This window comes from Klebsiella aerogenes (assembly GCA_029027985.1).
Lineage (GTDB): Bacteria > Pseudomonadota > Gammaproteobacteria > Enterobacterales > Enterobacteriaceae > Klebsiella > Klebsiella aerogenes_A.
This window is the reverse complement of the sequence record CP119076.1, coordinates 3,284,837-3,341,649: the sequence shown is the minus strand read 5'-3', so window position 1 is coordinate 3,341,649 and position 56,813 is coordinate 3,284,837. Positions and strand designations below refer to the sequence as shown.

The window sequence follows — 56,813 nt, the reverse complement described above, 5'->3', positions numbered from 1 at the left end:
AAACCGCCAATGGAGATCAGGACGATAGTGATATAGGGATCGCGGGTGATGGCGACGAGAGCCAGCGAAATCATCAGGAATGCGCCGGTCACCGAACTGGCGATCACCGAATTCACTCGCGTACAACCGAACCAGCGGACATACAGGCGGGTGAGGTAGCCGCTGACGACGCTGCCCAGGTCGGCGGCGAGGAACGGCAGCCAGGCGAACATGGCAATCTGCTTGAGATCCATTCCGTGCTCTTTCGCCAGGTACAGCGGCACCCAGAAGCTCAGAACCGCCCAGGCGGGTTCCGCCATAAAGGCTGGGATGGCGATACCGTAGAAACGTTTATTCTTCGAGACGGTCTTGAGGGCGGTGAAGAAGGGCAGTTTCACCGGCGGCGCTTCATTATCCTGCTTGATGAATTCCAGTTCGCTTTTGCCGAGATTCGGGTGCTTTTCCGGGTTTTGATAGAATATCCACCACAGTATCACCCACAGCAACGCCAGCACGCCGGTAAACATGAACGCGCCCTGCCAGCCGAAGGAGGCGTGAGCGAAGTAGATAATCGGCGGCGCCAGCATCGCGCCGATGGAGAAGCCGACGCCTGCCCAACCGGCGGCGATAGGTCGTTCCGATTTTGGGAACCACTCACCAATGGTTTTGGCGTTTGCCGGGGTAGCCGCTGCCTCAGCGCCGCCCATGAAGAAGCGCAAAATAGCCAGATGCAGCCAACTGCCAGCGCCAGCATGGGCGATACACGCCACCGCCCACAGGGTGGCGCAAATCATAAAGCCCAGTTTGAGACCGATAACATCGATAAGCCAGCCGCACAGCGGTTGGAAAATGGTGTAAGCCAGCTGAAAAGCGCCGACTATCCACGAGTATTGTTCGGTGGTGATGCCGAGGGTCGCTTTCAGCTCCGGGGCAATGATTCCCAGCGAGTTGCGGGTGATGTAGTTGACGGTGACGCCAAGTAAGAACAATACCAGCATCCACCAGCGCAGATTTTTTACTACACGCCGCGTTTTGCTGGCCGCCATATCGTTGTTGAGGCCTTGACTCATAGAACTCTCCACAAGATGTTTTGTAGGGGAAAGTGACGACCTCAATCCCTGGGCAGTCACGTAGTAGCGATAACTATTTGAATAATTTATTTTTATTCCAATATTCATTGGTATAACTAGTATGGAAGATATTGGACCAATTCAAACTAAGGGAGAATGGCGGTGGGCAATAGCGCTATTTGTGCAATTTTTTTCATCAAATGACGTAGTTCTCATAATTGATGAGAAAATTTGCTTGTTTAACAGGCTTTGTGGAGTATGAAAATTCTTTCATTTTCGAATCGGAGCTGGATCACAAAATGGACAAAAAGCTGCGCGTTGCCGAGATTGCCGCCCGTACCGGACTGTCGGCCAGCACGGTATCGAGAGTGTTAGCGGGCAAAGCGAATACCAGCGAAAAGGCGCGCCAGACGGTACTCACCTGCGCACGCGAACTTGGCGTGATGCAGGGGTTGGCCGCCGGGCGACTGCTGCTCAATAATCTGCTGGTCTTTGCGCCGCAGCGCGCCTTCGATGAACGTTCGGATATCTTCTATTACCGCGTGGTTCAGAGCATCAACAGCGCGCTTTCGCCGCATGAGGTACGTCTGCGCTACTGCGCGCTGGAAGAGAACGACAGCGATGCGAATCTGTTTCTTGCCCGCATGAATGAGACCGATACCCAGGCCGCCGTTTTGCTGGGGATTGACGATCCGCATATTCATGGCCTGGCGGCGGATCTCGGCAGGCCTTGCGTATTAATTAACTGCCGTGACGAGGCGATGCGCTTGCCATCGATTGCGCCGGACCATCGACTGATTGGCCAGTGCGCGGCCCGCTATCTGTTCGAGATGGGGCATCGGGCGGTGATGAACGTGATGTGCCTGCGTCGCTACACGATGGAGCTGCGGCTGGTGGGTATCAAGGAAGCGTGGCGGGCGCGTAACCTGCGCTTTACAGGCAGTCGCGACCTGATTAGCGTCGCCAACTTTAGCGCCAGAGAAACGGAAGAGCAGGTGGGCGCCTGGCTTGATGGGTTGCAGGGAAGACCGTTGCCGACGGCGTTTCTGGTGGGCGGCGATTTTATGGCCGCCGGTACCGTCAGCGCGCTGCAAAAGCGTGGTCTGCGTGTGCCGCAGGATGTCTCGGTGATGAGTATCGACGGTTTTAATCTGGCGGCGATTCAGGACGTGCCGCTGACGGCGGTGCATGTGCCGAGAGACGAACTGGGCAGCGAGGCAGTACATCTTCTGCAGCAACGTCTGCTGCGCCCGGAAGCGCCGCACGGTTCGCTACTGCTGCACGGCACACTGGTAGTGCGAGACTCCGTACGGCGGATACGGCCAGGTAAGAGCCATACCGCCGTTGAACAGCAAGGACTGTACGATGATTAAACCTTCATGCCTAATGCGCGCTTGCCGTAGCTATTGAGATCGTCGACGGTGAAGCGCATCTGCCAGTCACATTCATAATCCTCGCGCGGGAAATCCCCCGGTGAAGCGCCTTTTTCCAGCGCGACCTTCACCTTCTGCGCGTAGGCCAGGTTCTTTTCGCACATCGGCGCGGCGGGGATGTACATCACGTTGCCCCAGCCCTGTTGATTCTCCACCGGCGCCACCGAATGGATCACATCGCAGTGCCACCAGACGGAATCGCCGGCATTTAGCGCCGGAATCGAACTCAACGCCTTAATTAACAGGGGATGCCACTGCGCTGAAATAGGCAGTACCTTGCCTGGCGCGACGCCGCAGAGCTCATCTTCAGGTACATCGTCGAGCAGCGGGCGCAGCAGAACATAAGCCATCGCCTCCGGGATCGGCACCACGTGCAGCAGCCCCTGATCCGGGATCATATCGGACAGCGCGGTCCAGCCCTGGAAGGTACGGAAGACGGAACATTTGGTGGTGTTGTCGACGGTGTACTCTTCCACTTCGGTGCGATGTGCCGCGTCCCACGGATCATAAGCGTCGATATTGCCGTTAAAGACGTTGGCGAAAACCTGCTGATAGGCGGGCAGCAGCCAGCGCTCCAGCGCGCCGGAGTCGGTATGCGCGCCGAGCCCCTTCGAAGTAGTGCCTGGCGGACGGCGGCGAATGCGGTCCGGATAAATCACGCTGACGTCCGGATCGAACCAGCGCTTGCCGTCATGTTCAAAGCGCCACAGGCGGTTAAGGAAGGATTGTACCGCCGCCATTTCATCGCTCTGCCGCGCCTGCATTTGCGATGGCGACCAGTAGATCGGGTAGATCTCCGGGCGCGAGGCCTCCAGCGAACCGAAGAAGCTGTCACCGGGCCCCTTGTAGACATCGTCAAAATGGTTGAGGTCAAGGTATTCCAGCATCGCGTTATCCCACGCCAGCGCCTGCTCGCGCGGGTAGTGGCCTTTAATGACCGCGCAGCCGCGGCGCTTGACGGCTTCACGCTGGGCGTCGCTCACCTTTCCCTGGGCGATATCGCTGAACGGGATCGTTGGCCAGACTGGCTGACCAGCGGCCTTCAGGGCATCGATCTCTTGCAGGCGCTCGTTAATGCGCGCCGAGAGTGTGTCGAAGACCGCCTGGACATCGCCGATTTGCGCCCGCAGCGCTTGCTTCATCTGGCGAATTGCCGCTTTGTGATCGGCGGGTAATGCTTCGTGGGTCGGGAGAGCAGCCATAATAACCTCGCTGTATCTTTCATTCGAAAGTATTAAATCTTACAAACGTTAATTTAAGTTAAAATAAAGTTAATGCAAGTTTAAAATCATGCAGCGGCGCACAAAATAGAAAAGCCGGGGCGGAATACCCCGGTGAAGGCATCAATCGTTGAAGGGAGTGGTGTTATCAAGCACGGCCTGAATCACGTTCAGCGCGCCGTGATGGTTATTGTCATTGGTGGTGAAACGGGCGATAGCCTTGATGTTGTCGGCGGCGTTGGCCATGGCGAAGGCGTATTTCACCAGCTTCAGCATTTCGGCGTCATTGCCGCTATCGCCAATCGCCACGCACTCCTGCGGCGAGATATTCCAGCGTTTGAGCAGGCGGCTGATGCCGTTGGCTTTATGCAGACCGGGGATAATCAAATCGACAAAGCCAAAGCCACTGGTCACTGGCTTCATAATGCCGTCGAGCGACACGTGCAGCTTGCCGATGAGCTGCGGGATATCGCTATCCGGCAGATTAAGGGAAAACTTAAACAGCGTATCGTCGATGCGTTGATAATCGCTTACCCGCTGCAGGCGATGGTAGTGCTTCGACATCAGCTCGACGAAGGCGTCAGGCGCTTTATCGCTGACATACGCGCTCTGCAGGCCGCAGGCGACGAAATTCAACTGCGGATCTTTTAGCAGCTCGCCAATCACCACCTGTGATTCATGGCGGGTCAGTTCGCCGTGGAACAGCTGGCTGCCATGTTCATAAACCAGAGCGCCGTTTTCAGCGACGAATGAAATCTGCTCGCGAATTTCCGGGAAAAAGGAGATCAGCTGATAGTACTGATTGCCGCTGGCGACAACGAATTCAATACCTTGCTGTTTAAGCTGTGCAAACTGCGCAAGGAAACGCGGGCGATCGTACTGCTTGGCGTCATTGAGAAAAGTTCCGTCCATATCGGTGACGATAACTTTAACGGTCATAAGAGGTGCTCCTGGCTTAACTTCGACCAGTAACATTCTAATTACAATGTGATGTGGAGCACAAATTTATTTCGAATGAAAGTTTGCGTTCACCAATGTGCAGGAGAGAACTCTTGAGCGTGAACCTGCAGCTTCGGTAAACGACTTCCCCGGAGGCGGTGCTGCGCACCTGTCCGGGCTACGGGGCTTGTGCCGTCGGGTAGCCCGGACAGGCGCAACGCGCCGCCTCCGGGGGATTTAACTTACAGCGTATGTTCGGTACGGGCGATAATATCGTCCTGCGCATCCGGCGACAGGGCGGTAAAGAACGCTGAGTAACCGGCGACGCGGACCACTAAATCGCGATACTGGTCAGGGTGTTTTTTCGCCTCCAGCAACGTCTCGCGCGACACGATGTTGTACTGGATGTGCCAGCCCTTATGCACCTCGAAGAAGGTACGCAGCAGCACCATCAGCTTCTGCTTATCAGACGCGTTTTCCAGCGTTGACGGGTTCAGTTTCTGGTTCAGCAGCACGCCGCCGAGGATGGCGTCAGTCGGCAGTTTACCCACCGAACTAATGACCGCCGTCGGCCCCAGATGGTCGGTGCCGGAAGCCGGGCTGGCCCCTTCCGCCAGTGGGGAATGCGCTTTGCGGCCATCTGGCGTCGCCATGGTTTGCGCGCCGAACGGCACGTTGGCGGAAATAGACGAGGTTCCGGCGTAATAGTTGCCGCCGATCGGGCCACGACCGTGGCGTGGGTTGTGATACTGCTTCAGCTCGTCAATATAGGTTTGATACGCGCGGGCCAGCAGGATATCGACACTGTCGTCATCGTTGCCGTACTTCGGCGCGCCGTTGATCAATCGCTGGCGCAGCTGCTCGTGAGTTAACCCGTCGAAATCTTCCGCCAGCGCCTTCGCCAGTTGTTGTTGGCCGATAGCGCCCTGATCGAAGACCAGCTTTTTCACCGCGACCAGGCTGTTGCCGAGGTTGGCGATACCGACCTGCAGGCCGGAGACCCAGTCATATTTCGCGCCGCCTTGTTTAATACTCTTCGCCCGTTCGATGCAGTCATCCACCAGCGCCGAACAGAGAATATCGTGGACGTTCTCCTCAAGCATGGTGTCGACAACGTACTCAATCTCGATTGATTTACGAGTGTAGTAGCGAATTTGGCTATCCCAGTCTTCCAGCACCTGCTCGAAGTTGGCGAAGTTACCTTTTGACAGCGCATGTTCCTGCGCCAGGAATACCTGACCACTGGTGGCGTCGCGGCCGCCTTCCAGCGTCGCCAGCATCACGCGAGCGAAGTTGATGAAGCTCATGCCGGTGCAGCGGTAGCCCCACTTGCCGCCGACTGCGGTTTCGATACAGCCGATGGCGGCATAGTCGTAGGCGTCCTGTGGCTCAATACCGAGCTTGATAAATTCCGGGATCACGATTTCATCGTTATTAAACGCCGGCATGCCAAAGCTGCAGCGGATCACCTGCACGCAGGCGTCAAGGAAATCGTTGCTCATCCCGGCATGGTAACGCACGCTGAGGTTCGGCTGGGTAGATCGCAGACGGCCGCAGGATTCGAGGATCGAATACGACAGCGGGTTGACCGCGTCCTGCGGCTGACCGTCGATCAGATTCTGGCCGCCAATGGTGACGTTCTGATACAGCGGGCTGCCAGCGGAAGCCTTAGAGTGCGAGCCAGAGCGGATTTTGTTGACTTCCAGCAGTTTCAGCCAGCAGCTGTGCAGCAGTTCGATGGCTTGTTCGCGCTCCAGCGACTGCTGCAGTTCGACGTCACGGCGGTAGTACGGATAGAGATACTGGTCCATGCGGCCAAATGAGACCGAGTGGCCGTTGGATTCAATCTGCAGGATCAGCTGAATGAAGTAGCACAGCTGTAGCGCCTGCCAGAAGGTTTTCGGCGGCTCATGGGCGATAATCTCGCAGTTTTCGGCGATCGCCAGCAGCTCGTCGCGGCGGAATTCGCGCGACTCCTGTGCCGCCATGTCGCGTGCCAGCGCGGCGAAGCGTTTGCTGTGATCGCTGACGGCGGCGAGCACGAGATCAATCGCTTTCAGGAATTGTTCGCCGTGCAGATCTTCCAGTACCGTCAAATTAATGCGCGAGCGGCGTTCAGCGACTTTCGCGCGCATTCCGTCGAGGCCTTTTTCGAGCAGCAGCGGATAGTTGACCGCCAGGTGGGCATCGCCGGAGGTCATATTGCCTTCCGCTTTGATGATACCGGTGGCGAGCAGCGCCTTTTGTTCATCGGTAAACATGCCGTAGCAGCGGTCCTGCACGGTCTGGCCGCGCCACCACGGGCATACTTCATGCAGCACGCGTTTGTTCTCTTCACTCACCGCGAAACCGGCGCCCGGACGGTCGGCCAGGTCATCAATCTCTTTCTCAATCCAGCTGACGGTATATTCCGGGAAAATCGGCGCGGCGCGAACTTCGCTGGCCTGGTTGCCGACGATCAGCTCATCGTGCTTGATCCAGATAGTGCGTTCCGCCAGATGGTAAGCCAGCGCCAGCGCGCGGCGTACCGGGATCGGCTTATCGAGATGTTGCTGATACATCGCCGTGTAGTGCTGTGCGCGCTCGGTACAGACCGGCGGCTTAACAATATGCACCAGCGCCATTTTGTGCGCCTGAATGCGCGCGCTCAGAGTATCCAGTTGCAAAGTGGTCATAAGTTATCCTCGTAGGGTCGCGGTTAAACCTTTGCTCTGCGCGTACTGTTGCGCAAAGGCCAGCAGCTTGGGAGCGGCCAACGGTTTATCCGGTGCGGTATAGGGCTGACTGAGTAGTTGATATTTGTTCATTCCCAGCGTGTGGTACGGCAGGAAATGGATTTCGCTGACCTGCAGGCGGTCAGCGGCAAAATCGGTAATCGCGGTAATGTCGGCTTCGCTGGCGTTAAATCCCGGGATGAGCGGGACGCGAATAATCATCTTTTTACCTGCCTGTGCCAGACGTTGCAGGTTATCCAGCACCCGGCGGGCGCTACCGTCAGTCCACTGCTGGAAAACGGCATCGTCGACGTGCTTCAGGTCGGCCAGAAACAGGTCGATAAAGGGCAGCGAAGGCGCAATATATTTCCACGGTACGTGCAGACAGGTTTCGACCGCGGTATGAATGCCCGCCTGATGGCTGGCCTGCAATAGCGCCTGCGCCAACTTCGGATTCATAAAGGGCTCGCCGCCGGAGAGGGTGACACCGCCGCCGCTGCGATCGTAAAACGGTTTGTCGCGTAGCACTGTCGCCATTATGTCTTCGACGCTTTTCTCTTCGCCGCAGACCACCAGCGCGGTGGTTGGGCAGCAGTCGCGCAGGGCGGCGATATGCCCGGCGGTCACCTTTTGCCGATGAATAATTAGCCCGTCTAGCTTGCGGGTAATGATGTCCGGCGCCGCCTGCTGGCACAGGTCACAGCCGTCAAGACACAGTCGCGCGTCATACAGCAGATCTTCGCTACGGGCGCGGCTTTCCGGGTTCTGACACCAACGGCAGCCTAGCGAACAACCTTTGAGGAAGACGACGGTGCGGATCCCCGGGCCGTCATGGGTGGAGTAGCGCTGAATGTTGAAGATCATGACTTACCCTCATATTTGCATACGAAGATTAAATAACTTTCGAATGAAAGTTATCTTGATGCAAATCAACAAGCAGTGTGGGTAAGAACGACGGGGAAGAAAATAACGAATCAGGTCACAAAATGACCGGCGACCAGGACCGCCGGTGATTGAGATTTAGCGCGTGCCGCACACCTCGCACTGCGGATGGCGCATCAGCTTCATGTCGCGGAACTGGCAGGTCATCGCGTCATACATCACTATTTTCCCGGCGGCTGGGGTGCCATAGCCAGTCAGCAGCTTAATCGCCTCCATGGCCTGCAGCGAACCGATGGTGCCGACCAGCGGCGCCATCACCCCGGCTTCGACGCAGGTGAGGGCGTTTTCGCCGAACAGGCGGCTCAGGCAGCGGTAGCATGGGGCGCCTTCCTGATAGGTGAAGACGCTGATTTGCCCTTCCATGCGAATCGCCGCGCCGGAGACCAGCGGGGTTTTATGCTGGAAGCAACCGGCGTTGAGCTGGTTGCGAATAGTGACGTTGTCGGTACAGTCGAGCACCAGATCGTGATCGGCAATCTGCGCTGCCAGCGCTGTGTCGTCGAGCTGCGCATTGATCGTCGCGATCCCGACGTGCGGGTTGATGCGCGCCAGCGCGTCGCGGGCAGAGTCCACCTTCGGCTGACCAATGGTGGCATCGCTATGCAGCGTCTGACGTTGCAGATTCGATAGCGAGACGGTATCGAAATCCAACAGGGTGAGCTGGCCGACCCCGGCAGCCGCCAGATACTGAGCGGCGGCGCAGCCGAGCCCGCCGAGGCCGACTACCAGCACGCGAGCGGCTTTTAACCGCTCCTGGCCGTCGAAGTCAAAACCGCGCAGTATGATTTGCCGGTTGTAGCGCAGCATCTCTTCGTCGTTCAGCTCAACGGCCATTACAGCCCCCCAAACAGATGATTAAAGGGTTCGACTTCGACCCATTCGCCCGCTTCAACGTTGCCGCGTTCGCGCTCCAGCACGATAAAGCAGTTGCCGAGACTGAATGAACTGAAAATGTGCGAACCCTGATGGCCGGTGGTGTTGACCACCAGTTCGCCTTCCGGGTTGCGCTGCAATACGCCGCGCTGGAAGTCGAGACGACCCGGCGATTTTTTCAACCGACTGGCGGCGCGCACGCGTAGACGCATCGGCTGGGTTTGGCTATGGTTGCCGGAGAGTTTCGCCAGCAACGGCTGCACCAGCTGATAGAAAGTTAAGGTAGCGGAAACCGGGTTGCCTGGCAGGCCGCAGAACCAGCTATTGCTGAGCTTGCCGAAGGCGAACGGTTTACCCGGCTTAATCGCCAGCTTCCAGAAACCGATCTCGCCCAGCTCTTCGAGGATCGTTTTGGTGTAATCGGCTTCGCCAACGGAGACGCCGCCGGAGCTAATCACCACATCGGCCTGTTGGTCGGCGGCGATAAAGGCTTCACGTAGCTTCGCCGGATCGTCAGGGATAATGCCGAGGTTGATCACCTCGCAGCCCAACTGCTCAAGCATTAAATGCACCGCCAGGCGGTTGGTATCGTAAATCTGGCCGTCGCCGAGCGCTTGACCGGGCAACTGGAGTTCATCGCCGGTGGAGAAGACCGCGACGCGGATTTTACGTATCACCTCGACTTCAGCGATACCTAGCGATGCCAGCACCGGCAGTTCAGCGACGGTGAGGCGGGTCCCCGCCGGGAATACCACGGCGCCGTTGGCGATATCTTCCCCGCGGTGGCGAATATTTTGCCCGGCTTTCACCGGCGCGATAAAGCGCACGCCGCTATCGGTTTGTTCAGTTTCTTCCTGCATGACAACGGCATCGCAGCCGTTCGGCACCGGCGCGCCGGTCATAATGCGAATACAGGTGCCCGCAGGCCAGGCGTCGTGGAACGGTTGACCGGCAAAAGCCTTACCGGCGACCGGCAGCGCCGCGGCATCGGTGAGATCGGCCAGACGCACGGCGTAGCCGTCCATCGCCGAGTTATCAAAGCCGGGCACATCCAGCGGCGAAATGAGATCATGGGCAGTCACGCGCGAAAAGGCCTGCAGCAGCGGTAGGGTCTCCACTGCCTGCAGCGGCGAAATACGGTCGAGCATCTGAGTCAGGGCTGTGTCGAGCGGCATCAGTCCGGCGGTAAAATCCATGGGTTACTCCTGCTGGCAAAACGTCGAAAACGCCTATTATGGCAGAAAAGCGCCGTCGACTGTATGCCACCTGGGTACGAGGCTTTACATCGTCGGACGCTCTTTCTATATTCAAAAAATGTATAAAAGGTTAATCAGTATAATGATATCTATACAGTTTATGGCAAAGGAAAGATCGAATGGCTAAGGCGGTGATAGCAATCCACGGCGGCGCGGGGGCGATAACCCGTGCGCAGATGACGCCGGAACGCGAGCGCGAATACGTGGCGGCGCTGTCGGCCATTGTAGATAGCGGGCAAAAAATGTTGGCTGCCGGGGCCAGCGCGCTGGACGCGGTAACCGAGGCGGTGCGCCAGCTTGAAGAGTGCCCGCTGTTTAACGCCGGGATTGGCTCGGTGTTTACCCACGATCAAACCCATGAACTGGATGCCTGCGTGATGGATGGCTATAGCCTGCAGGCTGGTGCGGTGGCCGGGGTGAAACACCTACGTAACCCGGTGCTGGCGGCGCGCCTGGTGCTGGAAGAAAGCCCGCACGTGCTGTTGATCGGCGAAGGGGCGGAAAAATTCGCCACCTCGCGCGGGATGGAGTTGGTGGAGAACGAACTGTTTTCCACTACTGAGCGCCTGCTGCAGCTGCAACAGGCGAAAGCGGGGGGAGAGATTACCCTCGACCATCATGCCGCGCCGCTCGACGAACGCAACAAAATGGGCACCGTCGGCGCGGTGGCGCTGGATCTCGCTGGCAACCTGGCGGCGGCGACCTCTACCGGCGGGATGACCAATAAGCTGCCCGGCCGCGTCGGCGACAGTCCGCTGCCGGGGGCGGGCTGCTATGCCAATAACGCCAGCGTCGCGGTTTCCTGCACCGGTACGGGCGAAGTCTTCATGCGTACGCTGGCTGCTTACGATATTTCGGCGCTGATGGAGTACGGCAACCTGAGCCTGTTTGAAGCCTGCGAGCGCGTGGTACAGGAAAAACTGCCGGCGCTTGGCGGCAGCGGCGGGCTTATCGCCATCGACCGCGAGGGCAACGTGGTGCTGCCGTTCAATAGCGAAGGCATGTATCGGGCGTGGTGCTATGCGGGCGATACGCCCACGATTGGCATTTATAAAGAATAAAGCCTGGTCATTAGGGTTATTTTAGAAGGGGAAACGAGTTTGCCGCAAAGTCATGAAATTGATGAAGATGATGTGCTGGTAGTGCGCGATCTCAACGTCGCCTTTAGTCAGCAGCGGCAGCGCGTTTCCGCGGTGCGCAACCTGTCGTTTAGCCTGCGTCGCGGCGAGACGCTGGCGATCGTCGGCGAGTCCGGCTCCGGCAAGTCGGTCACCGCGCTGGCGCTGATGCGTCTGCTTGACGACGCGGTCAGCGACGTTAATAGCGAAGCGCTGCTGCGCCGACGTAACCGTCAGGTTATCGACATCAATGCGCAAACCACGGCGCAGATGCGCAAGGTGCGCGGTGCGGACATCGCGATGATTTTCCAGGAGCCGATGACCTCGCTGAATCCGGTGTTCACCGTTGGCGAACAGATTGCCGAGTCCATCCGCCTGCATCAGGGGCTACGGCGCGATGAGGCGCTGCGCGAAGCAAAGAAGACGCTTGAGCGGGTGCGCATTCCGGAAGCGGAATCGATGCTGTCGCGCTACCCGCACCAGCTTTCCGGCGGCATGCGCCAGCGGGTGATGATCGCGATGGCGCTGTCGTGCCGACCGGCGGTGTTGATCGCCGACGAACCGACAACGGCGCTGGATGTCACGATTCAGGCGCAAATCCTGCAGCTGATCGCCGCATTGCAAAAAGAGATGGCGATGGGGGTGATCTTTATCACTCACGATATGGGCGTGGTGGCGGAAATCGCCGACCGGGTACTGGTGATGTATCGCGGCGAAGCGGTGGAAAGCGGGCCGGTGGCGGATATTTTCCGCGCCCCGCAGCACCCCTATACCCAGGCGCTGCTGGCGGCGGTACCAAAACTGGGCTCGATGCGCGGCAGTGATTTACCGCGCCGCTTTCCACTGTTCAACGATAGCGCCGCCCCGTTGCAGGAGCAGAATACCGTGGTGGCTAGCAAGCCGATTTTGCAGGTGCGCGACCTGGTGGCGCGTTTCCCGATCCGCAGCGGCATTCTCAATCGCATCACCCGCGAAGTGCATGCGGTGGAGAAAGTGAGTTTCGATTTATGGCCCGGCGAGACGCTGTCGCTGGTCGGCGAGTCCGGCTGCGGCAAATCCACCACCGGACGGGCGCTACTGCGGTTGGTTGAGGCGCAGGGCGGCAGTATTACCTTTAACGGCCGGCGTATCGACGCGCTTTCCGGCGGCAAGCTGCAGGCGCTGCGCCGCGATATTCAGTTTATTTTCCAGGATCCCTACGCCTCGCTCGATCCGCGCCAGACCGTGGGATATTCGATTATGGAGCCGCTGCGCGTACACGGCCTGCTGGAGGGCGAGGCGGCCCGCGAGCGCGTTGCCTGGCTATTGCAGCGCGTCGGACTGGAAGCAGAGCACGCGTGGCGTTATCCGCATGAATTTTCCGGCGGCCAGCGCCAGCGTATTTGCATCGCCCGCGCGCTGGCGCTCAACCCGAAAGTGGTGATAGCCGATGAGTCCGTGTCGGCGCTGGATGTGTCGATTCGCGCGCAGATTATCAATCTGCTGCTCGATCTGCAGCGCGAGATGGGGATCGCTTTTCTGTTTATTTCACATGACATGGCGGTGGTGGAGCGCATCAGCCACCGCGTGGCGGTGATGTACCGCGGGCGGATCGTCGAGATCGGCCCGCGTCGCGCCGTGTTTGAAAACCCGCAGCATCCTTATACCCGTAAACTGATGGCGGCCGTGCCGGTCGCCGACCCGGCGCATCGTCAGCCGCAGCGCGTACTGCTTTCCGACGAGCTGCCGGGGAATATTTTTAAACGGGGAGAAGAGGTCGACAACGCGCCATTACAGCAGGTGGAACCGGGGCACTATGTCGCCAGGGAATCCGCCGATGTACTGAGCCGATAACAACATAACGCACGCTTGCAGGAGCACAACATGACTCAATCTGTTTCACGCAAATGGTTGCTGGCGCTGGGAATTGCCTCGGCGCTGGCGGCCACGCCGGCTTTTGCCGCCAAAGATGTCGTGGTGGCGGTTGGTTCTAACTTCACTACTCTTGATCCCTATGACGCCAACGATACGCTATCGCAGGCGGTGGCGAAGTCGTTTTATCAAGGCCTGTTCGGCCTTGATAAAGAGATGAAACTACAAAATGTGCTGGCGGAGAGCTATACCGTGTCGGCGGACGGGCTGGTGTATACCATCAAGCTACACAGCGGAGTGAAATTCCAGGACGGCACCGACTTCAACGCCGAGGCGGTGAAAGCGAACCTCGACCGCGCCAGCAATCCGGACAACCATCTCAAGCGCTATAACCTGTATAAGGATATCGCCAGCACTGAGGCCGTGGATCCGACGACGGTTAAGATCACCCTCAAGCAGCCGTTCTCGGCGTTTATCAATATTCTCGCCCATCCGGCGACGGCGATGATTTCTCCGGCGGCGCTGAAGAAATACGGCAAGGACATCGGCTTCCATCCGGTGGGAACCGGGCCATATAAGCTCGATACCTGGAACCCGACCGATTTTGTCAAAGTCAGCAAATTTGACGGCTACTGGCAGCCGGGGCTGCCGAAGCTTGATTCCATCACCTGGCGTCCGGTGGTCGATAACAACACTCGCGCGGCGATGTTGCAGACCGGCGAGGCGCAGTTCGCTTTCCCGATCCCCTACGAACAGGCGCCGTTGTTAGCCAAAAACAGCAAGCTGGAGCTGGTGGCCAGTCCGTCAATCATGCAGCGTTACATCAGCATGAACGTGACGCAGAAGCCGTTCGATAACCCAAAAGTGCGTGAAGCCATTAACTATGCGATTAACCGCCAGGCGCTGGTGAAAGTCGCTTTCGCCGGATACGCCACGCCGGCGACCGGCGTCGTGCCACCGTCGATCGCCTATGCCCAGACCTACCCCGCGTGGCCGTACGATCCGGCGAAAGCCCGCGAGCTGCTGAAAGAGGCCGGATTCCCGAATGGTTTTAGCACCACGCTGTGGTCGTCGCACAACCACAGCACCGCGCAGAAAGTGCTGCAGTTTACCCAGCAGCAACTGGCGCAGGTGGGCATTAAAGCGCAGGTGACGGCGATGGATGCCGGACAGCGCGCGGCGCAGGTCGAAGGGAAGGGGCAGAAAGAGAGCGGGGTGCGGATGTTCTATACCGGCTGGTCGGCCTCCACCGGCGAAGCCGACTGGGCGCTGTCGCCGCTGTTCGCCTCGCAGAACTGGCCGCCGACTCTGTTTAACACCGCGTTTTACAGCAATCCGCAGGTCGATAAGGATCTGAGTGACGCGCTGAAAACCACGGATAGCAAAGAGAAAACGCGGTTGTACAAAGCGGCGCAGGACATTATCTGGCAAGAGTCGCCGTGGGTGCCGCTGGTAGTGGAGAAACTGGTCTCCGCGCATAGCAAAAATCTGACCGGTTTCTATATTCAACCGGATACCGGGTTTAGCTTCGAGCAGGCGGATCTGACGCAGTGAGCGCGTTAATCTTCACGCATTCCCTCTCCCTCTTTGGGAGGGGACGATGCTGAATTATGTGATTAAACGCCTGCTGGGGTTGATTCCGACGCTGCTGATCGTCGCGGTGCTGGTGTTCCTGTTTGTGCATATGCTGCCGGGCGACCCGGCGCGGTTGATTGCCGGGCCGGAAGCCGATGCGCAGGTGGTGGCGATGGTGCGTCAGCAACTGGGGCTCGATCAGCCGCTGCACGTACAGTTCTGGCACTACATTACCAATGTGTTGCAGGGGGATTTCGGCACCTCGATGGCTTCGCGTCGCCCGGTGACCAGCGAAATTGCCAGCCGCTTTATGCCGACGCTGTGGCTGACGCTGGCCAGTATGACCTGGGCGGTTTTGTTCGGCATGGCGGCGGGCATTGCCGCGGCGGTGTGGCGCAATCGCTGGCCGGATCGGTTGGGGATGGCGCTGGCGGTGACCGGGATCTCCTTCCCGGCGTTCGCGCTCGGTATGCTGCTGATGCAGGTCTTTTCCGTGGAGCTGGGCTGGTTGCCGACGGTCGGCGCCGACAGTTGGCGGCACTATATTCTGCCGTCGGTGACGCTCGGCGCGGCGGTGGCGTCGGTGATGGCGCGCTTTACCCGCGCGTCGTTCGTCGATGTGCTGCATGAAGACTACATGCGTACCGCGCGGGCCAAAGGGGTCAGCGAAACGCTGGTGGTGCTGAAGCATGGTCTGCGCAATGCGATGATCCCGGTAGTGACCATGATGGGGTTGCAGTTCGGTTTTCTGCTTGGCGGTTCCATCGTGGTGGAAAAGGTCTTCAACTGGCCTGGGCTCGGGCGCCTGCTGGTCGATTCGGTGGAGATGCGCGACTACCCGGTGATCCAGGCGGAAGTGCTGCTGTTCTCGCTGGAGTTCATTCTTATCAACTTAGTGGTGGATGTGCTGTATGCCGCCATTAACCCGGCTATCAGGTACAAGTAAGGTGCGATTGCTCAACTGGAGAAGGGAAGCGGTTATCAACGCGATGCCGGGCGTCAAGCCCGGACAGATCCGCACGCCGTGGCATGAGTTCTGGCGGCGTTTTCGTCGCCAGCCAGTGGCGATGGCGGCAGGGATATTTGTGTTGCTGCTGATCGTGGTCGCCATCGCCGCGCCGTGGATTGCGCCATTCGATGCGGAAAATTATTTCGATTATGACCGGCTCAATGAGGGGCCGTCGATGATGCACTGGTTCGGCGTCGATTCGCTGGGGCGCGATATCTTCAGCCGGGTGCTGGTCGGCGCGCAGATTTCGCTGGCCGCCGGGGTGCTGGCGGTGCTGATTGGCGCGCTGATTGGTACCGTACTCGGCCTGCTGGCGGGTTACTACGAAGGCTGGTGGGACCGCATCACCATGCGTATCTGCGATGTGCTGTTCGCTTTTCCCGGCATTCTGCTGGCGATTGCGGTGGTGGCGGTAATGGGCAACGGGATGGCTAACGTGATTATCGCGGTGGCGATATTCTCGATCCCGGCCTTTGCCCGCCTGGTGCGCGGCAATACGCTGGTATTGAAGCAGCAGACGTTTATCGAGTCGGCGCGCAGCATTGGCGCCAGCGATACGACGATCCTGTTCAACCATATTCTGCCCGGCACAGTGTCGTCGATTGTGGTCTATTTCACCATGCGGATTGGCGTGTCGATTATTTCCGCCGCCAGCCTGTCGTTCCTCGGCCTTGGCGCGCAGCCGCCGACGCCGGAATGGGGGGCGATGCTTAACGAAGCGCGAGCGGATATGGTGATGGCGCCGCACGTGGCGCTATTCCCGGCGATCGCCATTTTCCTGACGGTGCTGGCGTTTAACCTGCTGGGCGATGGGCTAAGGGATGCGCTGGATCCGAAGATAAAAGGCTAGCGGGGGTTACGTTGGTTGGTAGCCCGGATAAGGCGCAAGCCGCTATCCGGGTTTTCCCAGCCCGTGCTTGGCTAGGCTACGGTTTTCAGCGGTATGATAGACACAAAACGACGCAACGGGGTAGCCCGGATAAGGCGGAGGCCGCTATCCGGGAAACCGAATTAGACTCGGGTGCCCCACAGGTCGTATTCGTCGGCGTGTTCAACTTTCACGCGCAGCACGTCGCCCGGTTTCACGTTGGTTTCGCCGTTCAGGTAGACTGCGCCGTCGATTTCCGGGGCATCGGCCATGCTTCGGCCAATGGCGCCTTCTTCATCGACTTCATCGACCAGCACCATAATTTCGCGACCCACTTTTTCCTGCAGACGCTCAGCGGAAATCTGCTGTTGCAGCTGCATAAAGCGGTTCCAGCGCTCTTCTTTCACTTCTTCCGGCACCTGATCCGCCAGTTCGTTGGCGGTGGCGCCTTCTACCGGGCTGTACTTGAAACAGCCGACGCGGTCGAGGCGCGCTTCTTTCAGGAAGTCGAGCAGCATCTGGAAGTCTTCTTCCGTTTCTCCCGGGAAGCCGACGATAAAGGTGGAACGCAGGGTCAGATCCGGGCAGATCTCGCGCCACTGTTTGATCCGCGCCAGTTGGCGGTCAGCGGAACCCGGGCGTTTCATCAGTTTAAGGATACGCGGGCTGGCGTGCTGAAGCGGAATATCGAGATACGGCAGGATCTTGCCTTCTGCCATCAGCGGGATCACATCGTCAACGTGCGGATACGGATAGACATAGTGCAGACGCACCCAGATACCGAGCTTCGCCAGCTCTTCGCACAAGCTGACCATGCTGGTTTTCACCGGCATACCGTTGTGGAAACCGGTGCGGTGCTTGACGTCAACGCCGTAGGCGGAAGTGTCCTGAGAAATCACCAGCAGTTCTTTCACTCCGGCATCGGCCAGGCGCTTGGCTTCCGCCAGCACTTCGCCAATCGGACGGCTCACCAGATCGCCGCGCATGGACGGGATAATACAGAAGGTACAGCGGTGGTTGCAGCCTTCGGAGATTTTTAAGTACGCGTAGTGGCGCGGCGTCAGCTTGACGCCCTGTTCCGGCACCAGGCTGAGGAACGGGTTGTGCTTCGGCTTCGGCGTATAGTGGTGGACGTGCTCCAGTACCTGCTCGTAGCTATGCGGGCCGGTAATTTCCAGCACCTTCGGATGCACTTCGCGGATCTGATCTTCTTTCGCGCCAAGGCAGCCGGTCACGATCACTTTGCCGTTTTCTTTTAAGGCTTCGCCGATCGCTTCGAGCGATTCTTGTACGGCGCTATCGATAAAGCCGCAGGTATTGACGATAACCATATCGGCATTGTCGTAGCTGGGAACCACGTCATACCCTTCGGTACGGAGTTCGGTGAGAATACGTTCTGAGTCCACGAGATTTTTCGGGCAGCCCAGGGAGACGAAGCCGATTTTCGGCTGGTGCGTGACATTGCTCATAGCTTAAAAATTGTTCATTTATTGGAATGGTCAGGGCAGGAATTCTACAGATCTTTGCGAAAAAGAGTATAGCCACGGCGTGATGAATGATGAAAAAGCTTTACGGCGAGAAAGGACGCTCATTGAGGTGAAAGGCGTTATTTAAGTTGCGTTGATGTTGCGTTTAATAACATTTTGGTAACCTTGCCCACAGCCGGAGTCAATACTGATAAAATCCATGCGGCAAGGAGCATAACAATGACCACGAGCAGTCCGCTGGCCCTTACGACATTACCCTTTACCCATCTCGATATTCCGCCGCAGCCAACGTCAATTCAACACTCGCTGGAAGAGGGCAATGTCCTCTATTTACCGAATCTGGATTTTTCGCTGACTGACGAAGAACTCGAATTACTCAATACTGACCTGGTGTCTCCGAAGCGTAAGAACATTAGTTATCAGCCGGAGAAACGCGAAATTAAAGGCGTGGCGGATGCGGCGAAAATGCCAGCGGTGATGCAGTTGACCGAACGTTACTATCAATCGACGTTACGCCTGATCGACGCGTTGCTGCCCGGCTACCGCGAAGCGCTGTACCGCCCGCAAACCAGCCTACGTCTGCACCCGATTACCGCCTGGCGTGACAATACTTCCTGGCGCAAAGATGATACCCGTCTGCATGTCGATGCTTTCCCGTCGCGCCCGGTATACGGCGATCGGATCCTGCGTGTTTTTTGCAATATCAATCCTCACGGCGAGCCGCGCTTGTGGCGTACCGGGGAACATTTTGAAACCCTCGCCGAGCGTTTTTTACCGTCACTAAAACCGTGGTCGCCGCTTGCCAGTTGGCTGCAATCGGCAGTGGGGATCACTAAAAGCAAACGTAGCCATTACGATCACCTGATGCTGGCGCTGCATGACAAAATGAAAAGCACGCCGGAGTATCAGCAGCACGGCGTACAGCAGGCGGTAGACTTTGCGGCGGGAAGTACCTGGGTCTGCTTTTCCGATCAGACGCCACACGCAGCGATGGGCGGGCAATTTATGCTGGAACAAACCTTCCAATTGCCGGTGAGTGCAATGAATAATCCACAGTATTCGCCGCTTAAGGTGCTGGAAAAGTTGATGAATAAGCCGCTAGTGGGTTAATGGCGCGGCGCTTCCTCTGGGGTTGTAACATTGTAAATAATGTTAATTGACCCGGAATTATTGACCTCGCTCATGATTCTGCTCAAAAAATGACCATACTATGATAGTGGTAATGGACGACAGAGGAGGACCCATGATGAGCGTTGACAGACGTTACTTTAACCTTTTGAATAAGTTGATTAATGCCAACATTGATCTCGCCGCTTATTTGCAGCTTCGTAAAGCGAAAGGCTATATGTCAGTCAGCGAAAATGACCATCTGCGTGATAACTTGTTTGAGCTATGCCATGAACTGCGCGTACACGCGCCGCCCTTGCAGCACGCCATCGCGCCGGAGGAAATGGAAGCCTTCCGACTTGCCGGCGAGTCCGTCGCCTCTGCGGCGGTTTGCCTGATGAGCGGGCATCACGATTGCCCGGCTTACATTGCTGTTAACGTAGAGAAGCTAGAACGCTGTCTGTCAGGACTGACGATGAATATTCATATTTTGAATAAATCGTCGCCAATCACCCACGCCTGAACTCAGGGGGAGAGCGCTCCCCCTGTTAACGTTTAGATAAAATCCCTGCTTAATCTCAGGTGACCGGGATCATCACCACGTCGCGGAAAGCCTGACGCTGTTGGATCTGCTGATACCAGCGCTGTAAATGCGGCCGCGGCTGCCAGCTATCGAGGATCGAAAGCAAGTTATAGACGAATGGCGCCACCGCCACATCACCAAGGCCGAATTCGTCGCCGGAAAGCCAAACGTGCTTCGCCAGCTCATCGTCGAGCATGGCGAACAGCGATTCGCAGGCGCTGATAGCGGCATCGATGGACGCCTGGTCGCGCTGCGCCGGCGGCGTCCTCACCAACCCCATCAGGACCGGACGGTGCGCTGGCGACAGCGTCGCGTTAGCCCAGTCCATCCATTTTTCCCCCTGCGCGCGCTGCGCCGGCGACGCAACCCACAGCGGGGTCGGTCCATACTGGGCGGCGAGATAGCGGATGATGGCATTGGATTCCCACAGCACCAGCCCGTTGGCATCATCTTTTAATAGCGGCACCAGGCCGTTCGGGTTCATCGCCAGATATTCCGGGTCGTGATTCAGACCGTACTCCAACCCCGCCAGAATTTGCTGATAAGGAAGATCCAGTTCCGCCAGCACCCAGCGAACTTTCTTCACGTTGGTCGAGTTATTTCTGCCCCATAGCGTAATCATATCCGCTCCTGCATATTATTGAGTCGCCGTTGCAACATGGTGAGCAATCATGTTGGAATAAAGTTAACAGTTTAGGCAATCACGATCAAAAAAATTGCCTTGTTTTCAGCAGGCATCGAGGTTATTGCGTAAACTTTAAAAACTTTACCAACTCGCTGTTTCTTTAAGGTCATTTGTACGCTTTACTCACCGCCTTGTGCTGTGCGGCAAGAGTGTTGCGGCATATTTTGTTTGGAAAGGATACTTGGGTGGCTCTTATGACGCATGATGCTTTTTCCCTTCGCGGCCTCGCGGCAGGCTGCACGCTTTTACTTCTCGTGGCGCCTGCGGTGCAGGCGGCGGAACAACTTCCTGCTGCGCCATCGATTGATGCGCGAGCCTGGATCCTGATGGACTATGCCAGCGGCAAGGTGCTGAGCGAAGGTAACGCCGACGAGAAACTCGACCCGGCAAGCCTGACGAAAATCATGACCAGCTATGTCGTGGGTCAGGCGCTGAAAGCGGGCAAAATTAAACTGACCGACACGGTCACCGTTGGCCGCGATGCGTGGGCGACCGGCAACCCGGTGCTGCGTGGTTCCTCCGTGATGTTCCTTAAGCCGGGAATGCAGGTTTCGGTTGAAGATCTCAATAAGGGCGTGATCATTCAGTCCGGCAACGATGCCAGCATCGCTATTGCCGATTATGTCGCCGGTAGCCAGGATTCGTTCGTGAATCTGATGAACGGCTATGCGCAGAAAATTGGGCTGACCAACACCACCTTTAAGACCGTCCATGGTCTGGATGCGCCGGGGCAGTTCAGTACCGCCCGCGATATGGCGCTGCTGACCAAAGCGATGATCCACGATGTACCGGAAGAGTATGCGGTACATAAGGAAAAAGAGTTCACCTTCAATAAAATTCGCCAGCCAAACCGTAACCGCCTGTTGTGGAGCACCAATCTTAACGCCGATGGGGTGAAAACCGGGACTACTGCCGGCGCCGGTTACAACCTGGTCTCTTCCGCGACCCAGGGTGATATGCGTTTAATTGCCGTGGTCCTCGGTACCAAAACCGACCGTATCCGCTTTAATGAATCGGAAAAACTGCTGACCTGGGGCTTCCGTTTCTATGAAACCGTGACGCCAATCAAGCCTGATGCGACCTTTATCTCACAGCGCGTGTGGTTCGGCGACAGCAATGAAGTCAAACTCGGCGCAGGCGAAGCGGGTTCGGTAACGATTCCGCGCGGCCAGCTGAAAAGCCTGAAAGCGAGCTATAACCTGACCGAACCGCAGTTGACTGCGCCGCTAGCTAAAGGGCAGGTGGTGGGCACCATCGACTTTAAGCTCAACGATAAAACCATTGAACAGCGTCCGCTGGTGGTGATGGAAGAAGTGAAAGAGGGCGGTTTCTTTAGCCGAATGATCGATTTCGTGCTGATGAAACTGCACGGCTGGTTCGGTAGCTGGTTCTCTTAAGTGACGAGCCGCGCCCTGCGGGGCGCGGCTAGTACAGTAGCGATATTTGCTTTTCTTTCGCCAGCGCCAGCAAATCGTCATCCGGGCGAACATCGCTGGCGATGACGTCAAACCGCGACAATTCCCCCATCCGCGCTGGCCGCACTTTTCCGAACTTACTATGATCAACGACCAGCACGTGGTAGCGGGCATTGCTCATCGCCCAGTGTTTCACTGGCAGTTCTTCAAGGTTATAGCAGGTCGCCCCCTGTTCGCAGTCGATTCCGGCGGCAGAGTAGTAGGCGATATCCGGGCTAAGATGGCTCAAGGTATCCTGCAGGCTTAATGGCAGGAAAATGGCGTTGCTGGCGTGGAATTCTCCGCCGCAGAGAATGGCGCGACACTGTGGTTTTTCCTGCAGGGCGAGGAAGGTATTCAGTGAGTAGCACACCCCGGTGAACGGCAGGTCTTTATCGATGGCGTCAATGATCCACGGCGTGGTGGTGCCGCAATCAAAAAAGGCCATTTGATGGGCTTCGAGCAACCCGGCGGCATGGCGCGCGGCGCGGCGCTTTTCATCCACTAATCGGGTTTTTTGGTCGCTCAGCAGATAGTGCGTCGCGCTGCGCGGTTCCAGTACGATGTAACCGCCCAACAGCACCACCGGGCCGCTGTGGCCATTCAAATCGCGACGAATAGTCATTTCCGACACGCCAAGCAGCGATGCCGCTTCCTTCAGGTGAAGTTTATCGCTGCGCTTGAGTGCCTGAATGAGCTGGTTGATGCGTTCGTCACGACGAGTTTCCATATACCCTCTGAGCTAAAATCGCCCTGCGATTGCAGGGCGTTAGCTTGATTTTACCCGGCGGCGAGGGGTTCGTCACCTGTCAGGCGTTAACCGCGTACCCAGCCTTTACGAATCGGCAGCGAGAAGCAGAAACGGTACAGGCGTTGTAGCTGCTGATAGAGGCCATGACCGCCGCTTTGCCACAGCAGTTGCGCGCCGAGGCAACCGCACATCCCGGCCAGCAGCCCGCCCAGCATATCCAGCGGCCAGTGTACGCCAAGATACACGCGTGACCAGGCAATCGCCGAAGCGATAACCAGCAGTAGCAAACCGGACCATACCCGATGCCAGAACAAAAACGCCAGCGCAAAGGTAAAGCTTACGGTGCCGTGATCGCTGGGGAAGGAGTCATCCGCCGCGTGATGCAGGAAGTTATAGCCGACACCGTCAACAAACGGGCGATCGTGCGGGTACAGATGACCGATAGCCCAGGAAATGATCAGGCTCAGGGCGAGGGCCAGCATCACCTTAAACACCAGCTGGCGCTGGTTCGGTCCCCATAGCCACAATGTGACCACCAGCAACGGCACAATAATAATTAAATCTTTGGCAATAAAGGTGGCAACCTCTATCGCCCACCACGAGGAAGCCGGGGTGGCGTTAATCAGGGTAAACAGCGCGTAGTTGATATTTTCCAGCATACTTCCAGTCTCTGGTTCCAATGGCAATAAGCCGCTCAACTTAATGAAAGGCCGCGATGAGGTAAAGCAGCATTGTCTTAATTATCATGTTGTTACGAAATGTACCTGCCAAATATCCATGCTGACACTTCGCCACAGAGAGTATATAGGCTGTAATCTCATTGAAACATAAACGAAATATAAATATCCGCTTCATGCTATCGATGGTTGGCGATATTTTTCATTGTCACTCACAATTCACTATCTCCCCGGGTCGACTTTCATTAAACTTTGCGCGATTTTTTTTAATTAAGAGACTGCATGCAGAATTATTCACTTTCAGGTAAGCGCCTTGGTCGTCAGGCGCTGCTGTTCCCGCTGTGCCTTGTGTTATATGAATTCTCCACCTATATCGGCAACGATATGATCCAACCGGGCATGCTCGCGGTGGTACAGGAGTTTCAGGTTGGCAATGAGTGGGTTCCGACCTCAATGACCGCTTATCTGGCGGGCGGTATGTTTTTGCAGTGGCTGCTGGGGCCGCTGTCGGACCGTATTGGCCGCCGTCCGGTGATGCTGACCGGGGTGGTGTGGTTTATTATCACCTGTCTGGCCACGCTGCTGGCGCAGACCATTGAACAATTTACTCTGCTGCGTTTCCTGCAGGGCATCAGCCTGTGCTTTATTGGCGCGGTGGGCTACGCCGCCATTCAGGAGTCGTTTGAAGAGGCGGTGTGTATCAAAATCACCGCCCTGATGGCCAACGTCGCGCTGATTGCGCCGCTGCTGGGGCCGCTGGTCGGCGCCGCCTGGGTGCACGTACTGCCGTGGGAAATGATGTTCGTCTTGTTCGCCGTGCTGGCGGCAATCTCATTCGTCGGGCTGCAGCGGGCGATGCCGGAAACGGCGACGCGACTTGGTGAAAAGCTGTCAGTGAAAGAGTTGGGGCGCGACTATCGACTGGTGCTGAAAAACCTGCGTTTCGTCGCTGGCGCGCTGGCAACCGGTTTTGTCAGCCTGCCGCTACTGGCATGGATTGCGCAATCGCCGGTGATTATCATCAGCGGCGAGCAGGCCACCAGCTATGAGTACGGCATGCTGCAGGTGCCGATTTTCGGCGCGCTGATCGCTGGCAATCTGGTGCTGGCGCGTCTGACGTCGCGCCGAACGGTGCGTTCGCTGATTATTATGGGCGGTTGGCCTATCATGTTCGGTCTGATCTTGTCGGCGGCGGCAACGGTTGTTTCGTCTCATGCCTATCTGTGGATGACCACAGGTCTGAGCTTCTATGCCTTCGGTATCGGCCTGGCTAACGCCGGACTGGTGCGCTTAACGCTGTTCGCCAGCGACATGAGTAAAGGCACGGTTTCGGCGGCGATGGGCATGCTGCAGATGCTGATCTTTACCGTTGGCATCGAGCTTAGCAAGCATGCTTACGAGCTGGGCGGCAACGGGCTGTTCAGCCTGTTTAACCTGCTGGGCGGGGTGCTGTGGCTGGGGTTGATTATTTACTTCCTGAAAGATAAAACCGTCGGCAGTTCGCAGCAGGCGTAAAAGATCCGGATGCGCCAGCGCATCCGGGCTTCCATCAGGCGAACGGCGCTTCGCGATTCAATATCTTATCGATAATATGCAGCACGCCTTCCTCGTTATTATGCGGCGCATGATGGCTGGCGACGGCTTTGACCTCCGCTTTGGCATTCGCCATGGCGAAGCCAAAACCGGCGTGCTGCAGCATTTCGATGTCATTGCCGCTGTCGCCAAATGCCACGACTTCATGATTATCAATCCCCCAGCGTGCCTGCAAAATGCGCAAACCGTTGGCTTTATGCACGCCAGGGATAATTAAATCGATGCTGCCGTAGCCGGTGGCCACGGCGGTGACCATATCGCCCAGCGCCGCGTGCAGCTTCGGTTGAATTTGCGGGATTAAGTGGTCCGGCACGTTAAGACCGAATTTGAGAATCACGTCATCAAGGTGGTTAAAATCATCCACCAGTTCAAGGCGATGATAGTACTTCGCCGCCACCGTTTTGAGCTCGTCGTTATAACGGTTGAGCGTATAGGCGCTGCGTTTGCCGCAGGCGATGATTTCGATATTCGGCAGCGTTTGCAGGTGGTCGACGACGGCGTTGAAATGCGCCGTCGGCAGTTGGCAGTTGAAGACGTCTTCTTTACCGCTGACCACCCAGCCGCCGTTTTCCGCGACAAAAGCGATTTCATCGGCCAGTTCCGGGAAAAACGAAATCAGCTGATAATACTGGTTGCCGCTGGCGACCACGAAGCGAATATCCTGTTCGCGCATCCGCTGGTACTGAGCCAGAAAGCGCTGGCGATTATAGGTTTTGGCATCGCTTAAAAAGGTGCCGTCCATGTCTACCGCAATCAGTTTGATGCTCATTAGCTATTCTCCATCACAGGTTCAGGCTGAGGCTTAGCCACCGCGCGGGCCACCAACGCGGCGATCATCACCAGGCCCAACACCGCCATCATGGCGCTGCGCAGGCCGAAATGTTCGCCAAGGAAGCCCAATAGCGGCGGCCCGACGAGGAACGCGAGGTAGCCGGTAATCGCCACGACGCTAACGCGTTTCGGCGCATCCGGGCCGGTGTCGCTGGCGGCGGAAATCGTCAACGGGAAGCCGAGCGATGCCCCCAACCCCCACAGCAGTACCGATATCCCGGCGACCCACGGGCTGTCGACAAAAATAATCAGCCCGATGCCCAGCGCGCCCATGATCGCGCTGGCGCGCACCACGGCGACGCGGCTATAGCGGTCGATAAACCAGCCACCGGTAAAGCGGCCCAGGGTCATGCCCAGGGTGAAACCTGCGTAAATCAGTGAGCCGGAAGTTGGGCTAAAGCCGTGGCCGTCGACCATCAGCAGCGGCAGCCAGTCGTTGGCGGAGCCTTCGGCAAAGGCCATCGCCAGCACAATTACGCCGATCAGCAATAGCTGGACATCGCGCCAGACCGGTAGGCCTTTCGCGTCGCTGTGTGCGGATTCGGCGGCATTCTTGCCGGTGCCGTCGGGGATGGCGCGAATGGCGATAACGATTGGGGCAATCGCCACCAGCGCGGCCAGCAGAATATGCGGCGCGGCGTGCAGGCCAAAGCCGGTGACCACCATGCCGATCCCGGCGCCGACGAGGGTGCCGAAGCTGTAAAAGCCGTGCATCATCGGCAGCACGGTTTTATTCATTTCACGCTCGACGGCGGCGCCTTCGACGTTAATCGCCACTTCCGCCGAGCCGAAGCTACCGCCGAAGATGGCCAGCCCGAAGGCGAACAGCGGCGCAGAGGCAAGCCACAGCGCCAGGCTCAGTACCAGCATGCCCGCTACCGCGCACAGCATGGTGGTGCGGATCACTTTGCGGGTGCCAAAACGCTTAACCAGCCATGCTGAACAGAGGATGCCGCTCATTGAACCAATCGACAGACCAAACAGGACGATCCCCATCTCGGCGGTAGACAGGGTTAGCAAGTCGCGAATCGCTGGGGTGCGGGTGGCCCATGAGGCCATTAATAAACCAGGGATAAAAAAGAACATAAATAGCGCCCACAGTCGAAGCTGTAGGGCTCTGCGAGAGGTTTGCGCCGTCATCCATAAACGCCTGTGAAAGAAGGGTTGCAGACAACAGTAGCAAGGTTGTGTACATTTGTACATATTCCGCTACCACTTTACCTGGCATTGCGCACAGAGGGGAAAAAACAGACCGATGACCCGCAGACCGAACGATCCGCAGCGGCGCGAGCGCATTCTGCAGGCGACGCTGGATACCATCGCCGCACACGGCATCCACGCGGTGACGCACCGTAAAATCGCCAGCTGCGCCGGGGTGCCGCTGGGCTCACTGACCTACTATTTCAGCGGCATTGAGGCGCTGATTGCGGAGGCGTTTCGCAACTTCACTGCCGAAATGTCGGCGCAGTATCAGCAGTTTTTCGACGGTGTCGATAGCCGTGAGCAGGCCTGCGACGCCATCGCCGAACTTATTTTCAGCGCTCAGGTGACCACCGCGCGCAATATGGAGCTGATGTATCAGCTGTATGCGTTTTGCAGCAGCCAGCCGGCGCTGAAGACGGTCATGCAGGGCTGGATGCTGCGTAGCCAGCAAACGCTGGAGCACTGGTTTGAACCGGCGACGGCGCGTGGACTGGATGCGTTTATTGAGGGGATGACGTTGCACTTCGTCACCGACAGCGCGCCGCTGTCGAAAGCGGCGATTCGGCTGATGGTCGGGCGATTGGCGGGGGAGCACGACGTTAGTTAAGCGTCGTCCCAGCGGCAGGGTGTCGACGATTCCACCCGCAGCACGAATCCGCACCGCTGCCGCCAAAAATCACCACGGTTTTATCTTTAAGCAACATGGTATCGCCTGACGAATGCCCGGAATCAGGAATGTATGGGCGAAAAAATAACCCGCAGAAGGGGAGACGGAAAAGGCGGCGGGGCGTGCCGGTCAGTAAATTCAGGCAACAAAAAACCCATCAACCTTGAACCTAAATGGCGGGGTTGATGGGCTCCACAAAATGGGGACATCAAAGAAAAGCAGTGGCACTAGTTATGACTGACGTCCAGGGAAAAAGTTCTGTCTATTACCGATTTTTTTGCGAAAAAGTTAAAAAACTTCGGCGGGGCGCTAGCCCAGCCCCGGCCAGATAATGACGATGAGCGTACCGGCCAGCGTCAGCAGCACGTTGGCGATAGCGTAGGTACCGGCGTAGCCGAGCGCAGGGATGTTGCTGCGCGCGGTATCGCTAATAATTTCCATCGCCGGGGCGCAGGTACGTGCGCCCATCATCGCGCCGAATAGCATCGCGCGGTTCATGCGCAGCACGTAGGCGCCGAACAGGAAGCAAATTACCACTGGCACCAGGCTGACGATCAGACCGGCGGCCAGCATTTGTCCGCCAACCGCGCCCAGACCGTTGTTGATGCCCGCGCCAGCGCTCAGACCGACCCCGGCCATAAACACCATCAGGCCGAACTCCTTCACCATGTTCAACGCGCCCTGCGGGATATAGCCGAAGGTCGGGTGGTTGGCGCGCAGGAAACCGAGCATAATCCCGGCGAACAGCAGACCGGCGGCATTACCGATGCCGAAGCTGAACGAACTGAACTGGAAGGTGATCATGCCGATCATCAGGCCGACGATAAAGAAGGCGCAGAAGGCCAGTAGATCGGTCACCTGGCTGTGAATCGAGATAAAGCCGATGCGGTCGGCGACGGTTTTTACGCGGCGGGCATCGCCGCTCACCTGCAGCACATCGCCCTTGTTGAGCACCACGTTATCGTCGATAGGCATTTCAATCTGGCTGCGGATCACCCGGTTCAGGAAGCAGCCGTGGTCAGTTAGTTTCATCTGCGCCAGGCGGCGACCGACGGCGTTATGGTTCTTAACCACAATCTCTTCGGTCACGATACGCATATCGAGCAGGTCGCGGTCGAATACTTCTTTACCGTTACGGAAGCTTGGGTCGAGGCGCGCGTGCGCGTCCGGGTAGCCAACCAGCGCGATATCGTCGCCCATCTGCAGCACCGCGTCGCCGTCCGGGTTCGCGAGAATGCCGTTACGGCGAATACGCTCGATGTAGCAACCGGTCTGGCGGTAAATCCCCAGCTCGCGCAGGTTTTTACCGTCCGCCCATGCCACCAGCTCCGGGCCGACGCGGTAGGCGCGGATCACCGGCAGATAGACTTTACGCTTGGAGTCGGTATCCAGACCGCGTTCGCGGGCGATCTGCTGGGCGCTGGTTTGTAAATCCTGGTGCTGCAGCTTCGGCATATAGCGCGCGCCGACGATCAGGCTCACCAGCCCGACCAGGTAGGTCAGCGCATAGCCGAGGCTCAGGTGGTCAAGCGACTGCGCCAGCTGATCGCTGGGCAGGCCGAAGTGGCGCAGGGTATCGCCAGCGCCGACCAGCACCGGCGTGGACGTCATGGCGCCCGCCAGCATGCCGGCGGTCAGGCCGATATCCCAGCCGAACAGCTTTCCCAGCCCCATGGCGATTAACATCGCGCTGGCGACCATCACCAGCGCCAGCATCAGATAGTTTTTGCCGTCGCGGAAAAAAATAGAAAAAAAGTTGGGCCCGGCTTCGACGCCGACGCAGAAAATAAACAGCATAAAGCCGAGATTCAGGGCATCAGTGTTAATAGCAAAATGCTGCTGGCCTAATAATAAGGAAACTACTAAAACGCCAATGGAATTACCAAGTTGTACTGACCCGAGGCGCAGTTTCCCGAGGCAAAGACCCAGTGCGAGTACAACAAACAATAACAGGATGTAATTCCCGTTTAACAAATCTGCGACGTTTATATTCACGAAAGCCAACTTCTCATTTACTAGTAAGTTGTTGAAGGAAATGGTTTTTTGGTCTAAGGTTGCTCAAGCGTTCGGACTACGTCGAACGTTATTCTGGCATCCCGTTAATACCGATAAAACAGTGCCGTTAGTTTAATCCTTCCTGGATGCTGCGGCTAGTCACAATCGTTTTTACGCCAACGGGAGCGTTATAGGCATGGATTGCCAGAATGCTATTTCTGACTGGATGAAGTGAAAGAGAGTTAGAGGCGAAATCAGGAGGATATCGTGAAATCTGAGCGCGCGTGGGCCGGTATAATCTGTGGGTTCTTTCTTTTTATTGTGGTCTGTTTATCGTTATTGCTACATATGAAAGGGGTCTTACGGCAAACGGGTAACCCTGAGCTCGGGCTGCTGCTCTTTTTGCTTCCTGGGGCGCTGGCAAGCTGTTTGTCTCCCGGGAGGCGCGTAATACGTCCGCTGATTGGCGCGATGCTGGCGACACCGGTCTGTCTGCTGGTGATGCGGATGTTCTTTGTGAGTCAACGATCGTTCTGGCAGGAACTGGCGTGGTTATTTAGCGCAGTGTTCTGGTGCGCGCTCGGCGCGTTGTGCTTTTTATTTATTTGCGTCTGGCTGGACGCCAGACGCAGGAACTCAACGGAAGAGTAAGGGTTCTCAGGCAAACAGGCCGAGATTTTCTTTCGCCCAGGCTTCGAAATCCGTGCAGCCGCCGATGTGTTTCTGATCGACGAAAATCTGCGGAACGGTTTCAACCGGCTTACCGACGGTTTTTTCCAGATCGGCTTTGCTGATGCCTTCCGCATGGATATCAATGTAGCGATAGCTGAAGTCATCACGCTCGGTGCTCAGCTTTTCAGCCAGCTCTTTGGCGCGAACGCAATACGGGCAACCTGGACGACCAAAAATGACGGTAAACATGCTTTCTCTCCTTAAATCTCAGCCGGATGGCGAATAGGGCTATGATGCCGCGTTCCGTCTGCGAGGGAAAGAAGGTTTTACCTTTTGTATTGATGGTCGTGGGTTATGCTTGAAAAAAAGCACCTGCTGAAAGACCCTATACGCATCCGCAGTGCGCTGCGCGCTGCATCCGTACATTAAGGAGCGTTATGCGATCGCCCACCGCATTACCCAAAAGCATCCTGATTGTCGAGACCGTCGGCATTGTGCTGCTGACGCTGGCCTGGCTGTCGTTGAACCAGTACATTCAGCTGCCAACGCCGTTTGCCAGCCCGACCGCCGCGCTGCTGATGATCTTTGCCGGGATTCTGCTGATGCTTCCGGCGGCGTTAGCCTTAATGTGGCGGGTGGCGAAAATCGTCGCCCCGCAGTTGACCAACAGCCAGACACCGCCTTCCACACCGTCCGAAAGAGAAAAACACGATGACGCCGACCATTGACCTGCTGCGCAGCCACCGTTCCATTCGCCATTTTACCGACGCGCCAATTAGCGACGAGCAGCGTGCGGCGATTATTGCCGGCGCTCAGGGCGCTTCCAGTTCCAGTTTTTTACAATGCACCTCAATTATTCGCATTACCGACCCGCAAATGCGCCAGCTACTGGTGCCGTTGACCGGCGGCCAGCAGCACGTCGCGCAGGCGGCGGAGTTTTGGGTGTTCTGCGCCGATTTCAACCGCCATCTGCAAATTTGCCCTGAAGCCCAGTTGGGCCTTGCCGAGCAGTTGCTGCTCGGCGTCGTCGATACCGCGATGATGGCACAGAATGCGATGGTTGCCGCGGAATCTCTGGGATTGGGCGGCGTCTATATTGGCGGTCTGCGTAATAACATTGCGGCGGTGACTGACCTGCTTCAACTGCCGAAGCATGTGTTGCCGCTATTCGGTCTGTGCCTTGGCTGGCCGGCTGACGACCCGCAGGTGAAGCCGCGGATCCCGGCGGCGATGCTGGTGCATGAGAATCACTATCAACCGCTTGATCAACAGGTGCTGGCGCAGTACGACGACCAGCTGGCGCAATATTATCTGTCACGCGGTAGCAATACCCGTCGCGATACCTGGAGCGACCATATCCGCCGGACTATTATCAAAGAAAATCGTCCGTTTATTCTCGATTATTTGCATCAACAGGGCTGGGCAACGCGCTAATTACCGTTACACTTCATCCTTCAAATGGAGCGTGCTGGCAACTGGTTTTTTCAAAGGGGTGTTGGGTGAAAATTGCTATATTATCCCGGGATGGAACGCTTTACTCATGCCGTCGCCTGCGTGAAGCCGCGCAAAAACGTGGCCATCAGGTCGAAATTCTCGATCCGCTCTCCTGCTATATGAGCGTTAGCCCAATAGCCTCCTCGATTCACTATAAAGGGCGACAGCTGCCCCATTTTGATGCAGTCATTCCGCGTATTGGCACGGCGATTACCTATTATGGTACCGCCGCGCTGCGTCAGTTTGAGCTGCTGGGCAGCTATCCGTTAAATGAATCGGTCGCGATTACCCGCGCCCGCGATAAGCTGCGTTCACTGCAGTTGCTGGCGCGTCAGGGCATCGATTTGCCGGTAACGGGGATCGCTCACTCGCCGGACGATACCAGCGATTTAATCGCCATGGTCGGCGGCGCGCCGCTGGTGGTAAAGCTGGTGGAGGGCACCCAGGGTATCGGCGTGGTGCTGGCGGAAACGCGGCAGGCGGCTGAGAGCGTGATTGACGCATTCAGGGGCCTCAATGCGCACATTTTAGTGCAAGAGTACATTGCTGAGGCAAAAGGCTGTGATATCCGCTGTCTGGTGGTCGGCGATGATGTCGTTGCCGCGATTGAGCGGCGGGCAAAAGATGGTGATTTTCGTTCCAACCTGCACCGCGGCGGTGTCGCCACCACCGCGGCAATCAGCGAGCAGGAACGGGAGATGGCAATTAAAGCGGCGAAAACGTTGGGGCTGGATGTGGCTGGGGTCGATATTCTGCGCGCCCATCGCGGCCCACTGGTGATGGAAGTTAATGCCTCGCCGGGCCTGGAGGGCATTGAAACCACGACCCACGTTGATATCGCCGGGCGAATGATCGAGTGGATCGAACGTCAGGCCACGCCGGGATATTGTCTAAAAATGGGCGGATAGCACCTCTTCGTTATCCTTTCATGGTATGCGGCGCATTTTTTGCGTAAGCTATGCGTCGTTTTTTTCCCCAGCAAGAGGTCACAGGCACTATGGATTCACTGGTCGTTCCGAGTCTTGATACATTACGTCATTGGCTCGACGAATTAGGCATCAGCTTTTTTGAGTGCGACTCCTGCCAGGCGTTGCACCTGCCGCATATGCAGAATTTCGACGGTATTTTCGATGCTAAAATCGACCTGCTGGACAACGTGGTGCTGTTTTCGGCGCTGGCGGAAGTGAAGCCTTCCGCGCTGCTGCCGCTGTCGGCGGATCTGTCGGCGATCAACGCCAGCTCGCTGACCGTAAAAGCGTTCCTGGATATTCAGGATGATAACCTGCCGAAGCTGGTGGTCTGTCAGGCGCTGTCCGCCGGCGCGGGCATTACCCTCGAGCAGTTCGCCTGGTTCTTCCGCCAGAGCGAAGAGCAAATTTCGATGGTGATTCTGGAAGCTGGCGCCAATCAGCTGCTGTATAAAGCGGAAGAGCAGGAAGAGCCCGCAGCGGAAGACGTGCAATACCATTTTCTTCACTAATTACCGCGACTCGCCAACTCCGTATTAATAAACGCAGCCGCTGTCATGGTGGCTGCGTACTCCTTTCATTTATTCTGCGACTCACGTCTTTTTAAAGCATTATTCACCACTATTTTGCCGCTTCTCTTTTATCTCCAGGGGCTTTATTGCATAGAAATATGATCCAGGGCGTTTTTTTGCCTGGGCTATATCCTCTTATTCTGGCTACAGTTATTCTGGCGAGGCGTCCAGTTGCGGGCAGCCAATCAGGGAGAGGGTCTCTCTCCTTATCTTAGGCAATGAAAAAATATGCATGATTTTTGCATGCGTTTAAGTTCGTCTATTGCGTCCGTTGATTAACGGGCCTTGAGAAGGAAACAGAGATATGACCGCCTTGGGTAAAAAATGGTTAACAGGTGTAGTTGCTGGTGCGCTGATGGCCGTTTCTGCCGGCTCGCTCGCCGCTGAACAAAAAACGCTGCACGTTTATAACTGGTCCGATTATATTGCGCCGGACACGGTCGCGAATTTTGAAAAAGAGACCGGTATAAAAGTGGTCTATGACGTATTTGATTCCAATGAAGTGCTGGAAGGCAAATTAATGGCTGGCAGCACGGGATTCGATCTGGTGGTACCGTCAGCCAGTTTCCTCGAACGTCAACTGGCGGCAGGCGTCTTCCAGCCGCTGGATAAGAGCAAACTGCCAAACTGGAAAAACCTCGACCCGAAAGTTTTAAAACTGGTCGCCCGCCACGATCCCGACAATAAATACGCCATGCCATACATGTGGGCGACGACCGGTATCGGCTATAACGTCGATAAAGTCAAAGCCGTGCTGGGTAAAGACGCGCCGCTGAACAGTTGGGATCTGGTGTTGAAGCCGGAAAATCTTGAGAAGCTGAAAAGCTGCGGCGTCTCCTTCCTGGACGCCCCGGAGGAGATTTTCGCCACTGTGCTGAACTACCTCGGGAAAGATCCGAACAGCGCCAAAGCTGATGATTACACCGGTCCGGCGACCGATTTACTGCTGAAGCTGCGGCCGAATATCCGTTACTTCCACTCCTCGCAGTATATTAACGACCTGGCAAACGGCGATATCTGCGTCGCCATTGGTTGGGCGGGGGATGTCTGGCAGGCGTCAAACCGTGCGAAAGAGGCGAAAAACGGCGTTAACATCTCTTACTTCATTCCGAAAGAAGGGGCGCTGGCTTTCTTTGACGTCTTCGCCATGCCGGCGGACGCCAAAAATAAAGATGAAGCTTATCAATTCCTGAACTATCTGCTGCGTCCTGATGTGATAGCTCACATCAGCGATCATGTCTACTACGCCAATGCGAACAAAGAGGCGACGTCGCTGGTCAGCGCCGACATTCGCAATAACCCGGCAATTTACCCGCCAGACGATGTCTTCGCTAAGCTGTTCACCCTGAAGGTGCAGGATCCGAAGATCGACCGCGTGCGCACCCGCGCGTGGACGAAAGTGAAAAGCGGGAAATAAAACCTCATGGCCCGGTCTGCCGGGCCTGCAAAGGTCTGACCCGTAACATCCGTTATCAGCTGAATGGCGGGGTAAACCTGCCGTTCGCTGGCTGACGGGGAACAGAAGAATGTATGGCAACCGGGCCATACGGTGGTTTGTATTTGCCGGAGAGCTCCCGAGTGAATGACGCAATGCCCCGCCCACAGGCGAAAGCCCCCAAAGCGCTGACCCCGCTGCTGGAAATCCGTAATTTAACCAAATCCTTCGATGGCCAACATGCCGTCGATGACGTCAACCTGACTATTTATAAAGGGGAAATCTTTGCGCTGCTGGGCGCGTCCGGCTGTGGAAAATCGACGCTGCTGCGCATGCTGGCCGGTTTCGAACCGCCGACCGCCGGGCAAATTGTTCTGGATGGCGTCGACCTGGCGCGCGTGCCGCCGTATCAGCGGCCTATCAATATGATGTTCCAGTCCTACGCATTGTTTCCGCACATGACGGTGGAGCAGAACATCGCCTTTGGTCTCAAGCAGGACAAACTGCCGAAGGCGGAAATCACCGCCCGCGTCCAGGAGATGCTGGCGCTGGTGCATATGCAGGAATTTGCCAAACGTAAGCCGCATCAGCTTTCCGGCGGCCAGCGTCAGCGCGTGGCGCTGGCGCGCAGTCTGGCGAAGCGGCCGAAGCTGCTGCTGCTCGACGAACCCATGGGCGCATTGGATAAAAAACTGCGCGACCGTATGCAGCTGGAGGTGGTGGATATCCTTGAGCGTGTCGGCGTGACCTGCGTGATGGTGACGCACGATCAGGAAGAGGCGATGACCATGGCGGGCCGTATCGCCATCATGAACCGCGGTAAGTTCGTGCAGATTGGCGAGCCGGAAGAGATTTATGAGCATCCGACCACCCGCTACAGCGCCGAGTTTATCGGTTCGGTCAATGTGTTTGAAGGGCTGGTCAAAGAACGATTGGAGGATGGTCTGGTGCTCAATTCGCCGGGGCTGGCGCATCCGTTGAAGGTCGATCCCGATGCCTCGGTGGTGGATAACGTCCCGGTATGGGTGGCGCTGCGTCCGGAGAAAATCATGCTCTGCGAGGATCCGCCGCAAGATGGCTTCAACTTCGCGGTGGGTGAGGTGATTCATATTGCCTACCTCGGCGATCTGTCTATCTATCACGTCCGTCTTAAAAGTGGGCAGATGATCAGCGCGCAACTGCAAAACGAACATCGCCACCGCAAAGGAATGCCGACCTGGGGTGATGAAGTCCGTTTGTGCTGGGATGCCGATAGCTGCGTTGTGTTGACGGTGTAAGGAGAGGGCGATGAGCACATTAGAGTCCCCAGCCGGCGCCAAAAAGCCCGGCGGTTTTGCCTTGTGGCTGGCGCGTCAGCAGATGGCCCATGGCCGTAAACTGGTGATCGCGCTGCCGTATTTATGGCTGATCCTGCTGTTTTTACTGCCGTTTTTGATTGTCTTTAAAATCAGTCTGGCCGAAATGGCGCGCTCGATCCCGCCCTATACCGAGCTACTGTCATGGGCAGACGGCCAGCTGACGTTAACGCTGAATCTCGGCAATTTCCTGCAGTTGACCGACGATCCGCTCTATTTTGAGGCCTATCTGCAGTCGCTACAGGTCGCGGCGATCTCAACGTTCTGCTGCCTGCTGCTGGGTTATCCGCTGGCGTGGGCGGTGGCGCACAGCAAACCGTCGACGCGAAATATTCTGCTGCTGCTGGTGATTTTGCCCTCCTGGACCTCGTTTCTGATCCGCGTTTACGCGTGGATGGGGCTGCTGAAGAGCAATGGCGTCCTCAATAACTTCCTGTTGTGGCTTGGGGTTATCGACCAACCGTTGGAGATTCTGCATACCAATCTGGCGGTGTATATCGGCATTGTTTACGCCTATCTGCCGTTTATGGTGCTGCCAATTTATACCGCGCTGACGCGTATTGATTACTCGCTGGTGGAGGCGTCGCTGGATCTTGGCGCCCGGCCGTTAAAAACCTTCTTCCAGGTGATTGTGCCGTTGACCAAAGGCGGCATTATCGCCGGTTCGATGCTGGTGTTTATTCCGGCGGTCGGCGAGTTCGTGATCCCGGAACTGCTCGGCGGCCCGGACAGCATTATGATTGGCCGTGTGCTGTGGCAGGAGTTCTTTAATAACCGCGATTGGCCGGTGGCGTCAGCGGTGGCGATCGTGATGCTGCTCCTGCTGATCGTGCCGATCATGTGGTTCCATAAGCACCAGCAAAAACAGATGGGGGATCACGGATGAACGACTTGCCGGTTGTGCGCTCGCCGTGGCGAATCCTGATCCTCGTACTCGGCTTTACCTTCCTGTATGCGCCGATGCTGATGCTGGTTATCTACTCGTTCAACAGTTCGAAACTGGTAACGGTTTGGGCAGGGTGGTCTACGCGCTGGTATAGCGAACTGTTCCATGACGATGCGATGATGAGCGCGGTGGGGTTAAGTTTGACCATCGCCGCCTGTGCGGCGACGGCGGCGGCGATCCTCGGTACCATCGCCGCGGTGGTACTGGTACGCTTTGGCCGCTTTCGCGGTTCCAACGGCTTCGCCTTTATGATCACCGCGCCGCTGGTGATGCCGGATGTGATCACCGGGCTGTCGCTGCTGCTGCTGTTCGTTGCACTGGGTCATTCCATCGGCTGGCCGTCGGATCGCGGCATGCTGACGATTTGGCTGGCGCACGTCACTTTCTGTACTGCTTACGTGGCGGTGGTGATCTCCTCACGCCTGCGTGAGTTGGATCGGTCTATCGAGGAAGCGGCGATGGATCTTGGCGCCGCGCCGCTGAAGGTCTTCTTTGTGATCACGTTGCCGATGATAATGCCGGCGGTGATCTCCGGCTGGCTGTTGGCGTTTACGTTATCGCTGGATGACCTGGTGATCGCCAGCTTCGTTTCCGGCCCGGGCGCGACCACTTTGCCAATGCTGGTCTTCTCCAGCGTGCGTATGGGGGTCAATCCGGAAATCAACGCCCTGGCGACGCTGATCCTTGGGGTCGTGGGCATTGTCGGTTTTATCGCCTGGTATTTAATGGCCCGCGCAGAAAAGCAGCGAGTACGCGATATCCAGCGTGCAAGAAGAAGCTGAACCCACTAAAATCTCTACCAGAGCCTACTATCGGCGCCGCAGATGTGGCGCCGTTTTCATGGATGACTTTACGTTGGGATTGTTTACAAAAACTCGATCGTCTCATGCTCGTCTTAACGTTCCTGCGCTGGTGCAGGTGGCGGCCTTCGCTATTATCTTAATTCGCGGTCTCGACCTGTTAATGATCCTCAATCAGCTTGGGGCGCAGGGCATTGCCGATTTTATTCACCGCAGCGTGCAGACCTGGGCGTTGACGCTGGTGTTTCTGGCAAGTCTGGTGCTGGTGTTTATCGAAATCTGGTGCGCTTTTTCGCTGGTGAAAGGCCGCAACTGGGCGCGCTGGCTCTATCTGTTGACGCAAATCATCGTCATCTCTTATTTGTGGGCCGCCTCTCTTGGCTACGGTTATCCGGAGTTGTTTAGCGTGGCCGGCGAGTCGAAGCGGGAAATTTTCCATGCGCTGGCGCTGCAGAAACTGCCCGATCTGCTGGTGCTGGCGCTGCTGTTTCTGCCGCCGTCGTGCCGACGATTTTTCCGACTGCAATAACGGTGATACAATCCCCGCCCCGGTTTTTTTGAAGGTCTTCTTATGCACTGCGCACTTTATGACGCGGGCCGCTGCCGTTCCTGTCAGTGGCTGGAACTGCCATTGACGCAACAGCTCGCCGATAAAATGGCGAATCTGCGCGAACTGCTGGCGGGTAGCCCGGTCGCAACGTGGCTTCCCCCGGTCTTTGGCCCGGAGGCGGCGTTTCGCAACAAAGCAAAGATGGTGGTGAGCGGCAGTGTAGAGCGCCCGTTGCTCGGCATGCTGCATCGCGACGGCGCGCCGGAAGATCTGACCGATTGCCCGCTGTATCCGCCGAGCTTTGCGCCGGTCTTCGCCGCGCTGAAACCGTTTATCGCCCGCGCCGGATTAACGCCCTATAACGTCGCCCGCAAGCGTGGTGAACTGAAGTATCTGTTGCTCACCGAAAGCCAGCAGGGCGGCATGATGCTGCGTTTCGTGCTGCGTTCGGATACCAAGCTTGAGCAGCTTCGCGCCGCGTTGCCATGGCTGCAGGCGCAGTTGCCGCAGCTTAAGGTGATCACCGCCAATATTCAGCCGGTGCATATGGCGATCATGGAAGGGGAACAGGAGATTTTCCTCAGCGAGCAGCAGGCGTTGGCGGAGAACTTTAACGGCGTGCCGTTGTGGATCCGCCCGCAAAGCTTCTTCCAGACCAACCCGACGGTCGCCAGCCAGCTGTATGCCACCGCCCGCGACTGGGTGCGCGAGCTGCCGGTTGACCATATGTGGGATCTGTTTTGCGGCGTTGGCGGCTTCGGCCTGCACTGCGCCACCCCGCAGATGCGCCTGACCGGTATTGAAATCGCGCCGGAAGCGATTGCCTGCGCGAAGCAATCTGCCGCACAACTGGGGCTTAACAACCTGCATTTCCAGGCGCTGGACTCCACCCAATTTGCGACCCATGAAGATGATATCCCGCAACTGGTGCTGGTTAACCCGCCGCGTCGCGGTATTGGCGCTGAACTGTGCGACTATTTAAGCCGCATGGCGCCGCCGTATATCATCTACTCAAGCTGTAACGCCCGGACGATGGCGAAAGATATCGCTCGTCTGGACGGTTACCGCGTTGAGCGGGTACAGCTGTTCGACATGTTCCCGCACACCGCCCATTACGAAGTGCTGACGCTGTTGGTTCGCGAAGTTTAAACAAAATGTGAACGTTTTAACCGGCTGAAATCGGGTAAGCTTTGTGAAACGAGAGTGAAATTCGTGGAGCGAATCCGATGGCTAAGAAAATCCTGCTGGTTGAAGATGACGATGATATTGCCGCGTTACTGCGCCTGAATCTGCAGGATGAGGGCTACCAGATTGTTCATGAGGCTGACGGCGCCGAAGCGCTGGCGCAGCTGGAAAAACAGAGCTGGGATGCGGTGATCCTCGATCTCATGCTACCCAATGTCGATGGTCTGGAGATTTGCCGCCGCATCCGTCAGCAAACCCGCTATTTGCCGGTGATTATCATCAGCGCGCGCACCAGTGAGATGTCTCGTGTTTTGGGGCTGGAGATGGGCGCCGATGACTATCTGGCGAAGCCGTTTTCGCTGCTTGAGCTGATTGCCCGCGTTAAAGCGCTGTTTCGCCGTCAGGCGGCGATGGGACAAAACCTCCTGATGGATGCCGGACGGATTTTTTGTCATGGCCTGAGTATCGACCCGTTGTCGCGTGAGGTGAAACTGCATGGCGCGGTAGTGGATCTGACGCCGCGCGAATTCGACCTGCTGTATTATTTTGCCCGTCACCCTGGCGAGGTCTTCTCGCGCCTGGCATTGCTGGATAGCGTCTGGGGCTATCAGCACGAAGGCTATGAGCATACGGTCAACACGCATATCAACCGCCTGAGGACTAAAATCGAACGCGACCCGGCGGAGCCGGACATTATTCTCACCGTCTGGGGCAAAGGCTATAAATTCGCGCCGTATCGCACTGAGGCGCAGTCATGATTCGCCGGCTTAGCCTCAGCCAGCGCCTGTCGCTGGTCTTTATCGCCTTACTGCTGCTGTGCGCGCTCTCCGTCTGCCTGGTGCAGTTATACAGCAGCGCGCAGTACGGCAACGTGATGGTACAACGGTTGTCAGCCGGGCTGGCGCAGCAAATTGCCGCTCGTGAGCCGCTGCTGAACGCGCGCGGCGAAGTGGATCGTACGGCGTTGAAACCGTTATTCGATCGTCTGATGGTGTTTAACCCCAGCGTCGAGTTGTATCTGGTTTCCCCTGACGGCGAACTGCTGGCCGACGCCGCGCCTCCAGGACATATCAAACGCCAGCGAATCGATATCGCGCCGGTGCAGGCGTTTCTTTCCGGCAGCGCCTGGCCGATTTATGGCGACGACCCGCGCAGCGCGGATCGGCAAAAAGTCTTCAGCGCCGCGCCGTTACGCCTGGACGGCCAGCTGCGCGGCTACCTTTATATTATTTTGCAGGGGGAGACGTTTAATCAGCTGGCGGCGGACGCCTGGCAGAAGACGCTGTGGAGCATTGTGCTGTGGACACTGGTGCTGGTGGCGCTGTTTGGCCTGCTGGCTGGCGGCCTGGCGTGGTACTGGGTGACGCGTCCGGTACGCCTGCTAACCGCTCAGGTGGCGGCGACGGAGCAGGACAGTATCCTTGCTGTCAAGACGCTGGCGGCCCGCGCTGCGGATCCGCACCCCGGTAATGAAGTCGCGGTGCTGCATAATCGCTTTATTGAACTGGCGCAGCAAATTGCGGAGCAGTGGGACCAACTGGCGGACAGCGACCGCCAGCGTCGTGAATTCGTGGCTAATATTTCGCATGACCTGCGCACGCCGCTAACCTCGCTGTTGGGCTATCTGGAAACCCTAAGCCTGAAAGATGAGCGGTTAACGACCGAAGAGCGCAAACAGTACCTGAATATCGCGCTGCGTCAGGGCAATAAAGTTCGCCACCTTTCGCAGCAGTTGTTTGAGTTGGCGCGCCTGGAACACGGTGGTATTAAGCCGCAACCGGAGAAATTCGCGCTGGCCGAACTTATCCAGGATGTGGCGCAAAAATTTGATTTGGCTATCGCCACGCGTGAAATCCACCTGCAGCTGGATCTGGCTTCCGGCTTGCCGTTGGTGGAGGCCGACCTGTCGATGATGGAACGGGTACTTACAAACTTGTTGGATAACGCCATTCGCCATACTCCGCGCGGCGGCGACATTCGTCTGTCGGCGCGGCAGCGGGGAAATCAGGTGGTGGTTGACGTGGCGGATAGCGGTCCGGGCGTTGCCGGGGAGCTGCGGGCAAATCTGTTTGAGCGTCCTTCGGTGCTGGAGCCGGGGCAGCAGAGCGCTTCGCGCGGCGGTTTAGGGTTGATGATTGTTCGGCGGATGCTACAGCTGCACGGCGGTGATATTCGCTTGCTGGAAGCGCCGACAGGGGCCTGTTTCCAGTTTACCCTGCCGCTGTGAAGGCTAGTGGTTCCTGTAACCCGGCTCAGGCGATACGCCGCAAGCCGGGAATGGTAAATCTTACTCCGGGAACCACTGGTTGCTGATTTTCTGGTAAGTCCCGTCGGCTTTAATCGCCTTCAGCGCGCCGTTCAGTTTTGCCAATAACGCCTGGTTATCCGGGCGCACCGCAATGCCAAGACCGGTGCCGAAGTACTGCGGATCGGTGACTTTTGGCGTTGCCGCACCCAGCTGCGGGTTGGTCTTCAGCCATTCGTTGACCACCGCGGTATCGCCGAATACGCCGTCGATACGGCCGTTTTTCAGATCGATAATGGCATTCTGATAGCTATCGTATGCCACGGTTTTGACTTCCGGATGCTTATCCTGCAGGTATTTCTGGTGGGTGGTGCCGTTTTCCATACCGATGCGCTTACCTTTCAGATCGTCAAAGGAGTGGAACGCGCCTTTTTTGGCAATCACCAGCGCCGAGTTGGCGTAGTACGGGTCGGTAAATGCGACCTGCTTGCTGCGCTCCGGCGTAATGTCCATACCGGAAATCACCGCATCATACTTTTTGAATTTCAAGGCTGGGATCAGGCTATCGAAAGCGTGATTGGTAAACGTACAGTCGGCCTGCATCTGTTTGCACAGCGCTTTGGCCAGATCGAGATCGAAACCGACAATTTGGTTATTCGCATCCATGGATTCAAAGGGCGGATAAGTCGCGGAAACGCCAAAGCTGATTTTCTCCGCGGCAGCGGCGCCAAAAGCGAAAGCGCTAAGCAGCGCGGCCAGAACTAACTTTTTCATAGTGGAACTCCCGTCGGTCAATCTTATGATATTGTGCCGGTTTACGGCTGAAGTTCACAATGCCATCAAATGAATTTATATGCAATAAAGTTGTATGTTTATTTTATTGATTATAAAAAAAACGGGTAAGTATTGGTACTTACCCGTTTTATGATCTACTGATTATTCATTTTTGACCGCGTTAGTTACGACGCTCAAACGCCAGCGCTTTCCTTTCGACCAATCGCATCAGCAACGTCAGCAGGCCGTTCACTACCAGGTAGATGATGCCGGCTGCGCCGAATACCATGACATCGTAGGTGCGCCCGTACAGCAGTTGCCCGTGGCCCATGACTTCCATCAGCGTGATGGTATAGGCCAGCGAGGTACTCTTAAACACCAGCACCACTTCATTAGAGTAGGAGGAGAGGGCGCGTTTAAAGGCATACGGCAGCAGAATCGCCAGCGTATCCTTTTTGCTCATCCCCAGCGCGCCGCACGACTGCCACTGGCCGTCCGGAATCGCGCGGATAGCGCCGTAGAACAGCTGGGTGGTATAGGCGGCGCTGTTCAGCGACAGAGCAATCAACGCGCACAGCCAGGGCTCGGAAATCAAATGCCACAGCACCGGATAGTTCTGCAATGAAGGGAACTGGCCTGGGCCATAGTAGATCAGGAAGATCTGCACCAGCAGCGGCGTACCGGTAAACAGGGTGATATAGCCGCGGACGATCCACACCACGACCGGTGTTTTCAACGTCAGAATGATGGTAAAGATCAGCGCCAGAATCAGCGCCACGACGATCGATGCCGCGGTCAGCGTCAGGCTGGTATGCAGCCCTTTCAGCAGTTCGGGTAAGTAATCGAGCATCAACCTGGTCTCCGTTCGAAGCGCGTCGCGCGCTGGTCAATACGCTTGAGGATGTACTGACTCAACAGGGTGATGACGAGATAAATCGCCGCCGCAATGATGTACCAGTTAAATGGCTCCTGCGTACGGGTGGCGATACTTTTGGTTTGCAGCATCAGATCGTTGACGCTGATCAGGCTCACCAGCGCGGTGTCTTTCAGCAGCACTAACCACTGGTTGCCCAGGCCCGGCAGAGCATGACGCCACATCTGCGGCATCACCAGGCGGAAGAAAATCGCCGCCTGCGACAAACCGAGCGCTTGCCCCGACTCCCACTGCCCTTGCGGTACCGCTTTCAATGCGCCGCGCAGGGTCTGCGAAGCATAAGCCGCGTACAGCAGAGAAAGCGCAATGGCGCCGCAGAGGAATGGACTGACGTCGAAGTTCTCAATCTGCATCTGTACCGGAATCTGCACAAATCCGAGGTTGAGCGTAAAGCCGTCAGACAGCGTCAGCAGCAGCTGTGAGGAGCCGAAGTAGATAAACAGCACCACCAGAATTTCCGGCAGGCCGCGTAAAATAGTGACGATGCCGGTCGCGAGCCATGCCACTGGGCGCCATTTCACCGACTCCAGCACGGCGAAGAGCATCGCCAGCACCAGGCCGATGACCAGCGCGCAAACGGCAAGGCCGACGGTCATCCCGGCGGCGCTTGCTAATGGAAAAAATTCGTTCATTCAGCGTTACTTCTGGAACCATTTGCTATAGATGGTCTGGTAAGTCCCATCTTTCTTCACTTTTTCCAGCGCAGCGTTAAATTTCTGCTGCAGCTCGGTATTGCCCTGACGAACCGCAATGCCGAGGCCGGTACCGAAGTAGTCTTTATCCGTCACTTTATCGCCAACCGGCGCCAGCTTCGGATTGCTTTTCAGCCACTCGGTCACCACTGCCGTGTCGCCGAAGACGGCGTCAATGCGGCCATTTTGCAGATCCAGCTTGGCGTTCTGGTAGCTGTCATAAGGCACGGTGGTGATTTCCGGGTGCTTATCGGTAATGAATTTCTGGTGAGTCGTACCGTTCTGCACGCCGACTTTTTTGCCTTTCAGCTGGTCGATTCCGGTGAATTTACCCTGCTGGCCGACAAACAGCGCCGAGTTTTCATAGTATGGGGTGCTGAACAGAACCTGTTTTTCACGCTCAGGCGTGATGTCCATACCGGCCATGACGGCGTCGAAGCGACGGAACTTCAGACCTGGGATCAGACTATCGAACGCCTGGTTGGTAAAGGTGCAGGTCGCGTCCATTTCTTTGCACAGCGCGTTGGCCAGGTCGACGTCAAAACCGACGATTTTGTTGTTGGCGTCTACCAGCTCAAATGGAGGGTAGGAGGCCTCAGTGGCGAAACGGATGGTCTGGGCTGCGCTAGCGGAGAGGCTCATGCCCGCGAGCAGAGCGGCAATCAGTACTTTTTTCATCGTTATTTCCCCGAAAACATCAATGTGAAAGATAGTTTTTAAAGGCGTCGGTTTGCGGATGCGTGAAGCAGTTGGCATCCCCTTGCTCAACGATATGCCCGTTTTCCATATACACCACGCGGCTGGCGGTTTTACGCGCCACTTCCACTTCGTGGGTAACGATAACCTGGGTAATCCTGGTTTCCGCCAATTCGCGAATGATGCTGACGATCTGGGCGGTGATTTCTGGGTCGAGCGCGGCGGTGGGTTCATCAAACAGCAGCACCTGCGGCTCCATCATCAGCGCGCGAGCGATTGCCACGCGCTGCTGTTGGCCGCCGGACAGATGCAGCGGATAGCGGTCGCTATAAGGCTTGAGGCGTAAACGCTCCAGCAGCTTCTCGGCACGTGCCAGCGCCTGATCCTTGCTTAAACCCAGCACGCGGCATGGGGCTTCGATCAGGTTTTGCACCACCGTGAGGTGCGGCCACAGATTGTACTGTTGGAAGACCATTCCGACGTTCTGGCGCAGCTCGCGAATGGCTTTGTCAGACGGCGCTTTGGTAAAGTCGAATTGATTACCGGCGATGTTTAAGGTACCGGAACGCGGCATCTCCAGCAGGTTGAGTACGCGAAGCAGCGAGCTTTTCCCGGCGCCGCTTGGGCCGAGGAGCACCAGCGTTTCCCCCTGCGGGCAATCCAGCGTGATGTCGAACAGCGCCTGGTGCGCGCCGTAGAAGCAATTAATGCCGTTTAGTTTAATACTCATCTGGGCAGTCTGATACGAATAGCTATTGAGGCCGCAAATAGTAACGTTGACAGAATAGTTATGCAATATTTATGCGTTAAAAGTTAAATGTAAACCACATTTCTCTCTAAAGTTAGCACAAAATATGGGTTCGTGTGGTAGGGAGGAACAAATGTCGGCATTACCGGACGGAATACCGACATTTTACCGGGGTTATCGTTTCTGCGGGGCAGCTTCAACGCCGTAATCAGCGTTTTTCGAGACTCTGACGCAGCGTTCCGGCCGGCGCGTGGCTGTTTATGCCAAGATAGCGGACATCATCCACGGCCCAGCATTGACCTTCCTGAATCATCAGCACTTCATCTTTCCAGCTCTGGGTTCCCTGTTTTAACTCAACGCGCAGCGGAATATTGCGCGCATCGCGGTTCGGAATAGTCGAGGCGCTGGCGACATCAGCACTATCGGCTGGGGTGGCGCTGCTGGAGAAAGGATTGGATTGCAGCAGAGTATTACGCGATGGATCCTGATGGACGTCGTTCAGCAGTTTGGCTAAGCCGTCGCTCAGATACGGGCGTAGCGCGGTCAGGTCGTTATTGCGATGCTGGATTTGATAATCATAGAACTGCTGCGCCACCTCGTCCGGGCCGCCTTCGATGCAGGGACCGCTACGGGTGCCGTTGTCTTTATAAGCCGGGGTCACGGTGGTACAGGCGCTCAGCGCCAGCGCGCAAGGCAGAACAAGAGCAAGAATGTTGTAGCGCATGATGATTTCCTTATGAACTCACTACGTTATTAGTTTCTGCTAAAGCATAGCGTATAGCGCAGCAATTGTACTTGACGCAAAGAGCTAAGACCTTGATGTTGCAACGCCCCTCTGCCGCCCGCACGTGTCGTGCGGGCGGCAGAGAGCATCAGAACTGGTAACTGTAGTTGACGCTGGCGAACCACAGGTAAGGGTGATCGTAGTCGCCGGCGAGAATGGGCGGAGATTTGACGTGTGAAGACTGCATGTGCAGGTACGACACGGCGACGCCGATATTGCTGGCTGGAGTGACCTGATACTGTGCGCCGGTCGCGAAGCGCCATTCATCGCCGGTCGGCAGCGAAAGCGCGGTGTCGCTTTGCGAATCATAAACTGAGCTGTCGAAGCCAACCCCGGCGTTCAGACGCCACTGTCTGGTCGGCCGGTACTGCACGCCGACGGCGGTGTGCCAGGAGTCTTTCAGCCGGTTGTCTTTGTGACTTTCGCGGCCGACGACGGTGATTTGCGGGCTACCGAACTGGCTCCAGTCCTGCCAGCCGAGATCGCCCATCACCGACCACTGGGTATTAATGTCATGCACCATACTGAGCATAATCTGCTGTGGCGCGCGGACCTGAGCGGAAATTGGTAACTCATATGAGACGTTCGGTAAATTTGGGAAACGCGCTTGACCCTTAACGTTGAAGTCGTAGTCGGTTTTGCTATTCCAGGTCATCCCGACGCGGGTTTGTTCCGTCAGCTGCATCAGCAGGCCCAGACGGTAGCTCATCGCCCAGTCATGGTCTTTATCTTGCTCATCGCTACCGTCGACGTTACGCGTCAGCGACAGATAACCATAGTTCAGGTTGGCGGAGGCGCCGATGGAGAGTCGATCGTTAAGCTTCCATGCCAGAGACGGGCTCAGCGTCATCGCGACCATGGTGCTTTTTTTGATCAGTCGGTCGCCGGCCCAGTTGCCAAAATCGATGCCTAAACCGTAGTTACCGTATAAGCCAATCCCGGCATACAAATCGTCATTGATTTTCTGCGCGTAAAATCCGCTGGCGTTAGGGAACAGATTCATGACGTTGCCGGGGCTATTGCCGCCGTTGTCATTTTTCATCTGATAGGAGATGTCGCCGCCCATGACCTGCGCGCCGCCGGTAAACATATGGTCCGGAAGGCGAGTCATCCCTGCCGGGTTGGTGACGATGGTCGAAGCGTCCTGCGCGCGCGCCGCTTGCCCCGCGCCTGCCAGACCGACATCTTCGGTGCCCATTTCATAAAAATAGAGCGCGCTGGCGTGCGAGAGGCCAGAGCACAGCATTCCAGAGATAAGTAATACGATTTTTTTCATTTGCCACCTGCGGTAATTTAACGCACGAGTCTGTTTTTATGTCAAAAAAGTATAATTGACTTATCTGCTTTAGCGTTGAGTTTATGCTGATAATCGACGGAGAGAGAAGTATTGAGAGTCCGAAAACGGAGTGCGTTAACGATTTTATTTAATGTTATTCGAATTAACGCGCTGATAGTGACGCGTATTTAGTATTACTCTCTCAGAGGGGAAAATGGCAAAACAGTATAAAATTAAATGTTCGCAGAATAATCAGATAAGAAGCTTTATCACCTGACGGCGATAAAGCTTCTATAAGCGTCAGGGGCCAATGCTCACAGACATACCCTGGATCATGGCTTATCATAAGGGAGTGATGTTACCCGGTTGGTTATATGGGCTTAAACGATGGTCCGGAAGAAGGAAAGGAGCAGGTATGTTGACAGATGAACGGCTTAATCCGCGCAAGGATCGTGCAATGCTTTGGGCCAATCGCGAAAATGTCCAAAAACATGCGCTTTCGCGTAGCATGCCGTGGCTGGCGTTCGTCAATATCTCCTTTGCCTTAATGATTGTCTTTCGCAATGTTCTCTTTACCGAATTTGATCAGCAATCGTTAATTAGCGACCAGATTGTTCCCTGGATGGAGATCGCGCTTGGCGCAATTATCTTTTTTTCTCTGGCGCTCAGCGTTATGGTTATCTCCGGCAGAATTTTAAGCGGTATTTATGCTAAAAAAGTGATTACCGCTATTCTGTTGATCCTCAGCTTATGTTGGTCCTTCAGCAGTTACTGCTTCGTACTTTTCTGGTCGCTGCCGTTTGCCTGGCCGCTGTTGGTTGTTTTAATGACCACCGGTCTTGCCGCGCTGTATTATTTTCCGACGGGAATTGCCGTTTACATTTTACCGCTGTGGATCACTTCGCTACTGGCTGGCGTACAAATTCACCATGGCGTCGATTTACGCTTCCTGATCCTCTGGGGAATATTCACCGCCATCATGGTGTACGGTCGTCAGATATTACAGCGCTGGTATGATGAGGCCTGGAGAACCCACCAGGAAAATATGCAGCTTATTAACCGCCTGGAAAGTATGGCTAATCAGGATGCCTTGACCGCGACGGCGAATCGCCGCGCGCTGGACAACTTTTTAGCTCAGGCCTGGGCGAGCAAAGAGCGACTCGCGCTGATTATTCTCGATGTCGATTTCTTTAAACGCTATAACGATCATTACGGCCATCAGGCCGGAGATGATTGCCTCGCTCGTATCGCATCGCTGCTGAAGAGGTCGGTTCGCGCGCAGGACGATATGGTCGCGCGCTATGGCGGCGAGGAGTTTGTGATTGTCTTACCGCTACAGTCGTTAGAAAACGCCACCGCGGTGGCGCAACGGATCCAGAAAAAGATTAACGAAGCGGCGCTGCCGCATGCCCAATCGGATGTTGGGCCACTGGTCACTGTCAGTATGGGGATTGTCGCCTCGGATGGGCGCGTTCCGGCTTCAGAATTAATCGCGCAAGCGGATGCGGCGTTGTATAAAGCCAAGAGGGAAGGACGTAATCGATGGTCTTATTAGGAAAACGGATTGTTCAAATTACGCTTGTCGCTCTGTTGCTGACAGGGTGCGCGCCGGAGCAGGGCATTATCGATAAAAAAGGCTATCAACTGGATACGCGTCATCCGGCGCAGGCGGCCTATCCGCGTATTAAAGTTCTGGTTATCCACTATACCGCCGATAATTTCGATGTCTCGCTGGCGACTCTGACCGATAAAGAAGTGAGCTCGCACTATTTAATCCCGGCGCAACCGCCGCTGCATCATGGCAAACCGCGGATCTGGCAACTGGTGCCGGAAGACGATCTGGCCTGGCATGCTGGCATCAGCTTCTGGCGCGGCAGCACGCGTATCAACGACACCTCGATCGGTATTGAACTTGAAAACCGCGGCTGGCAAAAAACCGCAGGGACGAAAAGTTTTACCCCATTCAATCCAGCGCAGATTGACGCGCTTATTCCACTGGCGAAAGATATCATCGCCCGCTATCACATCCAGCCGCAAAACGTTGTCGCCCATGCCGATATCGCACCACAGCGCAAGGACGACCCGGGGCCGTTGTTCCCGTGGCAGGCGCTGGCGCAGCAGGGGATCGGCGCCTGGCCGGATGATGCGCGAGTCGCCTTTTATTTACAGGGCCGCCCTGGCTGGCAGCCGGTTGATAGCGGCGAACTGCTGGACCTGCTGTCGCGCTACGGCTATCAGGTCACGCCGGAGATGACGCCAGCGCAGCAAAAACGGGTGATTATGGTTTTCCAGATGCACTTCAGGCCAGCGCGTTGGGACGGCGTAGCCGATGCGCAAACGCAGGCGATCGCCGAGGCGTTGCTGGAAAAATATGGACAGGGGTGAAACGGAAAAAGGCGTGTATTCAGGACAGCGGCCCGGCGGCGGCTGTCCTGTGCAAAGTCGCTTAATCGTGCAGTTTGCCGTGGTCTTTTAACCACGCGGCAGTACGCGAAACGCCTTCATCCAGGGTGACAATCGGCTGGTAGCCAAGCTCCTGCTGAGCGCGAGTGATATCGAGGGTAAAGTCAAAGTTCAGCTTCGACACGCCGTAATGGGTAAAGGCCGGTTCTTTTGCCGATTTATTGCCGAAATGTTCCATGCTGCGGGCGATAATATCCAGCATCGGGTAGGGAACTGAGCGGATTCGACACTTGATGCCTAAATCGTCGATAAGCTTCTGCACGATGCTGCGCAGCGTCCGCGGCTCGCCATTGGTGATATTCCACGCCCGCGCCGACGGTAGATGGTCGCATTGCGGCTGGCTCGCCAGCCACATCGCATGTACCGCGTTCTCGTAATAGGTCATATCCACCAGCGCATTACCGCCGCGCGGCAACAGCACGCTACCGTAATGACGCATCATCTGCACCATCCGCGGAATAAAGACTTTGTCGTGCGGCCCAAACAGGCTCTGCGGGCGCAGAATGGTAAAACGGGTGTGCGGGTTAGCCTGCGCCAGCAGGTTGATGACCTCTTCGCTGGCCGCCTTGCTGCGCGCGAATTCATTGGCGAAGCGGTGTGGGCGGAAATCTTCCTGAATATCGCGATGATGGTGATAATCGAAATAGAGCGAAGGTGAAGAGATATGGACGAAATTGCGCACGCCCCAGGCCACCGACCATTCGCCGAGACGACGAGTCGCCCGGACGTTAGCTAAATCGAAGGCCTGCTGGGTGCCCCACGGTGAGGTAAAGCTGGAACAGTGCCACAGGGTGTCGATACCGGCGAGCATGACTTTAGCCTGCGAAGAGACCAGTTCGGTTAAGTCTGCAGGGATGAACTCCGCGCCCATTTTGCTCAGAAGCTTACCCATTGCTTCGTTGCGCCCGGTCGCCCTCACGCTGATGCCCTTATTACGCAGATATTCCACCGCATTACGGCCTAATCCGCTGGTCGCACCGGTAACCAGTACCTTCATATCACTCTACTGTTCCAGAAAAGAATTTCGTGCGCATTTTTCCGTGATTCTCCCGACTATGCAATGAGAATCATGAAAGAATAACGCTTAATCTTCGTTTTTGCCTGTGATTTGCTCAGCAAGGCGAACGATACGCCGCGCCATGCCGCGAAAAATAAACAGATGCGCCGGGATCATCAGCAGCCAGTAGAACAGGCCTGGCATACCGTGCGGATGCCACCAGGCGCGAACGTCAAGTTCGCGGCGATCGCCTTTATCGCTAATCGTGAAGCTTAAACGGCCAAGGCCCGGCGCTTTCATGCCGAACAGTAAGGTTAACTGCTTTTCTTCTTCGACGATAATGACCTTCCAACTGTCGACCGTATCGCCGGTTTGCAGATAGTCATGCTGCGGCCGTCCTTTGGCTAAACGATGGCCGACCAGCAAATCCATGGCGCCGCGGATTTTCCACAGGATATTGCCGAAGAAGTAACCCTCTTTGCCGCCGATGCGGTTAACCACTTGCCACAGCGCCTTGCGGCTTGCCTGAGTACTGACGGCGCAACCGGCCTGTTTCGGATAGTAGCCATACTCCGGCCGCCAGCGGGCGAAGGCCTGAGCGTCGTAGCCCCAGTCGCTGGAATTCACCAGTTGTTCTTCCTCTTTCAGGGTACGGCGGACCGCCTGATCGAATGGAATCAATGTTTGCGGGATCAGCGCGCGCAGCGAACGATCGTCGGCGATCAGATCGTGCTTCAACCCCTGAATCAGCGCCTTGGCGATGGTTGGCGGTACCGAGGTGATCACATTAAGGAACCACACAGAAATCCAGCGGGTAGGGAAGGGGATAGGGATCAGTAAACGATGTTTGCCGCTGACGGCCATAAAATGGGTAAACTGCTGCTGGTAGCTCAGAATATCCGGACCGGCAGCCTCAAAAACGCGGTGCTCGCGGGACGGATGATTAAGCAACTCCACGAGATAATGCAACAGGTTTTCCAGCGCGATAGGCGTGGTGCGCGAACGTACCCAACGCGGCGGCGTCAGCACCGGCAGGTTATAAACCATATCGCGCATCACTTCAAAAGCGGCGGACCCCGCGCCGACGATAATTCCTGCGCGCAGTTCGGTAACCGGTACGCCGGACTCGCGCAGGAGATCGGCAGTCACCTGGCGGGCGCGCAAATGGTCTGATTGCTCCTGCGCCGGGACCTGCAGCGAGCTAAGAAATATCACCTGGCGCACCGGCGTCTGGCGTAAAGCATCGCGCACGTTGAGTGCGACCCGGCGTTCATGGGCGATAAAATCGCCGCCTTCGCCCATCGCGTGCACCAAATAGTAAAGGGTATCGATCCCGGAAAGCAGCGCAGGTAAAGCCTGCGGCTGGTTGAGATCGATAGACTGACAGACGACGCCCGGGAGTTCGAGCTTTTGCAGTCTGTCGATATGGCGTGCCGCCGCCAACACCGGATAACCTTGCGCGCTTAATTCGCGCACCAGATGCTGGCCAATATAGCCGCTGGCGCCGAGCACCAGAATAGGTTGCGACACGCCTGACTCCTTAGCGCTGTAAAAAGGCTTGCCAGTGACCGACGACCTCAGCCAACTGCTGGCGGTTAACGTCGAGGTGCGTGACCAGACGTACGACAGGCGAGGCGTTAATTAACACGCCGCGAGCCTGCATAAATTCGCCCAGCGCGCGAGCCTGCTCTTCACCGACGCGCACGAACAGCATGTTGGTGTCGTGGCGCATCACGTCGGCGCCGACGGCGCGCAGCTGTTCCGCCATCCACGCGGCGTTGTCGTGATCCTCTTGCAGACGCGAGACGTTATTTTGCAGCGCATACAGACCGGCGGCCGCCAGAATACCCGCCTGGCGCATGCCGCCGCCGACCATTTTACGCCAGCGGATGGCGCGACGAATGTACGCTTCGCTGCCAAGCAGCAGGGAACCGACCGGCGTGCCGAGCCCTTTTGACAGGCAAATGGTGAACGAATCACAGTATTGCGCGATATCACGCAGCTCACAGCCGTAAGCCACCACGGCGTTAAAAATGCGCGCGCCGTCGACATGCAGCGCCAGATTACGCTGGCGGGTAAACTCCCAGGCGTCTTTCAGGTAGTCGCGCGGCAGCACTTTGCCGTTGTGGGTATTTTCCAGGCTTAGCAGGCGGGTCGGGGCGAAATGGATATCGTCGGGTTTAATTTTTGCCGCGACTTTATCCAGCGGCAGCGAGCCGTCAGCCGCGGCATCGATCGGCTGTGGTTGAATGCTGCCCAGTACCGCCGCGCCACCGGCTTCATACAGATAATTATGCGCGCCCTGGCCGACGATATACTCTTCGCCGCGCTGGCAGTGGCTAAGTAGGCCGACAAGGTTGGCCTGCGTACCGGTAGGCAGGAACAGCGCCGCCTCTTTGCCGGCAAGCTCGGCGGCATAACGCTGAAGTTCATTGACGGTAGGGTCGTCGCCATAAACGTCGTCCCCGACCGGGGCGGCCATCATGGCCTCCAGCATGGCGCGCCCAGGACGAGTTACGGTATCACTACGGAGATCTATCACGGCATATCCTTGTTCTTATTCAGGGTGATAGCATTGTTTTACCTGAGCCAGTTCGTTTTCGCTAGCTCAATGACTTCATCGCCGCGTCCGCTGATGATCGCGCGCAACATATACAGGCTAAATCCTTTGGCCTGCTCGAGTTTAATCTGCGGCGGGATCGCCAGCTCTTCTTTCGCGACAACCACATCGACCAGAACCGGGCCATCGGTGCTAAAGGCGGTTTGTAGCGCCTCATCGACCTCAGAGGCCTTCTCGACGCGGATCCCTTTAATTCCGCAAGCTTCGGCAATACGGGCGAAGTTGGTATCGTGCAGTTCGGTACCGTCGGTCAGATAACCGCCAGCTTTCATTTCCATCGCCACGAAACCAAGAATGCTGTTGTTAAAGATGATGATTTTGACCGGTAGATTCATCTGCGCCAATGACAAAAAATCGCCCATCAGCATGCTGAAACCGCCATCGCCGCACATGGCGATAACCTGCCGCTGCGGCGCGGTCGCTTTGGCGCCGATGGCCTGCGGCATGGCGTTGGCCATTGAACCGTGGTTAAACGAGCCCAACAGGCGGCGCTTGCCGTTCATCTGTAGATACCGCGCAGCCCAGACGGTTGGCGTACCGACGTCGCAGGTAAAAATCGCGTCGTCGTCGGCAAAACGGCTAATCTGCTGCGCCAGGTACTGTGGATGGAGCGCTTTGTCGCTGGGTTTGGCGAGATCGTCCAGCCCTTTACGCGCTTCGCGATAGTGCTCCAGCGCCTTATCAAGGAAGCGGCGATCGGTTTTTTCTTCCAGCAGCGGCAACAGCGCTTTCAGCGTCGATTTGATATCGCCCACCAGCGCCATATCGACCTTACTGTGCGCGCCGATGCTGCCGGGGTTGATGTCGATCTGGATAATTTTGGCATCGGTTGGATAAAACGCGCGATAGGGGAATTGGGTGCCGAGCAGGATCAGGGTGTCGGCATTCATCATGGTGTGGAAGCCGGAGGAAAAACCGATCAGGCCGGTCATGCCGACATCGTATGGGTTATCGTATTCGACGTGCTCTTTGCCGCGCAGGGCGTGGACGATAGGCGCTTTAATTTTCGCGGCGAACTCTACCAGCTCCTGGTGCGCGCCGGCGCAGCCGCTGCCGCACATCAGAGCGATGTTATTTGAGTAACGGATAAGCTGGGCCAGCTTGTGCAGTTCTTCGTCCGCCGGGGTGACCGTTGGCAGCGGCGCATGGTACCAGTGGCTGCTGGCGCTCTCCGGCGCCGCTTTCAGCGCCACGTCGCCGGGCAGCACTACCACTGAAACGCCGCGGTTAATGACCGCCTTGCGCATCGCGATGGCCAGTACCTGCGGAATTTGCTCCGGGGTTGAGACCAGCTCGCAGTAGTGGCTGCATTCGCGGAACAGTTCCTGCGGATGGGTTTCCTGGAAATAACCGCTGCCGATTTCACTCGATGGAATATGCGCGGCAATGGCCAGCACCGGTACATGGTTACGATGGCAATCAAACAGACCGTTAATCAAATGAAGGTTGCCTGGCCCGCAGGAACCGGCACAGACCGCCAGTTCGCCGGTCAGCTGCGCTTCTGCGCCAGCGGCAAAGGCGGCGACTTCTTCGTGCCGGGTCGGCATCCACTCGATGGTGCCCATGCGGTTTAAACTGTCGCTCAATCCGTTGAGAGAATCCCCGGTTACCCCCCAAATGCGCTTCACGCCAGCCTGTTCAAGGGTTTTTGCAATGTATGACGCCACGGTCTGTTTCATGGTTTTCCATCTCCTTTTTGTGATAACGCTTTCAAGCTTAGATGAAACTGAAGGTTACGCTGCCGGTAGCCCCTTATTTTTCGCTGGTTTTATTGCTGGAATATTGCGCATACTCTGTGAGTACACAGGGTGTAAAACAGGAAGAACATCAAATGGTTAAAGGATTGTTAAATGCGGTAAATAAAACGTTATCGCATGAAGATGTTGGCAAACTCTTGTTACGACTTGCCGTCGGCGGCTTAATGCTGTTTCACGGCCTGCACAAGCTGATTGGCGGCGTGGAGGGCATTAGCGGTATGCTGGCGGCGAAAGGGCTGCCGGGGTTTATCGCCTATGGCGTGTTGGTGGGCGAAGTCGTCGCGCCTTGCCTGCTCATTCTTGGTGTTCTGACGCGTCCGGCGGCGCTGGTGCTGGCGTTTACCATGGTGGTGGCCTGGCTGATGGTCGGGACCGGAAATACCTTCGCGCTTGATGCCGTGGGGGCATGGGCGATTGAAAGCCTGGTCTATTTCTTTATCGGCGCGCTGGCGATTGCGCTACTCGGCTCGGGGCGTTACTCGCTGGCCGGTCAGTCGGCCTGGCGATAAAAAAGTGCCGGATGAGCGTAGCGTCATCCGGCATTTTAACGTCAGGCGAGCACCAGATCGCCCTGCGGGTGACAAGAACAGGCCAGCACATAACCGTCGGCAATTTCGGCATCGGTTAGCGTCATGGTGCTGGTGACGCTGTACTCGCCGGAAACCACTTTGGTTTTGCAGCAACCGCAAACACCAGCGCGGCAGGCGACAGTCACCGGTACCTTATTGCTTTCCAGCGCTTCAAGCAGGGTGGTGCCGACCGGCGCGTAAAACGTTTTTGTCGGTTGCAGTTTAGTGAACTTCAGCCCACTGGTGGCGGCTTCGGCGACCGGGGTAAAGAACTTCTCTTTAAAGAAGCGAGTCACGCCCAGCGCGGCAACGTCCTGCTCGACCTGCTCCATATAAGGCGCCGGACCGCAGGTCATCACGGTACGGCTCGCTAAATCCGGTACGCTTTGCAGCAGCTCGCG

54 protein-coding genes (2 of these 54 running past the window's edge) are annotated in these 56,813 nt (G+C 56.7%); 27 read left to right on the top strand and 27 right to left on the bottom strand.

Annotated features, from left to right (window positions below; genetic code table 11):
* Positions 1–1,049 carry the 5' portion of an MFS transporter gene (locus tag PYR66_15875; GenBank protein WEF26786.1) on the bottom strand. Its footprint begins 253 nt before the window's first position, so the window shows 1,049 of its 1,302 coding nt (coding positions 1–1,049); the start codon lies at positions 1,047–1,049; the stop codon falls past the left edge of the window.
* A gap of 299 nt (positions 1,050–1,348) precedes the next feature.
* Between PYR66_15875 and PYR66_15870 the strand changes: the two genes are divergently transcribed.
* Positions 1,349–2,422, top strand: coding sequence for a LacI family DNA-binding transcriptional regulator (locus PYR66_15870; GenBank protein WEF26785.1), 1,074 nt, complete (start codon positions 1,349–1,351; stop codon positions 2,420–2,422).
* On the opposite strand, the gene PYR66_15865 is transcribed toward PYR66_15870, so the two are convergent.
* The 6 genes from PYR66_15865 to moeA all read right to left on the bottom strand — a co-directional run bounded on the left by PYR66_15865 (position 2,419) and on the right by moeA (position 10,366).
* Positions 2,419–3,684 carry a DUF1479 domain-containing protein gene (locus PYR66_15865; GenBank protein ID WEF26784.1) on the bottom strand — a complete coding sequence of 422 codons (1,266 nt, stop codon included), beginning with the start codon at positions 3,682–3,684 and terminating at the stop codon, positions 2,419–2,421. The two genes, PYR66_15870 and PYR66_15865, sit on opposite strands and share 4 nt — an antisense overlap.
* A 141-nt stretch (positions 3,685–3,825) precedes the next feature.
* Positions 3,826–4,641 carry a Cof-type HAD-IIB family hydrolase gene (locus PYR66_15860; GenBank protein WEF26783.1) on the bottom strand — a complete coding sequence of 272 codons (816 nt, stop codon included), beginning with the start codon at positions 4,639–4,641 and terminating at the stop codon, positions 3,826–3,828.
* A gap of 242 nt (positions 4,642–4,883) precedes the next feature.
* Complete coding sequence (locus PYR66_15855) at positions 4,884–7,316, bottom strand: formate C-acetyltransferase/glycerol dehydratase family glycyl radical enzyme (protein ID WEF26782.1); 2,433 nt, start codon at positions 7,314–7,316, stop codon at positions 4,884–4,886.
* Between the two features lie 3 nt (positions 7,317–7,319).
* Positions 7,320–8,219: a glycyl-radical enzyme activating protein gene (locus PYR66_15850; GenBank protein WEF26781.1), complete on the bottom strand. Its 900-nt coding sequence runs from the start codon at positions 8,217–8,219 to the stop codon at positions 7,320–7,322.
* Positions 8,220–8,375: 156 nt separating this feature from the next.
* Positions 8,376–9,131 carry a molybdopterin-synthase adenylyltransferase MoeB gene (gene moeB, locus PYR66_15845; protein WEF26780.1) on the bottom strand — a complete coding sequence of 252 codons (756 nt, stop codon included), beginning with the start codon at positions 9,129–9,131 and terminating at the stop codon, positions 8,376–8,378.
* Positions 9,131–10,366: a molybdopterin molybdotransferase MoeA gene (gene moeA, locus PYR66_15840; GenBank protein WEF26779.1), complete on the bottom strand. Its 1,236-nt coding sequence runs from the start codon at positions 10,364–10,366 to the stop codon at positions 9,131–9,133. Before moeA ends, moeB begins: the two co-directional genes overlap by 1 nt.
* 179 nt (positions 10,367–10,545) lie before the next feature.
* Between moeA and iaaA the strand changes: the two genes are divergently transcribed.
* The 5 genes from iaaA to gsiD are packed head-to-tail and all read left to right on the top strand — an operon-like array spanning position 10,546 to position 16,829.
* Entirely contained in the window at positions 10,546–11,487 is a 942-nt protein-coding gene (gene iaaA / locus PYR66_15835) for a beta-aspartyl-peptidase (GenBank protein ID WEF26778.1), read from the top strand.
* Positions 11,488–11,526: 39 nt separating this feature from the next.
* Positions 11,527–13,377: a glutathione ABC transporter ATP-binding protein GsiA gene (gene gsiA, locus PYR66_15830; protein WEF26777.1), complete on the top strand. Its 1,851-nt coding sequence runs from the start codon at positions 11,527–11,529 to the stop codon at positions 13,375–13,377.
* 30 nt (positions 13,378–13,407) lie between these two features.
* A complete protein-coding gene (gsiB, locus tag PYR66_15825; protein WEF26776.1) occupies positions 13,408–14,949 on the top strand; it encodes a glutathione ABC transporter substrate-binding protein GsiB in 1,542 nt (513 codons plus the stop codon).
* A gap of 46 nt (positions 14,950–14,995) precedes the next feature.
* Entirely contained in the window at positions 14,996–15,916 is a 921-nt protein-coding gene (gene gsiC / locus PYR66_15820) for a glutathione ABC transporter permease GsiC (GenBank protein ID WEF26775.1), read from the top strand.
* A 1-nt stretch (position 15,917) separates the two neighbouring features.
* Positions 15,918–16,829: a glutathione ABC transporter permease GsiD gene (gene gsiD / locus PYR66_15815; protein WEF26774.1), complete on the top strand. Its 912-nt coding sequence runs from the start codon at positions 15,918–15,920 to the stop codon at positions 16,827–16,829.
* A gap of 161 nt (positions 16,830–16,990) precedes the next feature.
* On the opposite strand, the gene rimO is transcribed toward gsiD, so the two are convergent.
* The gene (gene rimO, locus PYR66_15810; protein WEF26773.1) at positions 16,991–18,316 is read right to left on the bottom strand and encodes a 30S ribosomal protein S12 methylthiotransferase RimO; all 1,326 of its coding nucleotides are present in this window, start codon (positions 18,314–18,316) and stop codon (positions 16,991–16,993) included.
* Between the two features lie 237 nt (positions 18,317–18,553).
* Between rimO and PYR66_15805 the strand changes: the two genes are divergently transcribed.
* Complete coding sequence (locus tag PYR66_15805; GenBank protein WEF26772.1) at positions 18,554–19,444, top strand: Kdo hydroxylase family protein; 891 nt, start codon at positions 18,554–18,556, stop codon at positions 19,442–19,444.
* Between the two features lie 136 nt (positions 19,445–19,580).
* Positions 19,581–19,964, top strand: coding sequence for a biofilm formation regulator BssR (bssR, locus tag PYR66_15800; GenBank protein ID WEF30474.1), 384 nt, complete (start codon positions 19,581–19,583; stop codon positions 19,962–19,964).
* Positions 19,965–20,019: 55 nt separating this feature from the next.
* Here the strand turns inward: bssR and PYR66_15795 are convergent, their stop codons facing one another.
* On the bottom strand, positions 20,020–20,646 hold the full coding sequence (locus PYR66_15795; GenBank protein ID WEF26771.1) for a glutathione S-transferase family protein: 627 nt from the start codon (positions 20,644–20,646) through the stop codon (positions 20,020–20,022).
* A 257-nt stretch (positions 20,647–20,903) separates the two neighbouring features.
* On the opposite strand from PYR66_15795, the gene dacC reads away from it, so the two are divergent.
* Positions 20,904–22,106, top strand: coding sequence for a serine-type D-Ala-D-Ala carboxypeptidase (dacC, locus tag PYR66_15790; GenBank protein WEF30473.1), 1,203 nt, complete (start codon positions 20,904–20,906; stop codon positions 22,104–22,106).
* A gap of 28 nt (positions 22,107–22,134) precedes the next feature.
* Here the strand turns inward: dacC and deoR are convergent, their stop codons facing one another.
* Together deoR and ybjG are read right to left on the bottom strand one after the other, a co-directional pair.
* Positions 22,135–22,893: a DNA-binding transcriptional repressor DeoR gene (deoR, locus tag PYR66_15785; protein WEF26770.1), complete on the bottom strand. Its 759-nt coding sequence runs from the start codon at positions 22,891–22,893 to the stop codon at positions 22,135–22,137.
* Between the two features lie 86 nt (positions 22,894–22,979).
* Positions 22,980–23,573, bottom strand: coding sequence for an undecaprenyl-diphosphate phosphatase (gene ybjG / locus PYR66_15780; GenBank protein ID WEF26769.1), 594 nt, complete (start codon positions 23,571–23,573; stop codon positions 22,980–22,982).
* 300 nt (positions 23,574–23,873) lie between these two features.
* Here ybjG and kdeA point away from each other — a divergent pair, with 300 nt between their 5' ends.
* Positions 23,874–25,106, top strand: a complete 1,233-nt coding sequence (gene kdeA / locus PYR66_15775) for a multidrug efflux MFS transporter KdeA (GenBank protein ID WEF26768.1) — start codon at positions 23,874–23,876, stop codon at positions 25,104–25,106.
* 34 nt (positions 25,107–25,140) lie between these two features.
* On the opposite strand, the gene PYR66_15770 is transcribed toward kdeA, so the two are convergent.
* Together PYR66_15770 and PYR66_15765 are read right to left on the bottom strand one after the other, a co-directional pair.
* Positions 25,141–25,953: a Cof-type HAD-IIB family hydrolase gene (locus PYR66_15770; protein WEF26767.1), complete on the bottom strand. Its 813-nt coding sequence runs from the start codon at positions 25,951–25,953 to the stop codon at positions 25,141–25,143.
* Positions 25,953–27,155: an MFS transporter gene (locus PYR66_15765; protein ID WEF26766.1), complete on the bottom strand. Its 1,203-nt coding sequence runs from the start codon at positions 27,153–27,155 to the stop codon at positions 25,953–25,955. The genes PYR66_15770 and PYR66_15765 overlap by 1 nt, the downstream gene beginning before the upstream one ends.
* A gap of 115 nt (positions 27,156–27,270) precedes the next feature.
* Between PYR66_15765 and PYR66_15760 the strand changes: the two genes are divergently transcribed.
* A complete protein-coding gene (locus tag PYR66_15760; protein ID WEF26765.1) occupies positions 27,271–27,825 on the top strand; it encodes a TetR family transcriptional regulator in 555 nt (184 codons plus the stop codon).
* Between the two features lie 369 nt (positions 27,826–28,194).
* Here PYR66_15760 and PYR66_15755 read toward each other — a convergent pair whose 3' ends face one another.
* Positions 28,195–29,880 (bottom strand): aspartate:alanine antiporter, encoded by a 1,686-nt coding sequence (locus PYR66_15755; protein ID WEF26764.1) that lies wholly within the window; start codon positions 29,878–29,880, stop codon positions 28,195–28,197.
* A 267-nt stretch (positions 29,881–30,147) separates the two neighbouring features.
* On the opposite strand from PYR66_15755, the gene ybjM reads away from it, so the two are divergent.
* Positions 30,148–30,531 carry an inner membrane protein YbjM gene (gene ybjM / locus PYR66_15750; GenBank protein ID WEF26763.1) on the top strand — a complete coding sequence of 128 codons (384 nt, stop codon included), beginning with the start codon at positions 30,148–30,150 and terminating at the stop codon, positions 30,529–30,531.
* A 6-nt stretch (positions 30,532–30,537) separates the two neighbouring features.
* Here the strand turns inward: ybjM and PYR66_15745 are convergent, their stop codons facing one another.
* Positions 30,538–30,801, bottom strand: coding sequence for a GrxA family glutaredoxin (locus PYR66_15745; protein WEF26762.1), 264 nt, complete (start codon positions 30,799–30,801; stop codon positions 30,538–30,540).
* A gap of 188 nt (positions 30,802–30,989) precedes the next feature.
* Here PYR66_15745 and PYR66_15740 point away from each other — a divergent pair, with 188 nt between their 5' ends.
* From PYR66_15740 to PYR66_15685, 12 genes are all read left to right on the top strand, one after another.
* Positions 30,990–31,280, top strand: a complete 291-nt coding sequence (locus PYR66_15740) for a DUF1418 family protein (protein WEF26761.1) — start codon at positions 30,990–30,992, stop codon at positions 31,278–31,280.
* Entirely contained in the window at positions 31,264–31,986 is a 723-nt protein-coding gene (gene nfsA / locus PYR66_15735; GenBank protein ID WEF26760.1) for an oxygen-insensitive NADPH nitroreductase, read from the top strand. The genes PYR66_15740 and nfsA overlap by 17 nt, the downstream gene beginning before the upstream one ends.
* A 65-nt stretch (positions 31,987–32,051) precedes the next feature.
* Positions 32,052–32,954, top strand: a complete 903-nt coding sequence (gene rimK, locus PYR66_15730; GenBank protein ID WEF26759.1) for a 30S ribosomal protein S6--L-glutamate ligase — start codon at positions 32,052–32,054, stop codon at positions 32,952–32,954.
* 89 nt (positions 32,955–33,043) lie between these two features.
* Positions 33,044–33,526, top strand: a complete 483-nt coding sequence (locus PYR66_15725; GenBank protein ID WEF26758.1) for a YbjN domain-containing protein — start codon at positions 33,044–33,046, stop codon at positions 33,524–33,526.
* Positions 33,527–33,890: 364 nt separating this feature from the next.
* On the top strand, positions 33,891–35,003 hold the full coding sequence (gene potF, locus PYR66_15720) for a spermidine/putrescine ABC transporter substrate-binding protein PotF (protein WEF26757.1): 1,113 nt from the start codon (positions 33,891–33,893) through the stop codon (positions 35,001–35,003).
* Positions 35,004–35,164: 161 nt separating this feature from the next.
* On the top strand, positions 35,165–36,298 hold the full coding sequence (gene potG / locus PYR66_15715; protein WEF30472.1) for a putrescine ABC transporter ATP-binding subunit PotG: 1,134 nt from the start codon (positions 35,165–35,167) through the stop codon (positions 36,296–36,298).
* 10 nt (positions 36,299–36,308) lie between these two features.
* A complete protein-coding gene (gene potH, locus PYR66_15710; protein ID WEF26756.1) occupies positions 36,309–37,262 on the top strand; it encodes a putrescine ABC transporter permease PotH in 954 nt (317 codons plus the stop codon).
* The gene (potI, locus tag PYR66_15705) at positions 37,259–38,104 is read left to right on the top strand and encodes a putrescine ABC transporter permease PotI (protein WEF26755.1); all 846 of its coding nucleotides are present in this window, start codon (positions 37,259–37,261) and stop codon (positions 38,102–38,104) included. The genes potH and potI overlap by 4 nt, the downstream gene beginning before the upstream one ends.
* A gap of 58 nt (positions 38,105–38,162) precedes the next feature.
* Complete coding sequence (locus PYR66_15700; protein ID WEF26754.1) at positions 38,163–38,651, top strand: YbjO family protein; 489 nt, start codon at positions 38,163–38,165, stop codon at positions 38,649–38,651.
* A 42-nt stretch (positions 38,652–38,693) separates the two neighbouring features.
* Positions 38,694–39,821 carry a 23S rRNA (uracil(747)-C(5))-methyltransferase RlmC gene (rlmC, locus tag PYR66_15695; protein WEF26753.1) on the top strand — a complete coding sequence of 376 codons (1,128 nt, stop codon included), beginning with the start codon at positions 38,694–38,696 and terminating at the stop codon, positions 39,819–39,821.
* Between the two features lie 77 nt (positions 39,822–39,898).
* Positions 39,899–40,615 (top strand): response regulator transcription factor, encoded by a 717-nt coding sequence (locus PYR66_15690; GenBank protein WEF26752.1) that lies wholly within the window; start codon positions 39,899–39,901, stop codon positions 40,613–40,615.
* Positions 40,612–42,084, top strand: coding sequence for a histidine kinase dimerization/phospho-acceptor domain-containing protein (locus tag PYR66_15685; protein WEF26751.1), 1,473 nt, complete (start codon positions 40,612–40,614; stop codon positions 42,082–42,084). The genes PYR66_15690 and PYR66_15685 overlap by 4 nt, the downstream gene beginning before the upstream one ends.
* Positions 42,085–42,144: 60 nt before the next feature.
* On the opposite strand, the gene artJ (PYR66_15680) is transcribed toward PYR66_15685, so the two are convergent.
* From artJ (PYR66_15680) to PYR66_15650, 7 genes are all read right to left on the bottom strand, one after another.
* The gene (gene artJ, locus PYR66_15680) at positions 42,145–42,876 is read right to left on the bottom strand and encodes an ABC transporter substrate-binding protein ArtJ (protein WEF26750.1); all 732 of its coding nucleotides are present in this window, start codon (positions 42,874–42,876) and stop codon (positions 42,145–42,147) included.
* 181 nt (positions 42,877–43,057) lie between these two features.
* Entirely contained in the window at positions 43,058–43,726 is a 669-nt protein-coding gene (artM, locus tag PYR66_15675) for an arginine ABC transporter permease ArtM (protein WEF26749.1), read from the bottom strand.
* On the bottom strand, positions 43,726–44,442 hold the full coding sequence (artQ, locus tag PYR66_15670; protein WEF26748.1) for an arginine ABC transporter permease ArtQ: 717 nt from the start codon (positions 44,440–44,442) through the stop codon (positions 43,726–43,728). Before artQ ends, artM begins: the two co-directional genes overlap by 1 nt.
* Before the next feature lie 6 nt (positions 44,443–44,448).
* The gene (gene artJ, locus PYR66_15665) at positions 44,449–45,180 is read right to left on the bottom strand and encodes an arginine ABC transporter substrate-binding protein (protein WEF26747.1); all 732 of its coding nucleotides are present in this window, start codon (positions 45,178–45,180) and stop codon (positions 44,449–44,451) included.
* 19 nt (positions 45,181–45,199) lie between these two features.
* Complete coding sequence (gene artP / locus PYR66_15660) at positions 45,200–45,928, bottom strand: arginine ABC transporter ATP-binding protein ArtP (protein ID WEF26746.1); 729 nt, start codon at positions 45,926–45,928, stop codon at positions 45,200–45,202.
* Positions 45,929–46,154: 226 nt separating this feature from the next.
* Entirely contained in the window at positions 46,155–46,670 is a 516-nt protein-coding gene (locus PYR66_15655) for a lipoprotein (protein WEF26745.1), read from the bottom strand.
* A 148-nt stretch (positions 46,671–46,818) separates the two neighbouring features.
* A complete protein-coding gene (locus PYR66_15650) occupies positions 46,819–48,006 on the bottom strand; it encodes an outer membrane protein transport protein (protein ID WEF26744.1) in 1,188 nt (395 codons plus the stop codon).
* A gap of 415 nt (positions 48,007–48,421) precedes the next feature.
* Here PYR66_15650 and PYR66_15645 point away from each other — a divergent pair, with 415 nt between their 5' ends.
* Together PYR66_15645 and PYR66_15640 are read left to right on the top strand one after the other, a co-directional pair.
* Entirely contained in the window at positions 48,422–49,561 is a 1,140-nt protein-coding gene (locus PYR66_15645) for a membrane-associated sensor domain-containing protein (protein WEF26743.1), read from the top strand.
* Positions 49,549–50,391 carry an N-acetylmuramoyl-L-alanine amidase gene (locus PYR66_15640; GenBank protein ID WEF26742.1) on the top strand — a complete coding sequence of 281 codons (843 nt, stop codon included), beginning with the start codon at positions 49,549–49,551 and terminating at the stop codon, positions 50,389–50,391. Before PYR66_15645 ends, PYR66_15640 begins: the two co-directional genes overlap by 13 nt.
* Before the next feature lie 61 nt (positions 50,392–50,452).
* Here the strand turns inward: PYR66_15640 and PYR66_15635 are convergent, their stop codons facing one another.
* The 4 genes from PYR66_15635 to poxB form a co-directional block, all read right to left on the bottom strand.
* On the bottom strand, positions 50,453–51,466 hold the full coding sequence (locus PYR66_15635; GenBank protein ID WEF26741.1) for an NAD(P)-dependent oxidoreductase: 1,014 nt from the start codon (positions 51,464–51,466) through the stop codon (positions 50,453–50,455).
* Between the two features lie 87 nt (positions 51,467–51,553).
* Positions 51,554–52,996: a DUF2867 domain-containing protein gene (locus tag PYR66_15630; protein WEF26740.1), complete on the bottom strand. Its 1,443-nt coding sequence runs from the start codon at positions 52,994–52,996 to the stop codon at positions 51,554–51,556.
* Between the two features lie 10 nt (positions 52,997–53,006).
* Positions 53,007–54,008: a low-specificity L-threonine aldolase gene (gene ltaE / locus PYR66_15625; GenBank protein WEF26739.1), complete on the bottom strand. Its 1,002-nt coding sequence runs from the start codon at positions 54,006–54,008 to the stop codon at positions 53,007–53,009.
* A gap of 38 nt (positions 54,009–54,046) precedes the next feature.
* Positions 54,047–55,765: a ubiquinone-dependent pyruvate dehydrogenase gene (poxB, locus tag PYR66_15620; GenBank protein WEF26738.1), complete on the bottom strand. Its 1,719-nt coding sequence runs from the start codon at positions 55,763–55,765 to the stop codon at positions 54,047–54,049.
* A 152-nt stretch (positions 55,766–55,917) separates the two neighbouring features.
* Between poxB and PYR66_15615 the strand changes: the two genes are divergently transcribed.
* Positions 55,918–56,352 (top strand): DoxX family protein, encoded by a 435-nt coding sequence (locus PYR66_15615; protein ID WEF26737.1) that lies wholly within the window; start codon positions 55,918–55,920, stop codon positions 56,350–56,352.
* A 41-nt stretch (positions 56,353–56,393) separates the two neighbouring features.
* Here the strand turns inward: PYR66_15615 and hcr are convergent, their stop codons facing one another.
* Positions 56,394–56,813, bottom strand: partial view of an NADH oxidoreductase gene (hcr, locus tag PYR66_15610; GenBank protein WEF26736.1) — the end only. The gene runs 549 nt beyond the window's last position; only the last 420 of its 969 coding nucleotides appear in the window; its start codon lies beyond the right edge, outside the window — the gene reads right to left on this strand; it ends in the stop codon at positions 56,394–56,396.

What these genes read in the sequence shown, in the direction of transcription:
- PYR66_15870 (WEF26785.1), top strand. Translation starts at nt 1,349, where the DNA reads ATGGACAAAAAGCTGCGCGTTGCCGAGATTGCCGCCCGTACCGGACTG.
- PYR66_15865 (WEF26784.1), bottom strand. Translation starts at nt 3,684, where the DNA reads ATGGCTGCTCTCCCGACCCACGAAGCATTACCCGCCGATCACAAAGCG.
- PYR66_15860 (WEF26783.1), bottom strand. Translation starts at nt 4,641, where the DNA reads ATGACCGTTAAAGTTATCGTCACCGATATGGACGGAACTTTTCTCAAT.
- PYR66_15855 (WEF26782.1), bottom strand. Translation starts at nt 7,316, where the DNA reads ATGACCACTTTGCAACTGGATACTCTGAGCGCGCGCATTCAGGCGCAC.
- PYR66_15850 (WEF26781.1), bottom strand. Translation starts at nt 8,219, where the DNA reads ATGATCTTCAACATTCAGCGCTACTCCACCCATGACGGCCCGGGGATC.
- moeB (WEF26780.1), bottom strand. Translation starts at nt 9,131, where the DNA reads ATGGCCGTTGAGCTGAACGACGAAGAGATGCTGCGCTACAACCGGCAA.
- moeA (WEF26779.1), bottom strand. Translation starts at nt 10,366, where the DNA reads ATGGATTTTACCGCCGGACTGATGCCGCTCGACACAGCCCTGACTCAG.
- iaaA (WEF26778.1), top strand. Translation starts at nt 10,546, where the DNA reads ATGGCTAAGGCGGTGATAGCAATCCACGGCGGCGCGGGGGCGATAACC.
- gsiB (WEF26776.1), top strand. Translation starts at nt 13,408, where the DNA reads ATGACTCAATCTGTTTCACGCAAATGGTTGCTGGCGCTGGGAATTGCC.
- gsiC (WEF26775.1), top strand. Translation starts at nt 14,996, where the DNA reads ATGCTGAATTATGTGATTAAACGCCTGCTGGGGTTGATTCCGACGCTG.
- rimO (WEF26773.1), bottom strand. Translation starts at nt 18,316, where the DNA reads ATGAGCAATGTCACGCACCAGCCGAAAATCGGCTTCGTCTCCCTGGGC.
- PYR66_15805 (WEF26772.1), top strand. Translation starts at nt 18,554, where the DNA reads ATGACCACGAGCAGTCCGCTGGCCCTTACGACATTACCCTTTACCCAT.
- bssR (WEF30474.1), top strand. Translation starts at nt 19,581, where the DNA reads ATGAGCGTTGACAGACGTTACTTTAACCTTTTGAATAAGTTGATTAAT.
- PYR66_15795 (WEF26771.1), bottom strand. Translation starts at nt 20,646, where the DNA reads ATGATTACGCTATGGGGCAGAAATAACTCGACCAACGTGAAGAAAGTT.
- dacC (WEF30473.1), top strand. Translation starts at nt 20,904, where the DNA reads ATGACGCATGATGCTTTTTCCCTTCGCGGCCTCGCGGCAGGCTGCACG.
- deoR (WEF26770.1), bottom strand. Translation starts at nt 22,893, where the DNA reads ATGGAAACTCGTCGTGACGAACGCATCAACCAGCTCATTCAGGCACTC.
- ybjG (WEF26769.1), bottom strand. Translation starts at nt 23,573, where the DNA reads ATGCTGGAAAATATCAACTACGCGCTGTTTACCCTGATTAACGCCACC.
- kdeA (WEF26768.1), top strand. Translation starts at nt 23,874, where the DNA reads ATGCAGAATTATTCACTTTCAGGTAAGCGCCTTGGTCGTCAGGCGCTG.
- PYR66_15770 (WEF26767.1), bottom strand. Translation starts at nt 25,953, where the DNA reads ATGAGCATCAAACTGATTGCGGTAGACATGGACGGCACCTTTTTAAGC.
- PYR66_15765 (WEF26766.1), bottom strand. Translation starts at nt 27,155, where the DNA reads ATGACGGCGCAAACCTCTCGCAGAGCCCTACAGCTTCGACTGTGGGCG.
- PYR66_15760 (WEF26765.1), top strand. Translation starts at nt 27,271, where the DNA reads ATGACCCGCAGACCGAACGATCCGCAGCGGCGCGAGCGCATTCTGCAG.
- PYR66_15745 (WEF26762.1), bottom strand. Translation starts at nt 30,801, where the DNA reads ATGTTTACCGTCATTTTTGGTCGTCCAGGTTGCCCGTATTGCGTTCGC.
- PYR66_15740 (WEF26761.1), top strand. Translation starts at nt 30,990, where the DNA reads ATGCGATCGCCCACCGCATTACCCAAAAGCATCCTGATTGTCGAGACC.
- nfsA (WEF26760.1), top strand. Translation starts at nt 31,264, where the DNA reads ATGACGCCGACCATTGACCTGCTGCGCAGCCACCGTTCCATTCGCCAT.
- PYR66_15725 (WEF26758.1), top strand. Translation starts at nt 33,044, where the DNA reads ATGGATTCACTGGTCGTTCCGAGTCTTGATACATTACGTCATTGGCTC.
- potF (WEF26757.1), top strand. Translation starts at nt 33,891, where the DNA reads ATGACCGCCTTGGGTAAAAAATGGTTAACAGGTGTAGTTGCTGGTGCG.
- potH (WEF26756.1), top strand. Translation starts at nt 36,309, where the DNA reads ATGAGCACATTAGAGTCCCCAGCCGGCGCCAAAAAGCCCGGCGGTTTT.
- potI (WEF26755.1), top strand. Translation starts at nt 37,259, where the DNA reads ATGAACGACTTGCCGGTTGTGCGCTCGCCGTGGCGAATCCTGATCCTC.
- PYR66_15700 (WEF26754.1), top strand. Translation starts at nt 38,163, where the DNA reads ATGGATGACTTTACGTTGGGATTGTTTACAAAAACTCGATCGTCTCAT.
- rlmC (WEF26753.1), top strand. Translation starts at nt 38,694, where the DNA reads ATGCACTGCGCACTTTATGACGCGGGCCGCTGCCGTTCCTGTCAGTGG.
- PYR66_15690 (WEF26752.1), top strand. Translation starts at nt 39,899, where the DNA reads ATGGCTAAGAAAATCCTGCTGGTTGAAGATGACGATGATATTGCCGCG.
- PYR66_15685 (WEF26751.1), top strand. Translation starts at nt 40,612, where the DNA reads ATGATTCGCCGGCTTAGCCTCAGCCAGCGCCTGTCGCTGGTCTTTATC.
- artJ (WEF26750.1), bottom strand. Translation starts at nt 42,876, where the DNA reads ATGAAAAAGTTAGTTCTGGCCGCGCTGCTTAGCGCTTTCGCTTTTGGC.
- artM (WEF26749.1), bottom strand. Translation starts at nt 43,726, where the DNA reads ATGCTCGATTACTTACCCGAACTGCTGAAAGGGCTGCATACCAGCCTG.
- artQ (WEF26748.1), bottom strand. Translation starts at nt 44,442, where the DNA reads ATGAACGAATTTTTTCCATTAGCAAGCGCCGCCGGGATGACCGTCGGC.
- artJ (WEF26747.1), bottom strand. Translation starts at nt 45,180, where the DNA reads ATGAAAAAAGTACTGATTGCCGCTCTGCTCGCGGGCATGAGCCTCTCC.
- artP (WEF26746.1), bottom strand. Translation starts at nt 45,928, where the DNA reads ATGAGTATTAAACTAAACGGCATTAATTGCTTCTACGGCGCGCACCAG.
- PYR66_15655 (WEF26745.1), bottom strand. Translation starts at nt 46,670, where the DNA reads ATGCGCTACAACATTCTTGCTCTTGTTCTGCCTTGCGCGCTGGCGCTG.
- PYR66_15650 (WEF26744.1), bottom strand. Translation starts at nt 48,006, where the DNA reads ATGAAAAAAATCGTATTACTTATCTCTGGAATGCTGTGCTCTGGCCTC.
- PYR66_15645 (WEF26743.1), top strand. Translation starts at nt 48,422, where the DNA reads ATGTTGACAGATGAACGGCTTAATCCGCGCAAGGATCGTGCAATGCTT.
- PYR66_15640 (WEF26742.1), top strand. Translation starts at nt 49,549, where the DNA reads ATGGTCTTATTAGGAAAACGGATTGTTCAAATTACGCTTGTCGCTCTG.
- PYR66_15635 (WEF26741.1), bottom strand. Translation starts at nt 51,466, where the DNA reads ATGAAGGTACTGGTTACCGGTGCGACCAGCGGATTAGGCCGTAATGCG.
- poxB (WEF26738.1), bottom strand. Translation starts at nt 55,765, where the DNA reads ATGAAACAGACCGTGGCGTCATACATTGCAAAAACCCTTGAACAGGCT.
- PYR66_15615 (WEF26737.1), top strand. Translation starts at nt 55,918, where the DNA reads ATGGTTAAAGGATTGTTAAATGCGGTAAATAAAACGTTATCGCATGAA.